General features: G+C 41.1%; 50 protein-coding genes and 2 pseudogenes (2 of these 52 cut by a window edge). 25 read left to right on the top strand and 27 right to left on the bottom strand.

The window, feature by feature from the left end; translation table 11 throughout:
• Together V7K25_RS28885 and V7K25_RS28880 are read left to right on the top strand one after the other, a co-directional pair.
• A protein-coding gene (locus V7K25_RS28885; protein WP_229467979.1) for a ParA family protein crosses the window boundary here: on the top strand, positions 1-75 show its 3' portion. The gene continues 558 nt to the left of window position 1, outside the view; 75 of the gene's 633 nt are visible here — the last part of the coding sequence; the start codon falls outside the window, past its left edge; the stop codon is at positions 73-75.
• Positions 76-77: 2 nt separating this feature from the next.
• Positions 78-824 carry a hypothetical protein gene (locus tag V7K25_RS28880; RefSeq protein ID WP_335162956.1) on the top strand — a complete coding sequence of 249 codons (747 nt, stop codon included), beginning with the start codon at positions 78-80 and terminating at the stop codon, positions 822-824.
• A gap of 176 nt (positions 825-1,000) precedes the next feature.
• On the opposite strand, the pseudogene V7K25_RS28875 reads toward V7K25_RS28880, so the two are convergent.
• Positions 1,001-1,480: pseudogene (locus tag V7K25_RS28875) on the bottom strand (alpha/beta hydrolase); the annotation flags it as partial.
• A 206-nt stretch (positions 1,481-1,686) separates the two neighbouring features.
• Positions 1,687-2,094, bottom strand: a pseudogene (locus tag V7K25_RS28870) (alpha/beta fold hydrolase); the annotation flags it as partial.
• A gap of 303 nt (positions 2,095-2,397) precedes the next feature.
• Between V7K25_RS28870 and V7K25_RS28865 the strand changes: the two are divergent.
• The 4 genes from V7K25_RS28865 (at position 2,398) to V7K25_RS28850 (ending at position 6,336) form a co-directional block, all read left to right on the top strand.
• Complete coding sequence (locus V7K25_RS28865) at positions 2,398-2,709, top strand: BMC domain-containing protein (RefSeq protein WP_094352432.1); 312 nt, start codon at positions 2,398-2,400, stop codon at positions 2,707-2,709.
• Positions 2,710-2,794: 85 nt separating this feature from the next.
• Entirely contained in the window at positions 2,795-3,142 is a 348-nt protein-coding gene (locus V7K25_RS28860; protein ID WP_229558895.1) for a carbon dioxide-concentrating mechanism protein CcmK, read from the top strand.
• An 852-nt stretch (positions 3,143-3,994) separates the two neighbouring features.
• Positions 3,995-5,182, top strand: a complete 1,188-nt coding sequence (locus V7K25_RS28855; protein WP_335162954.1) for a HetZ-related protein 2 — start codon at positions 3,995-3,997, stop codon at positions 5,180-5,182.
• Positions 5,183-5,652: 470 nt separating this feature from the next.
• Positions 5,653-6,336: a Crp/Fnr family transcriptional regulator gene (locus V7K25_RS28850; protein WP_335162952.1), complete on the top strand. Its 684-nt coding sequence runs from the start codon at positions 5,653-5,655 to the stop codon at positions 6,334-6,336.
• A gap of 190 nt (positions 6,337-6,526) precedes the next feature.
• On the opposite strand, the gene bcsA is transcribed toward V7K25_RS28850, so the two are convergent.
• From bcsA to V7K25_RS28825, 5 genes are all read right to left on the bottom strand, one after another.
• Positions 6,527-9,136 (bottom strand): UDP-forming cellulose synthase catalytic subunit, encoded by a 2,610-nt coding sequence (gene bcsA, locus V7K25_RS28845; protein ID WP_335162950.1) that lies wholly within the window; start codon positions 9,134-9,136, stop codon positions 6,527-6,529.
• Positions 9,137-9,187: 51 nt separating this feature from the next.
• A complete protein-coding gene (locus V7K25_RS28840) occupies positions 9,188-11,527 on the bottom strand; it encodes a cellulose biosynthesis cyclic di-GMP-binding regulatory protein BcsB (protein ID WP_335162948.1) in 2,340 nt (779 codons plus the stop codon).
• Positions 11,528-11,707: 180 nt separating this feature from the next.
• On the bottom strand, positions 11,708-12,952 hold the full coding sequence (locus V7K25_RS28835; protein ID WP_335162946.1) for a glycosyl hydrolase family 8: 1,245 nt from the start codon (positions 12,950-12,952) through the stop codon (positions 11,708-11,710).
• 137 nt (positions 12,953-13,089) lie between these two features.
• Positions 13,090-15,447: a tetratricopeptide repeat protein gene (locus V7K25_RS28830; protein WP_335162944.1), complete on the bottom strand. Its 2,358-nt coding sequence runs from the start codon at positions 15,445-15,447 to the stop codon at positions 13,090-13,092.
• Positions 15,444-17,210, bottom strand: a complete 1,767-nt coding sequence (locus tag V7K25_RS28825) for a porin (RefSeq protein WP_335162942.1) — start codon at positions 17,208-17,210, stop codon at positions 15,444-15,446. The genes V7K25_RS28830 and V7K25_RS28825 overlap by 4 nt, the downstream gene beginning before the upstream one ends.
• 321 nt (positions 17,211-17,531) lie before the next feature.
• Here V7K25_RS28825 and V7K25_RS28820 point away from each other — a divergent pair, with 321 nt between their 5' ends.
• On the top strand, positions 17,532-18,326 hold the full coding sequence (locus V7K25_RS28820) for a hypothetical protein (RefSeq protein ID WP_335162940.1): 795 nt from the start codon (positions 17,532-17,534) through the stop codon (positions 18,324-18,326).
• 353 nt (positions 18,327-18,679) lie between these two features.
• Here the strand turns inward: V7K25_RS28820 and V7K25_RS28815 are convergent, their stop codons facing one another.
• Positions 18,680-19,474 (bottom strand): hypothetical protein, encoded by a 795-nt coding sequence (locus V7K25_RS28815; RefSeq protein WP_335162938.1) that lies wholly within the window; start codon positions 19,472-19,474, stop codon positions 18,680-18,682.
• A 674-nt stretch (positions 19,475-20,148) separates the two neighbouring features.
• Between V7K25_RS28815 and V7K25_RS28810 the strand changes: the two genes are divergently transcribed.
• Together V7K25_RS28810 and V7K25_RS28805 are read left to right on the top strand one after the other, a co-directional pair.
• Positions 20,149-21,801, top strand: coding sequence for a cellulase family glycosylhydrolase (locus V7K25_RS28810; protein WP_335162936.1), 1,653 nt, complete (start codon positions 20,149-20,151; stop codon positions 21,799-21,801).
• An 83-nt stretch (positions 21,802-21,884) separates the two neighbouring features.
• Entirely contained in the window at positions 21,885-23,666 is a 1,782-nt protein-coding gene (locus V7K25_RS28805; protein WP_335162934.1) for a M61 family metallopeptidase, read from the top strand.
• A gap of 82 nt (positions 23,667-23,748) precedes the next feature.
• On the opposite strand, the gene pyk is transcribed toward V7K25_RS28805, so the two are convergent.
• Positions 23,749-25,518: a pyruvate kinase gene (pyk, locus tag V7K25_RS28800; RefSeq protein WP_335162933.1), complete on the bottom strand. Its 1,770-nt coding sequence runs from the start codon at positions 25,516-25,518 to the stop codon at positions 23,749-23,751.
• 379 nt (positions 25,519-25,897) lie between these two features.
• Between pyk and crtR the strand changes: the two genes are divergently transcribed.
• From crtR to V7K25_RS28785, 3 genes are all read left to right on the top strand, one after another.
• The gene (gene crtR, locus V7K25_RS28795; RefSeq protein ID WP_335163178.1) at positions 25,898-26,788 is read left to right on the top strand and encodes a beta-carotene hydroxylase; all 891 of its coding nucleotides are present in this window, start codon (positions 25,898-25,900) and stop codon (positions 26,786-26,788) included.
• 391 nt (positions 26,789-27,179) lie between these two features.
• On the top strand, positions 27,180-27,497 hold the full coding sequence (locus tag V7K25_RS28790; RefSeq protein ID WP_335162931.1) for a hypothetical protein: 318 nt from the start codon (positions 27,180-27,182) through the stop codon (positions 27,495-27,497).
• Positions 27,498-27,563: 66 nt separating this feature from the next.
• Positions 27,564-27,692, top strand: coding sequence for a hypothetical protein (locus tag V7K25_RS28785; RefSeq protein ID WP_335162929.1), 129 nt, complete (start codon positions 27,564-27,566; stop codon positions 27,690-27,692).
• Positions 27,693-27,829: 137 nt separating this feature from the next.
• On the opposite strand, the gene V7K25_RS28780 is transcribed toward V7K25_RS28785, so the two are convergent.
• Both V7K25_RS28780 and V7K25_RS28775 read right to left on the bottom strand, forming a co-directional pair.
• A complete protein-coding gene (locus V7K25_RS28780; protein ID WP_335162927.1) occupies positions 27,830-28,477 on the bottom strand; it encodes a hypothetical protein in 648 nt (215 codons plus the stop codon).
• 9 nt (positions 28,478-28,486) lie between these two features.
• Complete coding sequence (locus V7K25_RS28775; protein WP_335162926.1) at positions 28,487-28,876, bottom strand: hypothetical protein; 390 nt, start codon at positions 28,874-28,876, stop codon at positions 28,487-28,489.
• Positions 28,877-29,221: 345 nt separating this feature from the next.
• Here V7K25_RS28775 and V7K25_RS28770 point away from each other — a divergent pair, with 345 nt between their 5' ends.
• Positions 29,222-29,398 (top strand): hypothetical protein, encoded by a 177-nt coding sequence (locus tag V7K25_RS28770; protein WP_335162925.1) that lies wholly within the window; start codon positions 29,222-29,224, stop codon positions 29,396-29,398.
• Between the two features lie 593 nt (positions 29,399-29,991).
• Here the strand turns inward: V7K25_RS28770 and V7K25_RS28765 are convergent.
• The gene (locus V7K25_RS28765) at positions 29,992-30,543 is read right to left on the bottom strand and encodes an opioid growth factor receptor-related protein (protein WP_335162924.1); all 552 of its coding nucleotides are present in this window, start codon (positions 30,541-30,543) and stop codon (positions 29,992-29,994) included.
• On the opposite strand from V7K25_RS28765, the gene V7K25_RS28760 reads away from it, so the two are divergent.
• Complete coding sequence (locus tag V7K25_RS28760) at positions 30,535-30,702, top strand: hypothetical protein (protein WP_335162923.1); 168 nt, start codon at positions 30,535-30,537, stop codon at positions 30,700-30,702. The genes V7K25_RS28765 and V7K25_RS28760 overlap by 9 nt on opposite strands.
• Before the next feature lie 22 nt (positions 30,703-30,724).
• On the opposite strand, the gene aroH is transcribed toward V7K25_RS28760, so the two are convergent.
• From aroH to V7K25_RS28745, 3 genes are all read right to left on the bottom strand, one after another.
• Positions 30,725-31,138, bottom strand: a complete 414-nt coding sequence (aroH, locus tag V7K25_RS28755) for a chorismate mutase (RefSeq protein WP_251955369.1) — start codon at positions 31,136-31,138, stop codon at positions 30,725-30,727.
• Positions 31,139-31,226: 88 nt separating this feature from the next.
• On the bottom strand, positions 31,227-32,048 hold the full coding sequence (gene sppA, locus V7K25_RS28750; RefSeq protein ID WP_335162922.1) for a signal peptide peptidase SppA: 822 nt from the start codon (positions 32,046-32,048) through the stop codon (positions 31,227-31,229).
• A 542-nt stretch (positions 32,049-32,590) separates the two neighbouring features.
• A complete protein-coding gene (locus V7K25_RS28745) occupies positions 32,591-32,887 on the bottom strand; it encodes a hypothetical protein (RefSeq protein ID WP_335162921.1) in 297 nt (98 codons plus the stop codon).
• A 460-nt stretch (positions 32,888-33,347) separates the two neighbouring features.
• Here V7K25_RS28745 and V7K25_RS28740 point away from each other — a divergent pair, with 460 nt between their 5' ends.
• The 7 genes from V7K25_RS28740 (at position 33,348) to V7K25_RS28710 (ending at position 40,693) form a co-directional block, all read left to right on the top strand.
• Positions 33,348-34,142, top strand: a complete 795-nt coding sequence (locus tag V7K25_RS28740; protein ID WP_335162920.1) for an MlaE family lipid ABC transporter permease subunit — start codon at positions 33,348-33,350, stop codon at positions 34,140-34,142.
• A gap of 149 nt (positions 34,143-34,291) precedes the next feature.
• Positions 34,292-34,678 carry a DUF3119 family protein gene (locus V7K25_RS28735; RefSeq protein ID WP_335162919.1) on the top strand — a complete coding sequence of 129 codons (387 nt, stop codon included), beginning with the start codon at positions 34,292-34,294 and terminating at the stop codon, positions 34,676-34,678.
• Positions 34,679-34,815: 137 nt separating this feature from the next.
• Positions 34,816-36,084 carry a DUF3086 domain-containing protein gene (locus V7K25_RS28730; RefSeq protein ID WP_335162918.1) on the top strand — a complete coding sequence of 423 codons (1,269 nt, stop codon included), beginning with the start codon at positions 34,816-34,818 and terminating at the stop codon, positions 36,082-36,084.
• Between the two features lie 76 nt (positions 36,085-36,160).
• On the top strand, positions 36,161-36,838 hold the full coding sequence (plsY, locus tag V7K25_RS28725) for a glycerol-3-phosphate 1-O-acyltransferase PlsY (RefSeq protein ID WP_335162917.1): 678 nt from the start codon (positions 36,161-36,163) through the stop codon (positions 36,836-36,838).
• Between the two features lie 500 nt (positions 36,839-37,338).
• Positions 37,339-38,553 (top strand): lipid-A-disaccharide synthase-related protein, encoded by a 1,215-nt coding sequence (locus V7K25_RS28720; RefSeq protein ID WP_335162916.1) that lies wholly within the window; start codon positions 37,339-37,341, stop codon positions 38,551-38,553.
• A gap of 31 nt (positions 38,554-38,584) precedes the next feature.
• Complete coding sequence (locus tag V7K25_RS28715; protein WP_335162915.1) at positions 38,585-38,860, top strand: hypothetical protein; 276 nt, start codon at positions 38,585-38,587, stop codon at positions 38,858-38,860.
• 93 nt (positions 38,861-38,953) lie between these two features.
• Positions 38,954-40,693: an ABC transporter ATP-binding protein gene (locus tag V7K25_RS28710; protein ID WP_335162914.1), complete on the top strand. Its 1,740-nt coding sequence runs from the start codon at positions 38,954-38,956 to the stop codon at positions 40,691-40,693.
• Between the two features lie 2 nt (positions 40,694-40,695).
• Here V7K25_RS28710 and V7K25_RS28705 read toward each other — a convergent pair whose 3' ends face one another.
• The 11 genes from V7K25_RS28705 to V7K25_RS28655 all read right to left on the bottom strand — a co-directional run bounded on the left by V7K25_RS28705 (position 40,696) and on the right by V7K25_RS28655 (position 52,269).
• Positions 40,696-40,953, bottom strand: a complete 258-nt coding sequence (locus V7K25_RS28705) for a hypothetical protein (RefSeq protein WP_335162913.1) — start codon at positions 40,951-40,953, stop codon at positions 40,696-40,698.
• 63 nt (positions 40,954-41,016) lie between these two features.
• A complete protein-coding gene (locus V7K25_RS28700; RefSeq protein WP_335162912.1) occupies positions 41,017-41,256 on the bottom strand; it encodes a hypothetical protein in 240 nt (79 codons plus the stop codon).
• A 542-nt stretch (positions 41,257-41,798) separates the two neighbouring features.
• Positions 41,799-42,371: a hypothetical protein gene (locus V7K25_RS28695; RefSeq protein WP_335162911.1), complete on the bottom strand. Its 573-nt coding sequence runs from the start codon at positions 42,369-42,371 to the stop codon at positions 41,799-41,801.
• Positions 42,372-42,495: 124 nt separating this feature from the next.
• Positions 42,496-44,076: a hypothetical protein gene (locus V7K25_RS28690; protein WP_335162910.1), complete on the bottom strand. Its 1,581-nt coding sequence runs from the start codon at positions 44,074-44,076 to the stop codon at positions 42,496-42,498.
• Complete coding sequence (locus V7K25_RS28685) at positions 44,073-44,777, bottom strand: hypothetical protein (RefSeq protein WP_335162909.1); 705 nt, start codon at positions 44,775-44,777, stop codon at positions 44,073-44,075. Before V7K25_RS28685 ends, V7K25_RS28690 begins: the two co-directional genes overlap by 4 nt.
• 102 nt (positions 44,778-44,879) lie before the next feature.
• Entirely contained in the window at positions 44,880-45,707 is an 828-nt protein-coding gene (locus tag V7K25_RS28680; RefSeq protein ID WP_335162908.1) for a hypothetical protein, read from the bottom strand.
• Between the two features lie 289 nt (positions 45,708-45,996).
• Positions 45,997-47,061, bottom strand: a complete 1,065-nt coding sequence (locus V7K25_RS28675; protein WP_335162907.1) for a hypothetical protein — start codon at positions 47,059-47,061, stop codon at positions 45,997-45,999.
• A gap of 581 nt (positions 47,062-47,642) precedes the next feature.
• Positions 47,643-48,467: a hypothetical protein gene (locus tag V7K25_RS28670; RefSeq protein WP_335162906.1), complete on the bottom strand. Its 825-nt coding sequence runs from the start codon at positions 48,465-48,467 to the stop codon at positions 47,643-47,645.
• 85 nt (positions 48,468-48,552) lie between these two features.
• Entirely contained in the window at positions 48,553-51,300 is a 2,748-nt protein-coding gene (locus tag V7K25_RS28665) for a hypothetical protein (RefSeq protein WP_335162905.1), read from the bottom strand.
• Positions 51,254-51,625 (bottom strand): hypothetical protein, encoded by a 372-nt coding sequence (locus V7K25_RS28660; RefSeq protein ID WP_229558869.1) that lies wholly within the window; start codon positions 51,623-51,625, stop codon positions 51,254-51,256. The genes V7K25_RS28665 and V7K25_RS28660 overlap by 47 nt, the downstream gene beginning before the upstream one ends.
• A 26-nt stretch (positions 51,626-51,651) precedes the next feature.
• Complete coding sequence (locus V7K25_RS28655) at positions 51,652-52,269, bottom strand: hypothetical protein (protein ID WP_335162892.1); 618 nt, start codon at positions 52,267-52,269, stop codon at positions 51,652-51,654.
• A 1,704-nt stretch (positions 52,270-53,973) separates the two neighbouring features.
• Between V7K25_RS28655 and V7K25_RS28650 the strand changes: the two genes are divergently transcribed.
• The 4 genes from V7K25_RS28650 (at position 53,974) to V7K25_RS28635 (ending at position 56,847) form a co-directional block, all read left to right on the top strand.
• Positions 53,974-55,089, top strand: a complete 1,116-nt coding sequence (locus V7K25_RS28650) for a substrate-binding domain-containing protein (RefSeq protein WP_335162890.1) — start codon at positions 53,974-53,976, stop codon at positions 55,087-55,089.
• Between the two features lie 148 nt (positions 55,090-55,237).
• Positions 55,238-55,414 (top strand): hypothetical protein, encoded by a 177-nt coding sequence (locus V7K25_RS28645; protein WP_335162888.1) that lies wholly within the window; start codon positions 55,238-55,240, stop codon positions 55,412-55,414.
• Positions 55,415-55,982: 568 nt separating this feature from the next.
• Positions 55,983-56,411, top strand: a complete 429-nt coding sequence (locus V7K25_RS28640) for a hypothetical protein (RefSeq protein ID WP_335162886.1) — start codon at positions 55,983-55,985, stop codon at positions 56,409-56,411.
• A 202-nt stretch (positions 56,412-56,613) separates the two neighbouring features.
• Positions 56,614-56,847 (top strand): DUF3134 domain-containing protein, encoded by a 234-nt coding sequence (locus V7K25_RS28635; protein WP_335162884.1) that lies wholly within the window; start codon positions 56,614-56,616, stop codon positions 56,845-56,847.
• 125 nt (positions 56,848-56,972) lie between these two features.
• Here V7K25_RS28635 and mltA read toward each other — a convergent pair whose 3' ends face one another.
• Positions 56,973-57,671: the 3' portion of a murein transglycosylase A gene (mltA, locus tag V7K25_RS28630; protein WP_335162882.1), read on the bottom strand. It continues 573 nt past the right edge of the window; the window shows 699 of its 1,272 coding nt (coding positions 574-1,272); its start codon lies off the right edge, out of view — the gene reads right to left on this strand; its stop codon occupies positions 56,973-56,975.

Genomic DNA, 57,671 nt, shown 5'->3' with positions numbered 1-57,671 from the left:
GGAAGTAATGCACGGGAGGCGGAGTTAGACTACCGCCGTGCAGCTGATGAATTACAGCGTGATTGGAGAAAATAATAATGGCTAGGAAACAAAGTCTCTCTGACTTACTACAAGAAGAGGCGCAAAAAATTACATCCTCAGAAGGCGAATCTGCGATCGAAATTACAGCAGAAGAAATTGCCGAAGAACAAGCTTCATCAGATGAAGAATCCTCAGCACAAACACCTGAGCCAAATTCTACTAAGCGCACAACTCCAACTAAGGCTGATTTAGAAGCAACTATCAAAGAGTTGACAGCTAATCTGGAAAAAAGTCATCAAAATGAAGCATCTCTTGGGCAAGAAATTGCTGATTTGCAATCAAAATTATCTAAACAAAAAACATTAGCATCCGAACATAAATCATTAGTACAACAGGTAGCAAAAGAACTTGAAGAAACAAAAAAAACAGCACTGCAACTAGCAGAAGCGAATTCCAAGCTGATCGAAGAAATTAATTCTTTAAAACAAACAGCAGAAGATAATTCTAAACTTGCTGTAGCTGTAAAAGAAACTAGTGCTATAAAACCCGTAAAAGAACACTACAATCCATATAACTACAAAAAATCACATCTTTCATCAGAAAGACTAGCTCAAAATCAACCCGATGAGTATGCTGGTAGTGTTGTAAAAGAAACTGGTGCTATAAAACCAGTAAAAGACCACTACAATCCACTTAACTACAAAAAATCACATCGGTCATCGCAATCACTAGCTCAAAATCAACCACAAAATCAACCAAATGAGTATCCTGATAGTTCTAATGAGATGTGGTTACTTGACTAGTACAGCTTGGCGCAAATCCAGCTAGCCACAATTAACCAGACAAGGGGATTTTGCCCCTTGTCAAAGGTAGGCAAACTTCCGCCACAGTATACCGTCATATTTTTTTAAGACGTTCTCCCTAAATACATCCAATAATGTGCAAGAGATGCATAAGATTTCTTAGGTTTGAACTACAATTAAACTCGAAAGCCTAAAATATGCTGCGCGGTAATTTGTGGTTGTTCTAGGTGTGGGAGATGGCCACAATCTTGAATCCAGGCGAGGGTACTGTGTGGAATTGCTCTTTTAAATCTCATGGCATCCCCAGTACCCAAAATCTTATCGGAATCGCCCCATAAAATTAGCGTCTGTTGGACAATTTGTGATATTTTTTTAAATCTAAAAGCACTGTAACCACCACTTTTAGTGAAAGTAATCAAAGCTTGATGCCAACTCGGCATTTGTAGATGTAATGCGCTACAACATAGCGCATCGACAGAGGCAAGACTTTGATTTTTATATCCAATACGGGAAATGCGATCGCGTACCTTCATATTACTCAAAAACTGGGTTGCTAAATAATCAAATGGGGGAAACATTAATTTACTTAATGGCGAACCACCTGCCAACCCAGCACTATCAATTAACACCAGCTTTTTTACCACTTCCGGGTAAGTCCAGGGCGGCCGCACCATGTCAATAAGCAAGCCCTATTTTCAATAGAGTTAAAAATTATGTCATTAACTTTTGCTTATTGCGAAAATTTTAAGTGATCGCTTTGGGGCTTAAAAAATAATCAAACGCGAAATCCTTATTTTTTCGTTGGTTATTAACCTTCGTTTCGATCAAGAGTAATTTAGATGCGTTTGCCCTGCGGGTAAGTCAACGTAAAATCAATTGCAGTTGCACCCCCCATCGAAGCGCCTACCAAAATTACAGGTTGGTTAATCAGACTTTTCCAGAAATAATAAAGATGGGTTTTAATCGCAGTTGGGCTATAGGCAATTCCTGAGAGTCTATCTGTAAACCCAAAACCCAACAAATCCACCGCCCAAGTTTCATTATCTCCAGACAGTAATGGCAAAAGCCGCCGAAATTCTAATACAGAACTATCAAAGCCGTGAATTAATAAAATAGGAGTTCCACCACTCCCTTGCTTGACAAATGTTGTGGTAACTGGTTGATTAATTAAAGGAGTAGCGATCGCAGTTGTTTGAATACTTTGAGCTAGTGCGATCGAAGCAGATTCTGTCAGTTGCCCAACAGATGTCGGAAGAAAATTCGGAAACATAAATTTAAGTTTATCGTACTAGCTTGCATCCACGCATCGCTGATTTTGTTAAACAACAAAATTACACAAACTAACATTCTGAAATATCAATTGTAATACATAAAACATAGTCCAGCGACTATCAAAACATTCTAACTCCCTACTCCCCACTCCTAACTCCTAATTCTACAGACGCGATTAATCGCGTCTCTTCCCACTCCCCCAAAAATTATGACATCAAAAAAAGTTTTCTAAAATGTCAAAATTGGGACTAAAGCCACGTACAATTAAAATCGCCTATCCCTTAATCCAGGAGCTAATGCCATGCCAATGGCCGTTGGCGTAATTGAAACTTTAGGTTTTCCTAGTGTCTTAGCAGCAGCAGATGCAATGGTCAAAGCTGCCGCAGTCACAATTGTGTATTATGGTCAAGCGGAAAGCGCTCGCTTGTTAGTCGCCGTCCGGGGACACGTTTCTGAAGTAAATAGAGCTGTTGAAGCCGGAATCGTAGCTGGAGAGGAAGTCAAGGTAGGTACAGTAATTACCTACTACATCGTTCCTAATCCTCCAGAAAATGTTGAAACCATATTACCAATCCATTTCACTGAAGAATCAGAACCATTTCGCATGTTCTAAGCAATTTTGCTATCAACATCTGTAGCGAAGCTTCGTACAATTAATTTGTAGTCCCCATATCGTTTATTCATACAGGAGATTAATAATGTCATTACAGGCAGTTGGAGCACTTGAAACGAAAGGTTTCCCTGCGGTGCTAGCAGCAGCAGATGCTATGGTAAAAGCTGGTCGAGTCACCCTCGTTGGTTATATCAGAGTAGGTAGCGCTCGTTTTACAGTTAATATTCGTGGCGATGTTTCTGAAGTAAAAGCCGCTATGGCTGCCGGTATTGAAGCCGCAGAAAATGTTTATGGCGGTACACTTGAATCCTGGGTAATTATTGCTCGTCCCCATGAAAACGTTGAAGCTGTTCTGCCAATTGGTTACACAGAACAAGTCCAAGGGTATCGAGAATCTGTAGAAAATCCCATTGTTAGATCAAACAGTCGATAGATTCAACCTGCTGTGGGGAATAAAAAAAATTCCCATAAATGAATTTCAATATAAGTTTCTTGTCAGACTTCTGACTATCAAAACTTTAGAGGATTGCATTCTTGCTGTTTTTAGATTTTGCATAAGTTGAATTTTGAAGCAGAGGAAAAGTAACAGTCAAAGTCAATAGTCAAAATCAATATTGATTGTTGACTATTGATTTGTGAAAATCTAAAAGCTGTAAGAATAACTTGCTAATGTTAGAGCCACGGTTGTAGATGAAGCTAGTTTAGAAAGGATAAATTGACCTATCAATCCCTACTATCCAGAATAGCGACGCCGAATAGCCTGTGGTAGACATCGCCATGTGGAATACTGGGTCTGATTTCACGCTATAGCGATAATATTTATCCAAGAATTTATTTAAGGTTTATATAACGGCTTACCAAACATCCTGTTAAACATTAATTTACGTGTATACACTTAATAGGCTAAAAATGTACTACCAAATTTAACTTAATATAATTCTGCGGGTTTCCACGTACTCACTTTATTCTGGGGAACTCGTCCACGCTAGGGCTTGTTTAGATTTCCTCAACCCACCTCGCGCAAAGGTTTATCCCCACCACTGTCGGCAGATTTCTATTCTCAGTTACAAAACATAACTTTACACAAAAGTTAAATTAAAAAATAGCTCCAAAAGCTTTATATGTATGAGTTTAGGGCATTTTGAAATTGTAAGCAAAACATCAATATAGAAATTTCTGCATAATTATAGTGAATTAAGACGTAATAAAAGTGGAATCACTGAGCTATTTTCATGAGATTCATGAAATCCGGGCAAGTTGCCAGTTAAACAATTAGGTGGGACAAATGGGGGTTGTGATGCAAACTTCAAAATTAAGTTTCGAGGAGCGCAATCTCACTATGACAACAGATGTGAAACAACTAGCTCTAGATTGGCGAAAGCGCTTGGCTGCGGAATGTCCAGACCAAAATGAAGCTACTAGGCATAGCATTATTCTCTGGTTATTGGGATCTGACTCCAAACGGTTTGATCTATTTAACCCTAAAGAACTCGATATTGCCAAGCAAGCGATGGAATATCGCTGGAGAATCTTACGTCAACGCTATTTGGGGCTAGGGCGAGAACGTGCTTATCGGAACTTGATAACGCGATTGGGGAGTTTAGTAACATTACGGAATAAAATTCAGACTTGGGTTGCCCTAAGCCGCGATCGCCAGCGTAGTGTTATAGACGTGTTGCAAGAAGTACTCCAAGAATTACTGCAAAGCGACAGCCAGATGCAACAGCAAATGGCTGATATTGCCAAATATACAACTGATAAACGATTGGGAGATGCTCTGCTATTTGCCAGTGTAGAAGAATATTGTCTGCGACCAGTCCGCAATCAACCCCTATTAGCTTATCGGTTCGTGAATTACTTGCGTCGCACTCAGCGCGGTGGCTTAACCCAAGTGCCGGGTCGTGACTTAATTAGACTGGTGTCAGAAGAAGTTCTCACTGACGACAATGACAATCGAGTTAACTTAGTCGATAGTCAGGCGATCGCAGAATATCAAGAAGCACAACAGCTAGAGGAACAACTTGCGCTGCGTCAGTCAGTACAAAAAGAATTTGAAAATTATCTACAAGAAAATCTGGGAACAGACGCACTACAGTGGCTACGATTATATTTACAAGGTAAATCCCAAGAAGAGATCGCCCACAAATTAAATAAGCCGACTAAAGAAGTATACCGTCTGCGAGAAAAAATTAGTTACCATGCTGTGCGTGTTTTTGCCCTCAAAGGTAAACCAGAGCTAGTAGACAATTGGCTCTCAATTTCCTTGCAAGAACATAACCTGGGTTTAACCCAAAACCAATGGCAGCAACTGGATGAAAAATTGACTCCTCTGGGGCGGCAGATTCTAGATTTGCGGAGAGCAGGTAACTCAATAGAAGCAATAGGCCAACAGTTAAAACTCAAAACCCATCAAGTGCTAGGTGAATGGACAAAAATCTATCTAGCAGCCCAAGCTTTAAGAACCCAGGAGTAGCTTGTGAGGTATTTAGTTGCTCAATTAAGATGGTGTACCAAACTAGGAGATGGCGAACAGGGGAGAATTCATAACAAGTTCAACCCCTCATGGCTCAGTTAGTAGATTAGAACTTCAAAAGGCAGAAGCAAAAGGAACCATGCTTAAAAGCAGAGGATTAATTTTGAACGCGTTATGTATCGTAGCAATTTTCGGTTGATATATTTTTTATACTAATAAGCTTTATATCTACAACTAAAATTTTGATTAATTGATTAAACCTTAAATCATAGTTCTGTAAGTGAAATCGCTGATTCCAATTTTATACATAATTGTTATGTTGTAATCGAACTCTAGACTGATCAAGCTTAGAGTTAAACTCAAATAGATAGAGATTTTGCTGCCGTATTCTAAATAAGATTACGGTCTAAACAAATTTATAGTGACAAAGTTAGTTTCCTGCTCTTGAATCCATTTTTTATAAATATTTCATGCAGACTGAGGTTTTTAGTGAACTTTTCCCCTTAATGAGTACAGCCACTCCCCAAACTTTAGAATGGCTGCTCAACGTTGCAATTGAACATGAATACCCATCTGGGCGAGCCGTTGTGATGGAAGATGCTTGGGGTAACGCCGTTTACTTCGTTGTTTCAGGTTGGGTAAAAGTCCGGCGTACCGTCGCGGAAGATTCAGTAGCTTTGGCAATTTTTGGTAAGGGCGATTTTTTTGGAGAAATGGCAATTTTGGATGAATCTCCACGCTCAACCGATGTCATAGCCCTTTCGTCTGTGAATTTGTTGAGTGTATCTAGAGAGCGTTTTATTCAAATATTATTCAAAGATCCACAGTTACATCATCGGATGTTACAACTTATGGTGCGACGGTTGCGGCAAATTAACTTGCGCTTACAAATGCGATCTTCACCACCAGCAGTCAAACTTGCCCATACTCTAGTGACTTTAGGCGAAAGCTATGGTCATGAATCGAATTTTGGAAAGGAAATTTTTAACATTCCCTTCAAAGATTTAGCAGAGGTAACAGAAATTGGTGTTGAAGAAACCACCAAAATTATGGAAAAGCTGCATGAGAAAGGGTGGATCAAAATTGACAGCGCAAACAACATCATTTATCTCGTAAACTTCAAACAGTTGATGAACTTGGCTGGCAAAGTGTGATTGCTAACAGTTCTTAAAGACTGACAAATCAAAAAATATTCAATTATTGTGAGGTGGGTAGCGTTCGACTGAGCGCTACCCACCCCACAATAATTGAATTAACTTTTGCAATTTAAAACACTCCCAAGCGCAAGCAACATCTGGACTTAAATGGAGTTTGCGCTGGTCAAAATCTAGTCAAGTACTTCTGCTACAGAACCTCCAACAATTGTTTGATTTTTGTGTCCTGACGTTCTTTGAATTTTTCTGGAAAATTTAATTCGAGTGTAATCTTGCCATTTGTCTCTTCTACTGCATAAATTTCGGCAACAAATCGGTTAGATGAGAGGTTATCCTCATCCTCATTCAACAGTAAACCAACTAATGGTTTAACAGTTCGCATTGTGTGCAAATCCTGTTGTCCTAGCATTTTGTGAGAAGACACGGCTTTTGTATCCTCTATTTCCAAGCGCAAACCCGTTGTTCCTAATTCTGTGGCTACTGCAAAGAAGAAGTTACCATCCCAGTAGAGTCGGCTATGGCTATTTACCTGTTTGCGTACCTTTTTAGGGCTAGGTTGTTTCACGTCACGCAAGGCGCGAGTCAGACTTGTGGCTAAGAATCCAAGGGAAGCGAATGGTCGGTCTACATACTGGCCCTTTTGAGAATACCACTCGCGGACATCAGAATACAAAACTAGAGTTAAAGCATCGCGTTGGGCATCGTTGAGCTTCACAAAATCAACAGCTAAAAGCGTTTCTGTGTCATTAATAGGAGAGACTCGGACAATCTGCGCTGTTAAAGAGGCGCTAGCAGTATAATCTCCCATCACCTCAACTTCCGCTTCCTCCAATAAATTGGGCCAAGTTTCTAAAGAAATTAATGCCCCAGTTTCTGAAATATTCAGCGTTTTGCCCATAATTGTTTGACCGTTACTGGTAATTAAGATGGGGAGGCGACGCTGTAAACGGTGGGCAGTCCGTACTTGTGGTTGTTCAAAGCCAACCAGCAAAGCAGCTATCAGCAAAACCAGATTAAAAACAGACCACATGGTGTTGACTAAGACCGCTTGCCAATCTTCAGGATGTAGCAGTAGCCAATAGGGAACAGCTAGCAACGAAGAGACTACAAGTGCTGTCACCACCAAAAGACCACGCATCGATTCCCAATCAAAGGTGCGTTTAGTTATAGATGTTCCTTTGTCGGTAACGTTAAATGAACCCAGCTTCGGATTAAACAGCGCTAACATCGTCACCCACCCAGCCTGGAAAGCCATCGCAAATTCAAAAATTTCATTCCAGAAAGAGAAACGGACGTTTTTGTAAATGATGTAGTTAGTAAATAGGGACAGGAGAATATGGGGTAGGGCATAGGCTAGAGTTTCTAAACCCAAACCTTGGACAGAGTTAACGCCAAATAATAGAAATAGTGTCGGAGCGATCGCATATATTAGTCGAGGATAGCCATATAAAAAGTGGGAAGTCGCGCTAAAGTAACAAATCCGTTGTGCAAATGTTAGATTCAGCTTCGGATTAAAAATTGGGTTTTCTAATCGCAGAATCTGCGCCATCCCCCTGGCCCAACGCACTTGTTGTCCCACGTAAGAAGAAAATGTTTCTGGCGCTAAACCAGCCACCATAATTTTGTCGTAGTAGACAGACTTATAACCCAGCGAATGCAATCGTAAGGCAGTGTGGCAATCTTCCGTCACGGTTTCCACTGCAATTCCCCCAACTTCTAAAGCGTGGGATTTGCGGATTAATGCTGCCGAACCGCAGAAAAAGGCGGCATTCCAAAAATCGTTACCCTTTTGCAATACCTTATAAAACAGTTCATTGCCTGCGGGTATTCTACCTTTGGTAAGCAAATTGCGCTCGAAGGGGTCAGGGTTATAGAACCAGTGAGGAGTTTGGACAAATGATACTTTGGGATCGAAGAAAAAACCCATTGTATGCAAGAGAAATTGCCGCGATGGGATGTGGTCACAGTCCAAAATCAACACTAAATCACCGTCAGTTTTGTAAAAGGCGGTATTGATATTACCAGCCTTAGCGTGGTCGTTATTGTCCCGCGTCATGTGTATACAGCCGAGTTCTTGGCACATTTGCCGTAGCTGTTCCCGTCTTTTGCTAAACTGTTCTCGGCGTGGGTCGTTCTCTTTATACTTTTCTGGACGACCATCATCAAGGACATAAACCTTTTTTTTATCAGGAGCATAATCACAGGCTAAGGCTGCCACAGCCGTCTTGCGAACAATCTCCACATCTTCGTTGTATGTGGGGATGTAGATATCAATTTTGAACCATTCCTGTTGAGGAATGTTTGTTAGATTAACTGGTTGGCGTTCTTGAATTTTCAGGGTTTGAAAGTATGCCAATACTAAGGTGAGGATGGCATAAAGTTCGGCGGCGAACAAGAATACGCAAGCGATGCTGTTGAGCCAACCATCAAAGTTCAGGGTGTAGCTGGTGCGGTAATATAAATAACGCAGCGTTGTTACCATACTCAGCCACAGCATAAACAAGTGGTAATAGTGACTGATTTCTGAAGAAGACTCTTGAAATTCAGCGTGTATCACCAGTTGACCAAGTAGCACGAGAAACAATGCTACTAATCCCTGCTGCCAAACTTCTATCGGGGTAATAATCAGTGGTAGAGAGAGTATCAATAGCAGCAAGATAAACCACTTAAACTGTTTTACGCCCACTTTTTGAAGAGTGCGGTCAAAAAATCGGGGAGTAATATCAATCAACCAATTGCTCAATTTTAAGCGCTGGCGATCGCGTGATTTACGGGGTGGTGTGTGGGGGGAAGATGACATTGTGGATCTAAATTTTAAAATTTAAAATGGGCGATACTTGATCGAAAGTGTTTACTTTTTATCAGCAGTCAAACGCTTGAGATACAACTGAAGAATTCCGTAAAGAATTAGAGAGACGATGAAAATCCCTAGAGGTAGCAATAGCCAATTTTCTTGTAAAAAGCGTGATGCTTTACTGAGGATAGTGGTATTTTCTAAGCGACGAGTGTTTGGAGCGCTTTGGAAAAACTGTAGTTGATAGGCATCAGCATCGTAGGAAACTGCGTCTTTTTGATCGCTACTAATTAGTACCGTATCCTTTTTGAGTTGGAAGAACCACGGGTCTTGATTGAGGACTTGTCGCACTCGCTCTAAACCAGTTTCGGTTTGAGAAGTTAAAGCTAGAACGACGCGATCGCTGTTCCAAGGAGAGATAATCTGCTTAATCATCCCTTGTGTATCCTGCGGGGTCTGAACCACAGCATTGGCAAAGGAACGGGAATATGCCTGACTCAAGTTAAAGCCAGTGGAATTAAATACTTCGGGAAAAGGAAACTCTTCTCGCGTTCCAATTCCTACCAAATGGTCATTTTTGCGGGCTTGTGTTGGCAAAGCATCTGGTGTATAAACATTTAGTTTGATAGCATCTGCTTGACTAAGCCTTCCCAAACGTTCGCTAAAAGCCAACAAGGTCAAAATATCTGTCTTCGAGGGGGTTTGTGGCACAACAATCGCTGTTTGAGACAAATCCTGTGGTGCCGCAAAGGGGAAACCGAATTTCAGCAGGTTCAAGTCTGGTAATTGTGTAGAGATTTCCCGCTTCAGGTCGAAGCTAGTATCAGAATGCACCGTACCTGTCAGTTGTTGATCTGGTGGTTGAAGACAGTTTTGTTTATCAAAGGGTTCTCTCGGATTCATCCGCAAGAAAACTTGCAGTTTCGAGTTGGGTTTGATCAAGTTTTCCGGTAAATTAACTTTCAGGTTTTTGCGAGTTTCTCCCGATTCAGAATCAAGACGTGCCCCACCAATGAAAACTCCATCCAGTAAAACTTCGATCGCAGAAGTTCGCGGATTAACCTGCGGCCCGTAGCTGTACACCAGATTCATCGAACTACCCCGGAGAAATCTATCATCTGGTAAAGCCCGAAAATCAATTTCAACTGGTGGCGCTCCGATTCCACGTACAGTCACATCACTAAACGGCTCACCATTTACTTGGGTTTTAATGTCGCCTAGTTTAAAAGAATTTTGTTCTGGCAAATAACGAGGCCATTGGCGGAGTCCTGGTGTCGAAGTTTCCTTGAGGGTATCGACAAAAACCACCTGACCAGTACCCATTTTTCGCAAGTCTGGCTGTGATAAAAATTGAGTTGCCTTTTCTACAGCTTTTGCACTGTTCCCAGTCGCAATTAAAACCGGAACCCCGCTTTTCTCAGCTTTAGTTATAATTAACACCCCTGTTTCATTTGGTACGGGGTTATTATCACGATCAAGAATTTGATTGCTGACGACTTTCAGGGGCAAATTCTTCCAAGTATTTAAGGCTGGTTGCTCATTTGGAGTACCAATAATGACCAAGCGATCGTTTGCCTTCACATTTGCAACATCAGACACCAAGCTCGTCTGAATCGGGCGAAAGTCTGCGATTCTCCCCAATGCCGCTTGTAAGCGAGCTGCTGCTGTCAGCCAAGATTGATCGACTTGACTTGGTTGCAAATAAGCAATTTGGTTAGTTTCTAAGCCGAATTCGTCGAAGAAAGGATAAGGATAGCGGCTGAAATTCAGGGGAATCGGCTGCTGTTCATAGTTAAAGATTAATTTGGAATCAGGCAGAATCTCTGTCCACAAATCGGGACTAGTAGGGTCGCTACATTCGAGGGTGTTATTCTGCTGTGCCACCAATACGAGTTCGTTGTAGTCTTGCAGCAGCTTTGGTGGGATATTGAACAGTACTTGACCTACTTGGGACTCTTTACGATTGAGTGGTACGCTACCAACACTGATGCCATTCAATAGCACAGTCAGGTTAGAGCGATTGGCATACAGCGATGGTGAGTGTTGAAAACGGATTAAAGCTTGTACCTTACCCTGATCTAGCTTCCAGCCACGAGGACGAGTAAAGGCAAGACGACCTTCTGAGTAAACCCCACGCAAGCGCATTCGGTTGCCCACAATCGGACTACGATTAAATTCTAGGGTGTAAGTTGTCAGATTCTTGGCACTAGGAACTTTTAAGTCTGCTTTACTAGTATTTTCTGATGTCGTTGCTTGAGCTAATAAAGTTACTTCTTGTTGCAGATCGCTTTTGGTTTGAGCTTGAGCGCTCAATAATGAATTAGGAAACAAAAAAAAGCAAGAAGTAACAATAATTGCTTTTTTACTAATTTGGGAAAGATGAAACAATTGCTTCATGGTAGAGCGTGATTTTAGTGTGAATTTACTTAAATTGTTTACGTAAAAAGCACAAATATTTTGTTGCTTTTAGAACTTCAAAATCATCCCATCAGATTTAAAAAAAAATCAACGGAAGCCAGTCTGCCGGGAGTAAAAGTTAGTTGGGAAGCTTGTACCCTAACTCAGCATCAGGGGATATCATTTAAGCAATCGCTGGGGAATTGTCTTTGGAGGTAGCAATCCTAACCAAGCCAAATTCTGGGTGTAATAAGCAGATTGGTCTCCCCAAATTCCCTGCTTGTATTGAGGTAGTATTTTTTTTACAAGCAGTTCTTGAGCGATCGCTGGTTTCACTACTTGCATGGCGGCATACAACATAGCGTATTGGGATGTAGCTTCGTAATCCACTAATGCTTTCCCTTGTAAATCAATGCGTGCTGGTATCGATTTTTTACTCCACAGTTTTTGCAAATGCTGAGTCGATGTCACTAGATAGCGCTGTGCTTGGGGTGACTTAAACCAAGTAGCATCCAACGACAAACGCCACCAGACTCGATAGGAATCAAAACTATACAAACTCTTCAGATTGCTAGATGCTGGTAGGGTTTGGTATTGTCCTGTTTTGGTATTTAGAGCTACCCAATCACTGGGTAAACCGACGCTAGAAAGCGTTGCGGAATTTTCTAGCACTTGATAGCTGCTGTCTACCAAACTCAACCAATCATGTTGGGGGTCAACTTGTGCAAAGATGCGAAAAGCATAGGGTGCAAAATAAGAGGGATTTAGGTAAACGGTAGATGCATCCGGGACGAATGCAGCTACAGGCCCTGGTAACAGATAGCGCTCACCTTGGGTTTTTGAGATAGTGGACAAATTCCACAAATCTTGCAGTTTGAGTTTTGCTAGTTCCAGGTATTCCGGTTGATGCCAACGCCGTGATGCTAAAATCAGGGCAGTAATCGCATCTATATCTCCATCGCTAGCAAAGTTGCTGTCGATGACACCCCAGTTACCATCTTCCTTTCGTCCCCACTTCCAAGCCCACAAACTATCTGTGCGTTTACCAGCAGCTTGGCGCTGGAGGTTATTTTCCGACCAGTTTAAAGTCAGAGCAAAAGTTGCCGGATCGTTAATCAGTACTGCTCTTAGCAAAGCATAAGCTTGACCTTCACTAGTTGAGCGATCGCTTGCTTCGTAATCAATCACCCGCCCATCTGACTGAATAAATCTTTGGCGGTAGCTATCCCAACTTTGGACTAGTAATTCCCGGTTGGGGGTGGATTTAGGAAGATCGGTTAATAATCGACTATTACCTTCAGTGGGGACATTTGCCACCGGAGTTTGTTCATCCGGCGTTTTGGGGTTTGCTGCCGAGTAACTAGAGACACAGGCAGATAAACCAATCAGGCAGACAATAGCTGCCACTTTTGGGAAGTGCCACATCCTAAGAACAGTTTGATTTGTAATAGGACTTACGCAAAATATCTCTCAAACTCTTATTTCTCCGTGTCCTCTGCGCCTCTGTGGTTCGATTTTCCGTTACCTGTGCGTAAGTCCTGTGTAAAAGATTTAAGCGATCGCTAATTACTGTTTCGACGTTGATAATCTTCCCAAGGGGGTTGAAATCCTCGTCGTAGCAGAAAGTCTGTTTGGATTTGCTGTATTTGCCGAGATGCATCGCTATCGTTTCCTCCTTCTGCGGCTGCTTCTAATTGCAGTTGTTCTAGCTGTGCCAGTGCTGTCAAAGGCTGATCTAAAATTGCATTCAATCCAGCAAGGGCGCGGCGTGTGCCTTTGTCTTCCGGTTTTTGTGCCAACACTTGAGCATAAATCTCCTGTGCTGATTCAAAGCGGCGCTGTTCAAAGCGAATTCCGCCCAAAGCCGCTAAGGCATCGATGTTATCTGGTTGTTGCACCAAAATATTCTGATAGGTACTGCTAGCCAAATTCAAATCACCTACAGAGCGAGCCAACTCTGCCTGCAACTGGTATGAGTCAGAAGTGTTGGGAATGCGGGCAATCAACTGCTTCATCCGCGCTTGTGCTTGGGCAGGATTGCGTTTTGCTATCACCTGTAATAGTCGCAGTTGTAGTGGTATAGAAGTAGGGTCAGTTTCTACCAGATAACTATATAAAGCTTCTTTTTGCGGATCAGTAGGCAACGCTCCTATCAAACTGTATAGTTCTGGAGGAGTATTGGTTGCAGGTTGTGTAGCTAACCAATTGTTGAGAACTGCCTCTGCTTCTTGTTGGGAGATCCGCTTGGCTTGATAGGCGATACTAGCACGCCCTAGTTGAATCGACAAATTTTGAGGATTACGAGCTATTAATTGGTCATAAACTGTCACAGCCTCATCAAAACGCTTTTGTTGCAGTCGCACTCCAGCCAGTCCGCCCAAAGCAGCATCAATAATATCGCTATTGTTTGGCTTACTAGCAATCACAGCTTGGTAACGCTGGGCGCTAGCTTCAAGATTACCCTCACGACGCTCAATTTCTGCTGCTAGTAATTGGGGCGCCAGGTCTTTAGCACCTGCGGGGGTAGCTGTATAAGCTGCTAAAGCTTGCCTTGCCCCATTCAACTCTTGGCGCTGCACATACATCTGCGCCACCCGGAAATTCAAAAACGGTACGTTTACCCCCATTTGTAAAAGATTTTGGTACACAGGTAAAAACTCTGGGTCTGGAACATCAATGTTTACTAAAGCATTAGCTAGCTGTTGCAACTGGACGCGATCGCTCGGCGTTGATTGGATTGCAGTAGTCAAACGCTGTTTCAAGTCATTTTTACCGAGTAAACCTAGCTGATTTTCCAAAGCTAATTGCTGCACCACCAGACTTTGATCGTTGGGAAATTCTAACGCCACCCGTTGGTACAGTTGCAGTGCTGTTTGTCGTCCTTCGGGGAACCCAGTAAAGACATCAGCGACTTCGCGCAGTAGTTTGGGGGAAGGGTTAGGATTAGTTTGCAGTGCTTGACGGTAGAGATTGAAAACTTGCTGGGTGAGTGTGGGGTTATTGGTGTACTTGCGAATTTCATTGAGCGATCGCGCTAAGGGCAAAATCGCCTCTGGTCTTCCCTGTAATACATCTAAAACCGCCAACGCTTGAGCTTGTTGTTGATTGGCAAGGTATGCTACAGCTAGTTCTTTACGGGTTTCAAACCCCATCTCATTAAGTTTATTGGAGCGCTGCAACTGCGCTTCTAACACCTGTACTGCCCCTCCAGGATTGCCTGTTTCTCGTAAGGTGCGACCGTAGGCTAGTGCTGCATATTCTGTAATGGCTTTGCCGGTGGTGCGGTAGCGGTTAAACAACTCCAGTGCTTTAGGAAAATCCCCACTGTAACTATAAGTTTGAGCTGCATCAACAACTGCCTTTGGCGTGGGGTTGTTGTTCAGCACAATTTGGTAGTCTGCCAAGGACTCGCTTAATCGTCCTTGATAAGAGTAGAGTAGAGCACGGTAATGACGACCTTCTGAGTCATTAGGATTTAACTCTAATAAAGTTGTTAGAGCCTCAATTCCTTTTAAGTTCCACTCAGGACGATAAGTAGCCAATATACCAACTGTCTTTAAAGCTAGTTGGTTGTTAGAGTCTACTGCCAGTACTTGTTGATAAGCACTCCAAGCTTCGGGAATACGTCCGGCTTTGCGATAGGCGATCGCTAATCCTAACCTAACTTGCGAAGATTGCGGTTGACTTTTAAGGGCTTGCTGGAAGGCTGCGATCGCATCATTAATCAAGCCTTTTTTTAAGAATCCAAAACCCTTTTGTGCAGATGCTGATAAGCTCTGTGCTTGAGCAGGGGCAATACTGCCCAAAGGTGGCACAGTTAACAAGTAAGTAAAAAACAAAAATGAACAAGTAAAAAGAGAACGATATTTAATTTTTTTAGCTTTTCCCTTTTGCCTTTTATTTATATTGTTTTGGCTCATTGAGTAATTCTCCCTCTGGGAGTGATACCAAATTCTGATTTCACCCTGATACCAAAGACTGTTTCTGAGAAATCATCACGCGCTTGAACCGACAAGCCTAACCGGAGATTGTCAATAAATTTAAAATCATAGAACATTTCTAATACATCGGGACTATTTCCACGACGTAGCTGATCGTTAGAGAGAGCGCGTCCATAAGCTATTCCTACTCGGTCATCTGGGGTAAACAGATCCACAAAACTAGCTCCCAAGACGTAAGTATTGGCACCCTCTCCTAAAGTGCGGTTTTCGTAGTGACCATAGCGCCCAAATAAACCTAATTTCAGATTGGGAATAAAGACTTCGGCGTTTAGACCGTATGCTTCTTCGCGATCGTTTTTATCAGTGCCAAATTGATTGTTACCTCTGGCAATGCTATAGCTTTCAAGGAAGCTATCATTAACACCAGCGTCGCGATCGCTGGCATAAGTACCACGAATAATTGCATTGCCGTAACGGATACCGATTTCGCCAGCAAATCCATCTAAAGAAAAGTCACCGATTTTGTCTGCTGATGAAAAGACTGCTGCTTTGGCTTCAATATTGTCGGTGATACTCCAATCAGTTAAGAAACCAGTGCGGGAACTAATTCCTGTTGCTGCCAGTGCTGGGTTAGTTTGAAACACCGGATTAAAGAATTGACTGGCTCCATCTTTAGCAAAGCTGTTGCGATCAAAATAAGACGTTAAATCTATTTGACCGATCACAAACCGCAGATTAGGTACTCCTGCTAGTGAAGTCGCCAAATAAAGCTCGTTGATGTTCAAACCATCGTTTCGGGAGTCATCGAAGTTGCGGTTGCTGCCTTGGCTTGTTAAGTCCAAGGTTGCCCCAATCAAAGCTTGAGGAGACAGTGGGTAGACTCCGCTGACTCTCGCCCGCGCTGAGGTGTCGCCACCTTGGTTAATATAAACTCCTTGGAATTGTAAAGAGGGTTCCCTTAAACTACTGCTAGGAAGCTGGCGGCGTTGTTGAGTAGTTATCGATGGGGTAACTGGCACTGCTGTGCTTGGAGTGGGAGTTGTACTAAGGACTGATGGTGTTGTCTGTGGATTGGATAATTGTTGATTAAAAGTTGGTGCTGCTCCTGGTGCAGTTGATTCTGGGGTTGCAGGCAAGTTGGGAAGTGGTGGCAGAGGGGCTGTTTGAGAACTGAGTAGTTGATTAAAAGTTGGCGCTACTCCTGGTGCAGTGAATTCTTGCGTTGCAGCCGAGTTGGGAAGTGGTGATAGGGGGGCTGTTTGAGAACTGAATAGTTGATTAAAAGTTGGTGCTGCTGGTGCAGTTGATTCTGGGGTTGCAGACGAGTTGGCGAGTGGTGGCAGTGGGGCTGAACTACTTGGTGGCTCCGAGCCGTTCATCTGTCCCTGCAATCCTAAATTCAGGTTAGAAGTGTCCCCACCTGCTGCCACTCTTGGTGCAACAGAACTACATGCTGCTGCCGGGGCTTTTCCAGTTACCTGCTGCTGGATGAAGACACTCTCCATTTCTTGGAGATCGTTGACTGGTTTGGGTTCCACAACTTTCAACACTGGATTAGCGATCGGTGCAACTGCTACACCAGGCGTTACGCGTGGAGGAGGCAATGTTTGCGACCCAGACTGAGATTGTTGACTTTTATTAATGGGTAATTCAGTCCCTGGTAGCGGTTCTGCTAAACCCAATTGGTAGTCGATAGTCTTTAGCTGAGATGGGTTGACTTGAGCTGAAGATTTTTCGCTCACTGCCAGTACCCAGCAAATCGAGACAACGACAGTACAAAGCAGTGGATAAACCTTGTGGTACTGGTTTGGAAAAGTAAATTTATAACAATCGAGTCCTGTTTGCCTCATCAGCTTAGTTGGGTAACAACTACATATTTCGGTTATTCAATGTCGCTACTTTAGCAAAGGAAATGAGTATTAACCATTAGATTGAATAAAATTTGCAATTTTAAATTAATTGATTAAGAGTCGATAAAAATTGTTATTTTTAAAAACAAATTGGGCATAATAGGTAAAAACCTAAGCTTATTTGCAAAAAAACTAGATAATGTGCCTTTTGTCATGCAAAATCTTGATTTAAAGACTATTTTGACTCAATTTAAAGCTTTATTTTTTACTAATCCCCAGATAGGTACTTGCCTAATACTTTTAGCTACCAGTTATGGCTGTGTTCAAAAAGTACAAGAAAAGGTGGAGATGAAAATCGGAGATGTACAACCTATATCAAGTAAAGGTATATACAATATCGTCGGTAGTACCAATCTGCCCGAATCTAGCAAGATTACAGTGGCCGCTGTGCGTTATTTGCGTCCACTATCAGGACAAACAGAAGCTTTACTGAATCCAGACACGAATACTAACCGTTCAATTCTGGCTCGTCAAATTGTGGAAGTGAAACAGGGAAAATGGGAGGCTGCGCTGAATCTGTGGCAAGTTTCACCCAATGGTAGTTTTCAAGAAGCCTGGCAAGCAAATCCAGCACAAATACGACTGTTTCCAGAAGGTGGTGTTACATTTGTAGCTATTTTCGATCCTGCTACTCAGTCAGAACAGCCAGATAATCAAAACTCTCAAAAGTTAAAGTTAGAAAATCAACAGCTTGAAAAGCTTGAAAGCAACTTGATTCGCTTTACTAACGAAGGTGAAAAATATTTACAAGTTAGCCAAACTTTAACAGTACCCCTACCTACGGGGAAAACAATACCACCTCGTCGGCAACCGGAAGACTTGAATGGTGGTTGGGGAAACCGATATCAAATCCCGCCGCAATCCATAACTTCTAAAAGTACCTTACCTCCACCGATTAAAAATAGGCAAACGAATGCCTATCTGACTCCTTCAGAGTTTCTCCGGTAAGAATTATAGCGGTTCTCTGTTGATTAGGTACTAAACCCCATCCTCAACCCCTTTCTCGCTTGCGAGGAGGGGGCTATGATGTTGTATCTCATTTGATTAGGAAAAGCTATAACCCTCTCCTAAAAAACTATATTTGCTTAGGAGAGGGATAAGGGCATCAACCCCATATAAATACTTCTGTCTCTATTTACCCTACCCTACTTACTACTTCATGGAGGATGGGGTATTCAAACCTTCCATCAATCTCTTTTTGATAGATAAAAATTGAAATACCAGCCTCAATATGAGCGCTGGCATCCAGATATTAATTACCCAATAACCACTAATTCATTGGGCATTGATTTGAGTAAATTTTAAAGGACAGTATTATAATAAATCTGAAATTTAGCTGGGGATTCTACCTCAGTCTTTGTTGTTTGAGACGTTATTTGCAAATTGTCCTGCATTGCTTGCATCTGTAGCATCATCTCTTTAATTTGTTTTTGCAAGTCTTCAAATTCTGATGGCACAATTGCTGTTTGATTCATTTCACCAGCAGTAATTTCTTTGATACTATTGGGATTTTCTTGAGCATAGCCAAGGAAAGTCTGGGCAGATGCAAACGCAGAAGTAGCAGCAATATCTCTAGTAGTAGGATTTTGTTGAGTTGCAACCTTTGATACAGGATTTACTGGCTGTGCGTGTATCTCCGTCGGGGTTTGCGCTCCAATAGGTTGAGATGCAGTTATTGCATTTTTTGAGATGAGAGCTTGGTCAAAAGGTGCCTCATCATCTAAAAAAGCACTTAATCCAGAAATTTGCAATCGAGGCTCGGAAACTTGCCATTCTTTTAGTAATGTCTCTTTTTGCTGTAGGTGTTGCTTTAGATTAGATAATTCTTGTTGAATTTTCGCTGATCTGGAAGAAGAATTTCGCCAACCACAGAAAGCAAGTGCTGACATTCCAGACCCTATACTAAGTGCTGTTGCAAAAACTACGTAAGGGATAGCAATATCTCTAAGTTTGCCATAAAAAATAGGTTCTTCCTGAAATTTGATCCCAATTTGTTTATCGCCTAGTGTCGCAAGGGGAAATGACATTAAAGAAAATACACTTAGAGAAGCGATCGCAGGTGGTAGTAAAAATTTTTGCAGTGCAGAAAGTGTCATATTTAGAAAGCTTTTGTCAAATAAAAGACTATGAGTAGATTGCAGCAGATATAATTACCGCTTATAACATCTAGCTTATACAGAGTTTTCACGGTCACTCAATATGTTTACTGCCTTAGTATCTAAGTTATTCTCTATACGAGATATGTTCAATAGAAAACTCATGAAGAACTCAGTAAATTACGTAAATTTTTTGTAAATGAAGCAACCACTGCAAATTATACAAAGGCAAATGCAAAACATAAATAGAAGTTTATAAGCTGTTGCGCCTTTAATTTGCACTAATATTTTTTCAAGATGATTGTGGGGTGGGCATCCTGCCCGCCCTGATAATGCAAGTTATATACGTAACAGCTTACGTATTATCCAGCGAATATTTTAGCGTTATTGAGTTCCACTATCCAATTTTTACGGATACAGAAACAATAGTAGTCAAGTATTGCTCTAAGATTACTAGAATGGCCAGATGCATGGAAAGTTAATTAAATAATACAAATAACAGTCAAATAAATGCATTGTAATTAGAGTACATATATTTATTGGCGGCTAAAAATCACATTTACAAAATACTTTTTAGCTAAAGATGCTGTAAAATAGCCTTCCTCGTAAAAAGCATCATATATTTTTTTGCTGATTCAACTTAGATATTGCCCTACTAAAAAAGTAATAATAGTATGCAAGTTATCGATAAAAATAAACCAAGAACAGTGAGATTACATAAGCAATTACTGATATTTTCCCTAAGTCTAGTAGTATTTTTAGTAATTATCTTGACTAAGACACCTGCTAGTATTCAGCTAGATGCTGTTAGGGCTGCGATGCCAATAGAGCTACCACTTTCAACAAGTGGTAGCTCTATTGTTGATGCAAAAGGCAAGGTCGTACTGCTTAGAGGTGTTAATTGGTTTGGTATGGAAACTGATACGCACACCCCTCACGGTTTATGGCAACGAGATTATAAAGAAATGCTGGCACAGATTAAAAACTTAGGATATAACGTCATTCGCTTACCTTATTCTGTGGCAGCATTGCGATCGCTTAATGTAAGTGGCATTGACTATACAATTGGTAGCAATATAGAACTTCAAGGTAGAACACCCTTAGAGGTAATGGACTTAGTTATTCAGGAAGCAGAACGTCAAGGATTGCTAATGCTGCTCGACAGCCACCGCCTCAACGACCAGCAAATTCCAGAATTGTGGTATGGAGACGGCTTTACCGAAGCAGACTGGATCGATACTTGGACAATGTTAGCAATCCGCTACAAGAATCAAACTAACGTTATTGGCGCAGACTTAAAAAATGAACCCCACGGCAAAGCTAGCTGGGGTGATAACAATATAAGTACTGACTGGCGATTAGCAGCAGAACGTGCAGGTAATGCGATTCTGGGCGTGAATCCTAATTGGCTAATTGTCGTTGAAGGAGTGGAAAAGAATGTCCCCGGTCAAAAATTGCCACAGCATTGGTATGGTGGAAATCTTGAAGGTGTAAAAAACTACCCAGTGCGCTTATCTCTTTCTAATAAGCTAGTCTATTCTCCTCATGAGTACGGCGCTGGAGTGTACAATCAGCCTTACTTTTATGACTCTAACTTTCCTAACAATCTAATTGATCGCTGGCAAATAGGATTTAACTATATCGCTAGTCAGAATATTGCTCCCATCTTGATTGGGGAGTTTGGGGGACGGAAAGTAGACTTAAATTCCAAAGAAGGTATTTGGCAAAATGAGTTGGTAAAATACATTCAAAAAAATAACTTGAACTTTACTTACTGGAGTTGGAATCCTAATAGTAGTGATACAGGCGGAATTTTATTAGATGATTGGCAAAGTGTTGATCTACCCAAGCAGCAATTATTGTCCCAACTGCTCCCAGTTGTACAAGTTCAACCACCAGTTCAACCGAGTAATCCTCCTGTTTCCCCAACTCCAACACTTTCTGTCTCTCCAACTCCAACACCTTCTGTCTCCCCAACTCCAACACCTTCTCCTTCTGTCTCCCCATCTACTACTAGTACTGCTCAATTAAAAGTCACTACTGAGATCAATTCCAACTGGGAAACTGGATTTTGTGTCAGTTTCAAAATTACAAATCAGGGTAATACCAAGGTTAATAATTGGCAACTGGCATTTAATATGAATCAAGCTAAGATTAATAACTTTTGGAACGCAGATTTTAAACAGCAAGGAGCGATACAGTATATAGCGGCTCCTTTGGATTGGGGAAAAACAATTGAACCAAATCAAGTACGGGATACTGGGTTTTGTGCCAACAAACTTGGTTCTGACTACCAGCCGCAGCAAATAGCCGCAGTTTCGATTTGAAGTTAAAAGTTAAAAGGCGAATTTGTCATGATAAGAGAAATCACCAATCCCATTAATCATTGAGTATTAACTCAGCACACAAGATGACTGAAGCAACAGCAACTCGTTCCAATATCTATGTTCGGGAAGCCGGGCCAACGATTCATTACCTGGTGGCAATGTCCCAACCAGAAACCAATCTGTTTGAGGTGACTTTACACCTTGTGGATTACCCCTCGCCGCTTCTCGATTTAAAACTACCGGTGTGGACACCCGGTTCCTACTTAGTCCGGGAATACGCCAAGAATTTACAGGATTTTGGGGCTTTTGCAGAGGATAAGCCTTTATCTTGGCGGAAGATCAGTAAAAATCACTGGCAGATAGATAAAAAGGGTGTTTCAGAATTAACTGTACGTTACCGCGTTTTTGCGAATGAGCTATCGGTACGGACAAATCACTTAGATGCTACGCACGGTTATTTCAACGGTGCGGCACTATTTTTTAGAATAACGGGCTGGGACAAGCAACCCATTCGCGTCACTATCGTACCACCACGCCCGGAATGGCAGGTAACTACTGCCTTGCCACCCGTTGGTGAGCAAACAAATACTTTCTTGGCTGGCGATTTTGATACTCTTGTTGATACTCCCTTTGAGATTGGTCGGCACCAATTGTATAATTTTGAGGTTTTGGGAAAACCCCATGAACTGGCAATCTGGGGGCAAGGAAATTTCCAAGCCCAGCAGATGATTACTGATATTCAAAAAATTATTCAGGTAGAAGCACAGATGTTCGGCGGTTTGCCATATCAACGATATGTGTTTCTACTACATTTATTTAGCCAAGCTTTTGGCGGTTTGGAGCATAAGGACTCTTGCTCTTTAATTTACCAGCGTTTTGGATTTCGCGCTCAAGATAAGTACAATCGCTTTATCCAATTGGTAGCACACGAGTTCTTTCACTTGTGGAATGTCAAGCGAATCCGCCCAAAAGCGTTAGAGGTTTTTGATTACGACCAAGAAAATTACACACCATCATTATGGTTTTGTGAAGGTACTACTAGTTACTATGACTTGTTAATTCCTTTGCGGGCAGGAATTTATGATGTTCAATGGTATTTGAATAATTTGGGCAAAGAAATTACCAGATATGAAATGACACCAGGGCGCAAGGTACAACCTCTTTCTGAGTCGAGTTTTGATGCCTGGATAAAACTCTATCGCCCGGATGCCAATAGCGGGAATTCCCAAATTTCCTACTATTTAAAGGGAGAAATGGTATCGTTGTTGCTGGATTTACTGATTCGCTCTACTCACGACAATCAGCGCTCCCTCGACGATGTGATGCTGAAAATGTGGCAGCAATTTGGGAAAGATGAAATTGGGTATACTCCAGAACAGTTGCAAGAAGTTATCGAATCTGTTGCCGGAATTGATTTGACTGATTTCTTTAAACGCTACATTGATGGCACTGATGATTTGCCTTTCAATCAGTATTTAGAACCCTTTGGCTTGCAGTTGGTAGCCGATGAGCAGGAAGAACCTTATTTGGGTGTGAGAATAAATACAGAGAATGGGCGGGAAATGATTAAGTTTGTGGAAACTGGTTCACCTGCACAAATAGGGGGAATTGGTGCAGGTGATGAATTATTAGCAATTGATGGAATTAAGTTAATGGCGGGTGGCTTAAGCGATCGCCTGAAAGATTACCAACCAAATGATAAAATTGAAGTCGCAGTTTTCCACCAAGACGAACTCTGTACTTATTCCATCATCCTCGCTTCACCACATCCCACTCGGTATCAGGTAAAGCCTGTTGAGCATCCTAACTCCACACAGCAGCAAAACTTTGCTGGATGGCTTGGGGTAGCGATCGCAACTGTTTAATAAAGGGATTGGGCATTGGGGATTGGTTATTAATTCTTCTCCCCTGCCCTCTGCTCCCCTGCTTCTTCCCCACTCCCCACTTCTAAGCTGTTCTCACCGCCCCAGAGTAAATCAAACCCCGTTGCAGATCCAGGGTTATAATCGCCCCATCCCGAATCGCCTGCGTTGCATGCTTCACGCCGACAATCACTGGCACACCGAGACGCAAACCAATTACTGCTGCGTGACTTGTAAGACTTTCTTCTTCGGTAATAATACCCGCAGCTTTCCGAATTGCTTCCACAAAATCAGCACTAGTGCGGGGTGCAACTAATATGTCTCCAGGATTAAAGTTACTCACATCCATACCAGTATTGGCCACCCGTGCGCGGCCACTTACTGAACCTTGTCCTAGTCCAATTCCGTGACCTAGTACTGCCGTCACCACCTCTACCTTAATCAAATCTGTAGAGCCAGAAATACCCTGGAGTGTGCCAGCTGTCATCACTACTAAATCTCCCTGGGACAGTAACTGAAGTTCCTGAGCCACATTAATCGCAGCTTGAAATGTCTGACCAGTGGAAGGTAATCCTAGCACCAACAACGGTTTGACTCCCCACACCATCTGTAGCTGCCGCGCCACATTTACATGGGGTGTCACTGCCAAAATCGGTGTACGAGGACGAAACTTAGAGACATTGCGAGCGGTTGCCCCCGTTTGCGTTAGGGTCATGATTGCTGCTGCGCCAAGTTGTTCGGCAATTTGACCCACAGCTTGACTAATAGCATTAGGAATGGAGCGGCGGGCATCTCTTGAAGAACGTAAGTTCAAATGTTGGGCTTCCTCCTGCTCCATCCGCTCGGCAATTCGTGCCATCGTTGCCACTGCTTCTACTGGGAAGCTACCCACAGCAGTTTCATTGGAGAGCATTACCGCGTCGGTGCCGTCTAAAATTGCATTTGCCACATCCGATACTTCAGCGCGAGTGGGACGGGGATTGCTCACCATGCTGTCTAACATCTGGGTGGCAGTGATGATGGGAATCCCCAAGCGATTTGCTGTAGCAATTAGCCGCTTTTGGAGTACCGGAACATCTTCAGCTGGCAATTCCACCCCTAAGTCACCTCTGGCAACCATTACGCCATCACACAAAGCCAGAACCGCCTCCATTTGTTCAATGGCCTCGTGCTTTTCAATTTTGGCAATCACTGGCACTTGCTTGCCTGTACTGGAAATTAGTTCTTTAATTTCGATCATGTCTTGCGGATTGCGGACAAAGGAAAGTGCCACCCAATCTACACCTTGATCTAGACCAAACATCAGATCCTCTCGGTCTTTGTCGGTCATTGCCTTGATTGACAGGTAAACGCCGGGAAAGTTTACGCCTTTATTGTTAGAAAGTTTTCCAGGCACGGTAATCCGACAATGCAAATCACCTTTGTCCCGGTTAATCTCCTCCACAACCATTTCTACTCGTCCATCATCGAGGAGGATTTTTGCTCCAACTGGGACTTCTTCAGCTAAATAATCGTAGGTAACGCAACTAATTTCCTGCTTACCTACAACTGGACGATTTGTCAAGGTGAAGCGATCGCCTTTTGCTAAAACTATAGACCCGTTGTCAAATTTCCCCAAGCGAATTTTTGGGCCCTGCAAGTCTTGGAGAATTGCCACTGGCTGATTTAATTCAAAGGCGGTTTGCCGAATTAACCTAATACTACGCTGATGGTCGGCATGAGTTCCGTGGGAGAAGTTTAGCCGCAGCGTCGTGGCTCCCGCTTCAATAATCGCCTTGAGCATTTCAGGACTGCTAGTGGCGGGGCCAATAGTAGCGACAATTTTTGTCCGGCGTAGAGAATCTCTTAATTGCATAGGGGCTGAAGTTAGGGAGCTATCTGGGAAGTCATCGTAACTTAAATGGCATCTCCTTTTCAGTCACTGCTATATCAATAGATATAAGCAGTTAGAGAGGGCTTATGGGAGAGTGGAGGCTGTGGGATAGACTAGATATAGTACATCAATCTTGTGTCCATCTTCCCAACGAAGGTGTTTATCCCATCAACTTCTTGCCAATTGTCATACCCCGCTTATCAGTAAAGACTAATCCTCGTCTGGAATCATAGCGTTATTCATCTACTGATATGCAAAGCTATAAATAAATATTGCTATACAAAACTTTACAAAATTTTATTCTTTCCTAATCTTTATCGTATATTTGTAATGTTTGATTAAGAAGGAGTCAATGTTAGAGATGATCGCATCGGAGGCACAAAAGCCACTGACAATCCCGCCAAAGGAATTTTTAGCGCCTCCTGGTGATTTTAATCCCACGTTAGTGCTTTTTTTGGTAGCTGTAGCAATGCTGGTGTTATCTAACTTTGGTTACTGGCTTTGGGAATGGCCGCACTGGCTGTGCTTTAGCGTTAATACTATTGCCTTGCATTGTGCTGGGACGGTAATTCATGACGCTTGTCACCAATCTGCCCATCGCAACCGGGTGATGAATGCGATGTTAGGGCATGGCAGTGCATTAATGCTAGCTTTTGCTTTTCCAGTGTTTACGCGGGTGCATTTACAGCATCATGGACATGTCAATCATCCCGAAGACGACCCAGATCATTATGTCTCTACGGGTGGCCCACTATGGCTGATTGCGGTGCGATTTTTGTACCATGAGGTATTTTTCTTTCAACGGCGACTGTGGCGGAAATATGAGCTATTAGAATGGTTTATCAGCCGCTTAATTGTCGGTGTAATTGTTTATATATCAGTGCAATACCACTTTTTGGGTTACATTCTAAACTTTTGGTTTATACCCGCTTTTGTGGTAGGGATAGCACTGGGATTATTTTTTGACTATTTGCCCCATCGTCCTTTTGCGGAGCGCGATCGCTGGAAAAATGCTCGCGTTTATCCGAACCAAGTTCTCAATATTCTGATTATGGGACAGAATTACCACTTAATTCATCATTTGTGGCCTTCTATTCCTTGGTATAATTATCAGCCTGCGTACTATGTGATGAAGCCCCTGTTAGATGAAAAAGGATGTTATCAAACTTCAGGATTATTGCAGAAAAAGGACTTTTTTGAGTTTGTTTACGACATCTTTTTAGGAATTCGGTTTCATCATCAAAAAGAATAGAGTTATTGTATAGCGGTTCCCATTCTAGATGCGGTACAAGATTACATCACTAGTATAGGGGCACGGCAGTGCCTATTGGTGTCAACTTAACCTGAAACCCATGTCGCGCAAGGAACTGAAGTTCCTTGCTAATAGCTAAAGTCTACTGAAGTAGACTAAAGAATTTTAGGAATATTTAGTCTACTTCAGCAGACTTTAGCTTGGAGCTTTGAACTTTAGTTCGAGGCGGGTGAGTCAGCTGAAAGTTTAGCTACTTATTAGCTTAAGTTGACACCAATGGGCAGTGCCGTGCCCCTAAGGATGTACCTCACAAAACGAGAACCGCTATATACAGCGATCGCCCACTAATGGCTAGCACTGGTAAATTGACAATATACGGAAACGTCCTGCTATGTATTTAGGACGAGCTTCCATATCAAATCTCCGCACTTTTGTGGCAGGTTACTGCTTTGCCCGTCGCCAGATGGGAATTCCTCAAACACCTCAAGAACAGCAATTCTCAGAATTTCAAACCTGGATTCAGCAGAGATTTAATTTAACTTCCAATCAGACTTGGGATCAGATTATTTTATTTTTTTCCCAAGATGAACACACTGCACTAGATGAGTTTTTCAAATTGTTTGATGAATTCATTCAAACAGAAGATTCTAGAGAACTTCAACCGAATACAACGAATAATTTGATAATGGTTTCAGGAACCCAAGATTAAAAGAAGCTTGAAATGGATGCTTTAGTGCAAGAACTCTACACAAATCTTTGATTTGAATAACCACACTTGGAGCGATCGTTGCTAGGATATTGCCAACACTGGGTATCAATGGAAGTAAATCAGGTAGGCGATCGCTCTCAAAAGAAAGCCAAATCAGTAATTTTGGTTGGTGATGGATGCAAGCGATCGCAGTAATTAAACTCACGTTATATTAAAGGCGGAAACTGCTACAGACTGCGCGAAACACCCAAACATAAAGGCGGAAGTTGCTGCAAGGAAGACGGAAGTTGTTACAGGAAAGGTAATACCGTTTTACTTTAAGAAGTATACATTTAGGCAACCTGGAGAACCGAATATTCACATTCCAAAGCTATTTTTTTCCTCAGTAAGCTGAAATTTTCTAATGTGATCAGAAGGGTTGGCAAGATAATATAAACCATTAATAAAATTAGTAAAAATAATAAAATTACGAAGCTAGCTATACTAGCAATATAGATAAAATTATCCATGTTAAAAATCAAATGGATAATCTTTTGTCCTAAGGAAATATGTTCTTTATTCCAAGCATTGGCAGAAAGGTGATAAAAATCAATTATTAATTGCCATAGTAGTAGGACAAATACATATATTATCAATAATCCTATCAATAATATTAATATCGATATTACAGAAAAAACATCGCTTAATTTTAAATTTCTCTCCTTTTCCTTCTCCTTTCTTTCTTTTTCCTTTTTTATTGTAACCAAAATTTCAAATAAACATGTATATGGTGGAGGTGGCGGAAGCTTGAATGCTATAACAAATAAAACTAATGAATTCCAGAAGAAAATAAAACCTTTTGAAGGAGGCTTAAACCCTTGCTCTCTATGTTCGCGGCAGAAAGCAGAGAGCAGTTTTCTTTTTGCCTCCTGCCCTCTGCCTCTTGCCTTCATTGATAAATTGCGGAAGAAAATAAAAACTTTTGAGTATAATTTTTTCATGATTCCGCACTATATCTCATTCTCTTTTTTTTGTTCTGTTTCACCTTTGATTTCTGCGAATTTCTGAAGTGCCTTGGGAGCAAAAGCTGCCACCAAGAAAATAAATGTCATGTTTACATCACTACTTGAGGAGTTGTTGTTTGTGTTACTTGACTTGTGAGCATTAATCAGAGATAAAGAACCAAAAATTATTGCTGTAATAAGAGCAAAAAAACACATCAATCTAATTGATGATTTATGTCCCTGATTGTCTGTCAAGAAATTACCTTTTACTAAATTATTTTGTTTTTTAAGTGATTCATCTAGTAATTGATTTCGGTTTTTTAGTAATTGATTTTGGTTTTCTATTAATTGATTTTGTTGTTGTAATTCGTCTACTGTTATTATCCCTGCTGTCATATATTTAATCCTTAGAATTTGAAAGTTTATTCACAGCAAGATAGTACACTTTGTAATACTTCTAAAGCAATGGAAGTTTGCCAACTTAAGCACAGCAAAATTAAGAATTATTACAATCATCGCTCTAAACCATCAGTAGAAATCTCTTCAATAACTGAGAAATTGAGAATTTTGAGCAAAGTAAAAGATTGATTTTTCGCCCAAAAGAACGCAAAATTATCTAAAACTCAGCAAAGAAAATTTAGTTACATAGTATTAAAACTGCGTGTATTATGAGTAGGAAGAGAGGAGGACAAAAAACTTGGATTACAGTTGAACCTAGATATAAATGAGGTCAACTTACCCATGACTCCACCTGAAGAAATTCGCTCAAGAGGAATAACACTGCTGGAACAATTATCGGGAGAATCTTTACTAAAAGCAGTTAAATTTTTAGAATCCCTTTCTCAAGAGCCTTTACCGCTAAGTCAAAATAAGTTTGAACATAGCAACGGTGTTGTGAAGAATATTACGCTCAATTAAACTAAAAATATTTTTCAACAACCATAAAAATAACCTCTCGAAGCGATCGCACCTTTAATTGGTACAATCGTACTCTTTAGAGGTTATTGTTCAATAGAATTATTAATTTTTGAACCGAATTATTCCTCTACACCCAATACTGTTCGGTTAAGGCAAGAGACGCGATGAATCGCCGTCTCTACAATAATCAGTCCTTTGTCTTGACGGTGATTTATCGCGTCTTTGGCGATCAATAGTTTTCATCAAAAAACTTTTAATCGAACCGAATTATTCCTCCACACCAGCATTTCCTTTGCTAATTCGAGAGCGGCATAGGCGTAGCCTATCGTAGACATCGCTTGCTCACGGCTGACACTGGGAAAATGATCTAGAAACTCATCCAGTCATATAGTTTAGTATGTGCCTCACAGACTACCTTTTGCTCCTAAACTCTCATCATCTAGGATGTAGAACACGTATTTCACTATAATTTCTATTTTTGTAGTAAACTGCGATCGCTATTTTTCTACCGTCGCCTACAGATAGCTTCAAAGTGCATCAGGCTCTGAGTCTAAACCAAACCACTTCAATGCTGCCGACATCCAAAGAGATTGTTACATTTTTGCATTGGGTTTGACTGCAATTGTCCAATACTGAAATGTTTCACTTCCAATGCGATCGCTATCCTCACGGTAGATTTGCCGCAAGCATTCATAAAATGCTTGGGCTTCATTCTCCAATCCAAATGTTATTAAGCACTTTAATATACGGGTGATCCGAAGATAATTGTGGTTACATATACAGACCCATTCGGGTTTACGATTCGGATAGTCTTCTGACTGGCTGACAATTATTTTTCCGTCATTTCTCTGGTAGCGTTGCAACCTATAAAATTTAAGCATGACTGTGAAGGAACGCAGCAAATTTTGACGTAGGTGTGGGTTGCTTTGAAATGCTTGAATTACTTTCTCATCAACAATGGGTGCATCACGATTGAATGCACTTCGCTCAGACAAAGGGAACAACCACTGAATGTAATTGTGGATGCACTCCAATTGTTCAAAATCCCAAGTCCACATCTCTTGAATTGTGCGACCTTCTGAATCTCGTTGCTCCCCTAAGTAGAACGGAACAAGCATTGCACTGAGTTGTTTTTGATGATTCATTGCAAACTACCTTCACAACTCAACATCTTGATTTTAGACGCGATCGCCTCACCAATAGACTTCAAATCACTGCGACAAAGTAGTAATATTCTTCCACCAGCAGCAGATTTAGCAGTCAAAATAGTACAAAATTATATTTTTATACTTTTTGTTACATAAATTTTTATTTTATTTAAAGAATTTACACTTTTGACTTAACTGCTGGCTGTGATGTTTGTAAAGACTGGGGCAAACTCCAGTCGGGACGCAAGCTAGCAGCATTGCGTAAATAAATATGATGAACCGAGGCGGAAGCTGGCAGATAAGCGTGGATTAAGAACCGAATGCAGCGCTGTAAGCTGCCTTCGACGTGCATTTGCTGCACATCCAACATGGCCACATTATCCCAACCAGGACGGGATCTAGCGATCGCAGCTGGAAAAATAGCATCCAAATCGCGTGTCACAGAGAAAGTCACACTAATCATGTCCGTCGGCTGGAATTGATTCCGGTTTTCTAGTTCATCTAGAAGTTCTGTCACTACCTCTCGCATTGCCTCAACGGTATTTTCTGAAACGGTTGTTGCTCCGCGAATAGCCCGCATTTGCCACTCCACGCCCAAATCCTCCTTAAAACAAAAAAGTTAGGGGTTAGGAGTTAAGAGTGAGAAATTGACAATTTTAACTCCTAACTCCTAACTCATATTAGGGTCGATATAACCACAAGGGTAAACCACTAGTAGACATTTCAAATTCGAGCCAATCAATTCCAGATCGAATTCCTGATGAAACTTGACGACTTCCTGGTAGAAGGCGACTTAATAAAGGTTTACGTTCTTCTAGGGTATAACAGAGAGTTTTTTCTGGATCTAGTCCGACTAGTTCTGCTGTCCAGCGACGGGCATCTTCTTCTGTGCCCAGACGATCTACAACACCCAACTCTAGGGCTTGCTGTCCAGTAAAAATCCGGCCATCGGCGAAACTTTTCACAGCTTCTACTGTTAAAGAACGGCCATCAGCTACCGTTTGGACAAACTGCTGATAACTTGTGTCAATCAACTCTTGCAGGATGTTTTCTTCTGGTTGAGTCAGTTGCCGATCGAAAGACAATATGTCTTTGTAAGGCCCAGACTTAATTACCTGGAAGGAAACACCGATTTTTTCTAGCAAGCGTTCCAAGTTATTTCCACGCAGAATCACACCAATACTACCCGTAATTGTACCTGGGTTGGCTACGATGTGTTCGGCTCCCATGCCGATGTAGACTCCTCCAGAAGCCGAAATATTGCCAAAGCTAGCGACGATTTTAATTTTTTCGCGCAAACGCTTCAGGGCGCTGTAGATTTCTTGGGAATCTCCAACTGTACCGCCAGGGCTATCGATACGGAGCAATAATGCCGGAAACTTTTTTTCTTCTATAGTTTTCAGGGCTTCTAGGACGCGTTTGCGGGTAGCACCGGCGATCGCACCAGTAATTTCAATTCGCGCAATTTGTTTTCTAAACTTGGGCTTAAACGGCCAAATCATGAGCTGTCAACATACCTCGTAATAAACTCAATATAAGATGCCCAACGGTCAGACGGCCTCTTTTGCTCTGTTAAGAAACATGAGCAGGCATTGTGAGCATCAGTATTTTAAGGAAATTTTTATATTTTGCAGTGAGTTTTATTTGATATTCTCAATGGATACTAATGAAGTCCTTAAAGATTGCAGATAACACAAAACACCACACTCTAGTCTAGCGTCCAGCACGATGATTTAGCACAGACTATTTTAGCTGTTTTGCGGAATTAAAATCATACAACCCTTGGTATTCTGGGTTTTTAACTTTTTAAGGATTGTTTTACTAGGGTCGCGCACCTGTACTAGTTGTCAGTAATTAATAACTAATAACTAATGAATAATAAATATTTAATCAATAACTCCGGTACTCAATTTAATTAATAAAATTTATTGAGCAAAACTAATCCCTATTTTAGATTAAAACCAATAGTACTTTCACTTTTGGCAATATCACTTTTCCCTATTTTGTACAGCCCATGAGCATCTGACGAAGCTATTTCTACTGCTTATGAATCAATTCGTAAAATTTGACACCGATAGTAAACGTACATATCAAACAGTGCGCCGACGAAACTACAGGTCAAACTAATCACAAATAATCCACGTAGGGGAGTTCCACTGCCAAAGGCGGCGAGAAAATGCATAATTTGAGTAGCGATCGCCTCAGTTAACTCTTGTAAGCCGGGGAAGTAACCAATGAGGGGTAAAATGAACAATCCGCCGCCAACTAGTAACATGGGGGCGACAAAACTAAAAATGATCGTCAGTAGTAGAGAGCGGAGAAAGTTAGTGAAAATAGCCATTTAAGACAAACTCCGTGAGTAGAGATGACAAGAGCTAGATAGCAGTTCGTCATTTTCTACAATACGTGCGATCGCTCCTGACCAACCAATCTGTCAAAAATCTTAAGTTTTCATTAAAATAAACGGCTACTAGCTACAGCACATGCTGGGGATCTTAAAAATGATTTTAATTTATAAAACCCTTGCACAATCAAGTTTATAGCTAAAATTAGTTCTATTTCGTGGTTTGCAACACCTTTAATAACAGTTTCACTTTCTGAGAGCATCTTTAATCAAAGTTAATATTTAGCACTGTGGGGAGTGAGGAAGAGGCAGGGGAGGCAGGGGGAGAAATTAATTCAAAATTCAAAATTCAAAATTAAAGAACTTCTGCCTTCTGCCTTCTCTTTCCCCATTCCCCATTCCCTATCCCAATGACTTCCGCTATTCTTAAGGCAGTCACCGAGTTAGCTACAGAACATTGAACCAGACTACATCCAAATCTAGTTTAGGAGAATGGAGTCAGCGACTGCTGGCGGCGATTTTTCTGGGTGGGCAAGTACTAGTTCACCTATTGAGGGGCAAAATCCATCGGCGCAACACCTTGCAACAAATGGCAGCAGTTGGGCCAGATTCCTTATTTATTGCGCTATTGACGGCTATTTTCGTCGGCGCAGTGTTTACCATTCAGGTGGCGCGGGAATTTATCAACTTTGGCGCAGGAAACATTATCGGTGGAGTACTTTCTGTCGCGTTAACACGAGAACTTGCTCCGGTGTTGACAGCAGTGGTTTTGGCTGGGCGAGTCGGTTCTGCCTTTGCGGCCGAAATCGGTACTATGCGAGTCACAGAACAAATCGATGCCATGTTGATGTTGAAAACAGATCCAATCGATTATCTAGTTATTCCTCGCGTCCTTGCTTGCTGTTTAATGCTACCAATTTTAACCCTCTTGTCTTTGGTAACAGGGATGTTCGGGGGATTAATAATTGCAACAAATCTCTACAACCTGTCTGATACGGCATTCCTAGACTCAGCCCGTAACTTTCTTGGTATCTGGGATATTGTTAGTGCCTTGATTAAGGCGTGTTGTTTTGGCACTTTAATCGCCGTAATTGGTTGCAGTTGGGGGTTGACGACAACAGGAGGAGCCAAAGGTGTAGGACAGTCAACCACAAGTGCTGTTGTGACTGCCTTGCTAATTATATTTGTTAGCAACTTTTTTCTTTCTTGGTTAATGTTTCAGGGGACTGGCAGTGCATTCATAGGGCTATAAAAGTGAGGAGTAGAGACGCGATTAATCGCGTCTCTACAAGAGTTATAAGTTAAAATTCCTCACTCGTAACTCGTAACTCCTAACGCTTAACTCCTGACTCCTAAAATAAAAGAGAGAGATGCCTAGTAAATAAAGCAGGATTTAAGACTGTGACCAGTTCATTTGTTCCTAACTCCACATCAACTGTGGAACTCAAGCCTAGTTACAATATACCTATAGTATTGGTGATTGCCGCTATTCCAGTACTGTTGATACAACCGTGGGTAGGCTCCGTTTTTACGCTGTTTGGTTTGTTTCTCATGTTTCAGGCGTTAACGCTGCGTTTGCAATTTACCGCCACAGACTTAGATATTTACAGAGGCGAAAAATTGATTCGGCGCTTTCCCTACCAGGAATGGCAAAACTGGCGGATATTCTGGAATGGAGTCCCCATTTTGTTTTACTTTAAAGAAATTAAAAGTATTCACTTTTTGCCGATTTTATTTGATCCCAATACCTTGAAAACTTGCTTAGAACAACGTTGTCCGCGTATTTAATCCTAAGTTTCATCTGTGCTGAGTCGTTTCGCTCTAGACTCATAACTCAGCACTCATAACTCAGGACTTTTATGGCAGCTCAATTGTAATATTTCTGAAAGCTATTTATTCGCGTCATAGGAATTACACTATTGTTTATGAACTCAGAGGCATCTCAAACCCCAGAACCAATTGATGAGCGGTTGGCAGAAAAACAAGAACAGAACAATGCAGTTGAACATCCACTCAATCAATCTGTTGAGTCAGTGGGAGAAACAGGAGCCACTAGCTCATCAGAGAACTACACAACTTTTGAGCCAATTATCTCTAATGCAGAAGTGGTAGATTCTACAGTAGAGCTAACAGAAAATTCAAATGGCGAGTTTGTAGCGCAGTCGGAACCGGAAAATACCGCACTGGGATCAGAAAACTATTTATTATATACAGAAGCAGAGCAGCGAGTAGCAGAGTTGCAGAGCGCTGAAACTGCTCTCAAGGAAGAAATAGCCAAGATGCAAGCTTTTTACAAAAACCTTCAGGCACAAGTGGGTGAAACTCAGACATCACTGGGACGACTTGTGCAAGAGTCATTGGTGCAGTTAGAACAACGCAAACAAACCCTGCAAATTTCTGTAGAACAACTAGAACGCCGTCAAGAACGTATCCGCAACGAGATGCGAACCACTTTTGCTGGTACATCCCAAGACTTGGCAATTCGGGTGCAGGGTTTTAAAGACTATCTCACTGGTAGCTTACAGGATTTGGCCGTTGCTGCCGAGCAGTTGCAACTGACGCCAAGTGTGGTGGAACGAGAAAAACCATCTGTAAAAGAAAAAGAGGCTAAACCAGTTGAAACCCAACCTGGAATACCGCAATTTGCCCAACAGCAGTTTCAAGATACTACTAAGCAAATTCGCCGCCTAATTGACCAATACCGTAATAAACCAGATTACTATGGCCAAGCCTGGCAACTGCGCCGTACCTTTGAACCAATCCACGCAGAACGAGTTTCTAACTGGTTCTTTACCCAAGGGGGACGGGGTAGTTTGCGGACAATGGGTAGCCGCTTACAAAATATTTTGATTGCCTCAGCTGTAATTTCGATATTACACAAGCTGTATGGCGATCGCGTCCGTACTTTAGTCTTAGCTAATACACCAGAGCGATTGGGTGAATGGCGGCGCGGCTTGCAAGACTGTCTAGGAATCGGTCGCCCAGATTTCGGCCCAGACCGGGGCGTGGTATTATTTGAAGCGTCTGATGCTCTGGCTCAGAAAGCAGACCGATTGACCAAAGCCAATCAACTGCCCTTAATTATCATTGATGATTCTGAGGAGCAAATTAGTTTGTCACTGCTGCAATTTCCTTTGTGGTTAGCTTTTGCTCCTGACCCCAAAACCGTGAGAAACTATGATGATGACTTTTAAATGAGTTATTAGTCATTAGTCATTGGTCAAGAGTAATACCTCTTGACTTTTTAAATTTTAAATTTTGAATTTTATTATGGCTATTTGGTTAACTCTGTGCGGGGCAATTGTAGTTATAGCTTACCTATTGGGTTCTTTTCCCACCGGGTATATTGCTGTGAAGCAGTTAAAAGGTATTGATATTCGGCAAGTTGGTTCAGGTTCCACTGGAGCAACTAATGTACTAAGAACCTTGGGCAAAGGGCCAGGAGCATTCGTTTTAGTACTTGATGCCTTAAAGGGAGTATTAGCGATCGCTCTAGTCTACTGGTTATTCAATTTTAACCCGATTCAAAATTATATCCCACCTACGGTAGATGCACAAGTATGGCAACCGTGGTTAATAACCATAGCTGGGTTAGCTGCCATCCTGGGACATAGTAAATCAATTTTTTTGGGCTTTACTGGTGGTAAATCCGTTGCTATCAGTTTGGGGATTTTGTTGGCTATGAGTTGGCAGATAGGTTTAGCAACAGCAGGTGTGTTTGCCATCTTCGTGGCGATATCGCGGATTGTCTCTTTGAGTTCAATTGCAGGTGCGATCGCAGTTTCCATTTTCATGGTAATTTTGCATCAACCACTACCATATATTCTGTTTGGAATTGCCGGTGGATTATATGTAATTTTGCGCCATCGCCCTAATATTGAACGGTTGCTTGCGGGAACAGAACCAAAAATTGGGCAAAATGTAGCGACACCAGAACAAACTACATAATGAGTTTTTGGTACATACTTCGCCCCAAGCGATGCCCTAAGCTTGCCCTTGAGTGAGCGTGATATCTCTTCTGGAGTTTAGACTAAGCAGCAAGATTCAATCTGATATAAACCTTTGAGGACTTTGCCATCTAACCCAACAGTTTCTCCAGTATTTAGTTGTATATAAAAGAATTTGATCGAACACCCGGAATAATCTTTGTAATCTACCTGTAATAAAGCACGACGCAAAGCGTCTATTTGCGTAGTTTACCGCCGTAGGCATCGCAGGATAATTAAGAAAAGCCTGAAACAACCTCATGATTGCCAAACAGCTTTCGATAGTATCGATTTGCTAACGGATTTTTTCAAAATACTCCCGTCTGCATTCATCTGCATTTCATCCTCAACCATTCTTTCTGGTTGACAGACAACTATCTCAGTCCCTTTTACTTTCTTAACCTACTCACCCAATGTAGGTAAAAATATCACTAAGCATTTTAGCCAAATCCAAAACCCAAGATGTCTTCTAAGCGAATCTTGTTTATCAGTAACGGCCACGGAGAGGACAACCACACCTCTCATGTTATTCAGACCCTACGCCAATTGTGTCCTTCCATAGAGATGGCAGCAATGCCGATTGTAGGGGAAGGAAAAGCTTACCGCAGCTTGGACATTCCCATTATTGGCCCCACACAAACGATGCCCTCTGGAGGATTCTTCTACATGAAGCGCCTCTATTTGCTCAAAGATTTTCAATCGGGATTGATTGGGCTAACATGGCGACAATTACAAGCGGTGTTGCAATATGCTCCGAACTGCGATTTGATTATGGCTACTGGGGATTTTGTCTCCCAGACATTTGCTTACTTAACAAAGCGCCCCTTCGTCTCTTTTATCTCTTGTCTTTCTGCCCTCTATGAAGGTCGATTGCCTATCAATCCTCTGCTGTGGCACGATCTGAATTCTTCTCGATGTCTGGCAGTTTTCACCAGAGATTCTTATACAGCTTCTGACCTCCAACGGCAAGGTATAGCTAAAGCTCGGTTTGGTGGGATTCCGGCTTTAGATCGCCTCGTTCCCGCCGATAAAGATTTGCACCTGAAACCGGACATTCCCACGATCGCTCTTTTGCCAGGTTCACGGATGCCAGAAGCAGCGCGAAATTTCTGTTTGCAGTTGCAACTGGTGGTAGAAATTGCCAAGGTGATGCCTAAGTCAGGATTCCAATTTCGCGCCGCCTTAGTACCAAATTTGATGGAGCAACTAGACTACATTGCTAAAAGTCAAGGTTGGCAACTGACTCAAGGCGTACTCACCTATTCTCCTTCAGGAAGTTCTGCTGAGAAATCACCGCTTGTAGAAGTCAGATGTTACTCAGATGCCTTCAACGATATTGTATATTACTCTAACCTCGTCATTGGGATGGCAGGGTTGGCAGTGGATTTAGCGGTAGCGATCGGCAAACCAATTATCCAGATTCCTGGAGAAGGGCCTCAATTTACTTATCAATTCGCAGAGGCGCAAACGCGGCTATTGGGCATTTCTGCCCAAACTATCGGCACTGGGCCAGCAACACCAGAGATTCTCAAACAAGCGGCCCACCGAGTGGTTGAAACTTTACAAGATGCAGACTATCTCGCTAAGTGTCAACAAAATGGCCCTGAGCTATTTGGGCCGCCCGGTGCATCTGAGAGAATAGCCCACTTTCTGCTAACCTCTTTAGGAGAAACTTAGTACAGCTTTGGGTAAAATCGTAGCGTTTTTAATGCAAGGGGATGCATTGGCATTGTTAGCCGATGCATTGGCATTGTTAGCTGATGCATTGGCATTGTTAGCCGATGCATTGGCATTGTTAGCCGATGCATTGGCATTGTTAGCTGATGCATTGGCATTGTCAGCCGATGCATTGGCATTGTCAGGCGATGCATTGGCATTGCAGGGTATTGCCAAATTTAATTCGCTACGAATTAATAAAATGCTGTACTTAGTACAAATTGCGTCAGGAGGCAGGAGGCAGAAGTTCTTTAATTTTGAATTTTGAATTTTGAATTGATTTCTCCCCCGGTTACTGAGCGTAATCGAAGTCTGCTCCCCCTGCCTTTTTTCGGTAAGGATAACAATAAAGAATTGAACTATGAAAGTCCGCTCTAGCTACTGGCAACTGTTACCTTATCTGTGGCCCCAATGGCCGCTGTTAGTTCGGGGATTCGCTTGTATCTTAGGATTTGTATTGCTCACTCTAGCAATACCCTACTTAGCAGGTCAGGTCGCTTTTTTTGTTGGTCAGGGAAATGTTAACCAAATTGCCTACTGGCTCGGAGTAGCTACTGTAGTATTTTTAGTTCGAGGGCTTTGTCAATACGGGCAGAATGTCTTTATGATTGCTGCCGCTCTGAATATGGTTTTGAATTTGCGTAAGCGGGTTTACGCTCACCTGCACAAACTCGGATTGGATTACTTTGAAACCACACAGACGGGTGACCTCACTTATCGACTGACTGAAGATATCGATCGCGTAGGCGAGATTGTAGATAAATTATCCCATCAGTTTCTTTCCAATCTCTTGCAGTTAATTGCGATTCCCATTTACATGCTCTACCTGAATTGGCCACTTACCCTTGCGGGTATGATTTTGGCTCCTTTGATGGCTTGGTTAATCGGGCTATTTGGTCAGCGATTACTCTTGCTATCTCGCCAGAGTCAAAATCAAGTTTCCAATTTATCGGCTTTGTTAACTGAAGTATTTAGCGGAATTCGCGTTGTTCAAGCTTTTGCAGCACAAGGGTATGAAGTCAAGCGATTCAATCAGGAAGCAGAACGCAATCGCCAAACTAAGTATCGCGCTCAACAACTCAAATCTCTTCAGTTTCCCGTTGTTGGTTTTTTGGAAGCAGTTAGCATTATGCTGCTGTTTCTCTTGGGAGGATGGCAGATTTCTCAGAATCAGCTGACATCTCAAGGCTTTATCAGTTTCTTAGCTGCTGTGGCATTACTGATTCAGCCAATCGACTTGATGATTAGCAATTACAACGAGTATAAACAGACCGAAGCTTCGGTTGAACGCATCTTTGAATTAATGGCAAAGCAGCCTAGTTTAATTGAAAAATCCAATGCTAAGGAACTGCCACGAATTGCTGGTAAAGTAGAGTATCGTCATGTCAGTTTCGCTTACAATCCCAGCGAGCCAGTCCTCAAGGATCTTTGTCTGCACGCTTCTCCTGGTAGTGTCATTGCCTTGGTTGGTTCTTCTGGGGCAGGCAAATCGACTTTAATTAACCTTTTACTTCGTTTTTATGACCCCCAGGCGGGTGAAATTCTGATTGATGATATTGATATCCGCGATGTCACACTCACAAGTTTGCGCCATCAAATTGGCATTGTTCCCCAAGACATTACCCTTTTTTCGGGAACGATCGCTGAAAATATTGGTTATGGTCAAGAAGAATTAAATTTGGCAGCAATCGAGTCAGCAGCAAAGATTGCCAACGCTCACTCGTTCATCACCCAGTTTTCCCAAGGTTACCATAGCTGGGTTGGCGAACGCGGAGTTAACCTATCTGGAGGACAGCGCCAAAGATTAGCCATTGCCAGAGCGATCGTCAACGATCCTCGAATTCTCATCTTGGATGAAGCTACTTCTGCCTTAGATTCGGAGTCAGAAGCACTAGTTCAAGAAGCCATCAAGCGAGTGATGCAAAACCGTACCGTGTTTGTTATCGCCCATCGCTTGAGCAGCGTTCGTAGGGCTGATTGCATTCTTGTACTAGAACAAGGACAGTTAGTTGAAGCTGGTACTCATACCTCCCTCCTGTCTCAGGAAGGACGCTATGCCCGTTTTTATGCCCAACAGTTTTATTCTACAGATGAGGATTAAGCTTACGAATTAACCTTGCTTTTAATTAAACGGTGGAAAAGGCGGCAAGGCCACAAAAAAGCTCCACATATACTTACTGAGGCGATCGCGGCCACAACTCGCCAAGTCGAACTAGATTCAGTGGCAGAATCTGAAGGGTGAGCTTGTGTGTTTTTAGCTAATTCTGGCACTGAATGAGATAGCTGACTGGCTGTAGTCACCCCTTCAATCGCTGCTCCAATTAGATAAGCTACTAGGGCAATTACTAGCCAGTTATTCATAATATTCAACTGTTTGAACTCTGAGCGTATGCTTGGCTGTGAGGAATCATTTGATTTCTCGTACTAATGATTGCCACCTTGCCCGAAGGATAATCGACCTTCAGCCGTATCACGAATCAGGGGCAGTTTAGATGTTATGTAAGTATTAAGGCTGCTATCTGCCTGGGGATCAATAGCCTGCTTCGCTTTTAACTGCTGAAGAAGCACTTGTACTAAAGCAGCATCGTCAAACTGGAGCAGGGTGCTGACTTGGGTAGACTCGATTACAGTCCAAAGCTGTTGCATCATTTTGGCAGTGACCATGAGTCTGTAACCTCTTAAGCTTTTCTTTATATTTACACAGATTTGGAATTTGTAGTTAGTTTTTATCTGAAGATTTATAAACATATAGGCTGAAAATAGGCTGAAAATGCCTGAGTTGGTTAATCAGTTGAGTCATAGGGTTTTTCAATTGATTGAACTACAGCAATGCCTAAGCTCAAGCCTAACCTTGCTCTATAAAGAAATAAAACTGCCCAAAGAGTTAGATTCTCTCTAACCCAATACGCTTGCATTGAGGAACGTAGACCCAAAGGGATTTCTTGCAGGGTAATCCAACATTTTCATTGATTTAGTTGGGTTTCACCTCGTACCTCTATGGGAAACAAGCTAGAACCAAAACCAAGCAATTTATGGTTTTTGAGGCTAACCTAAACGTATTGCTCTAATTCCCGCCATTTTTATAAATAAGGAAGGAATTAGAGCAAGCCTTTTGAAAAGCCACAATGCAGACATAGGTAGACTTCAGCGCTTTTTGTGGAGAGAAACTTCAGTTGTCTTCGCTGTCGAGTATTTTTGCTAAAAATTTATTGTGGAACTTTAGCACAAGCTCCTTCCTGACCAGAAGGATCGGCAAAAACTGCTAAAGTGTGATATTCAGGGTTATCTGTTTTATATATCACTCGAAAAGTATATAACCTATTTCTACCTTGGCCTTCGGTAACAACTGTTAAAAGTGTATTGCTAGTGGGAGGAAGCCCAGGAATATTTAGTTTTTGAATTCGTCTGAGTTGAATTACATTCGCTGCGGAGTTTTTACAATCTCCTCCACTACTATTAGAGTCTTGACCAAACTGCATACATACTGGGCCATCAAAGTCTATAGTTACCTGTGATGGATCGTTTAACCAAACTTTTTTAATTACTTCTCCAGCCGGAATAAAGCTTAAGTTAGTTCCTTGTTGATACCAAACGTCGATCGTAGGTGTTGCTCCCCCTAAACCCTGTGCTTGACAGGAAAATATAGAACGCAGAACAGCGTTATTAGCACCAGCGCGGCCTACCAACAAGAACATAGCAACCGAGAAAATTAAGGAAGCTATAGGTAGGAAATAAGAATGATTTAGGGTATTTCCTGACAAGTTAATATTATTTTTCATGGTTGCAAATGGGAAGATTGGTAGATAGAACAAGAAAATATAGAAAAGATAAAAAGAAAACTAATTACCAATTACCATTACTCAATTCAAAATCTAAAATTGGTATAAATCCTATCTCCTAAAACTAGATTGGTTGATTAACGTATAGTTCAACATTTGTGCCGGCTTTTATAAACCAAACATTAGTTGGTTGTGACATTTGGGCGATCGCCTGTTGATTACGTTGGGCAATTTGGGGTACTACAGAGTTCATACCACCTTCCAGAACCGCAGCTCCAAGGTTGCGTCTGTTCTCAGTGATAGTACCAGTAGTAGAAGTAGTGACGGGGGTGGTGGTGCCGTCGCTATTAGTGGTGGTGGTGGTGGTGGGTAAAGACACGAGTGTGGTATCAGGGCGATTTATTAACTCTGCGGCTTTACCAATACCTCCCAAAACGAATAGTCCTGCATCCATTGATGCTATGGACGAACTTTGGCCGGGATATTTATTTGCTATTAAAGGTTTACCTTGGGTACCGCGAATAATAATTGCATTGCTGGGTAAGCTTTGTTCGGTAGGGTTGCCATTATTTTGCGAGATAAGTTTAGTTACGTTCATCTGCATAAGACCTTGTTCGTTAATGGAACTAATTTCAGCTAGGAACTCGGTGTTTGCAGGTATAACGGTAGTACCATCCTTAGATTTAAGTGCTTCTTGCGATTTGATCACAAATACGTTTTTCCCTCCGGCTGCTTCATCACCACCGCTTGATCTAGTAGTAGTTTCCCCAAATATCGCTGTTGCTAACACAGCTTTAGCACTAGTCCCGATTGCTAAGGATTTCTGTCCCACGGGTTGCGCTTGACTCTCCGCAGGAGCAGGAGTTTGCGGTTGTGGTGTCTGTTGTTGCTGCGGCTGCGGATTGTTTGCAGGTTCAGGAGTTGCTGCGATGTTATTAGATTGATTCGTAGCATCTAGTTGACCGTAGCTACCTAACTTTGCTAACCTTTTCCACTCTTGCAATGGGCTTGGTGGAGATGGTGGAGTTATATTGACTACGGGTTGAGTGTTTGGCTTCACAACTGGTAGTTGGGGCGATCGCAAAGGTTGAGATGCAGGTACTTTAACGATGCGCTCAACTGTCACTGTCCGAGGCACGTAAGCTGTTGGTGGGGGTGTTGGGATCATTCTTCTGGAAGAAACTGACGGTTCTTTTAAGACTACTGTAGGCGTTGATTTGGCAGTTCTAAGTTGTTGTTGGGCGGCTTTCACCATCTGTGCTTGTTCAGTCAGGGCTAATTTCGTTTTCAGAGTATCTACTTCGCCTGCTAGTTGTTGAGTAGTAGATTCATTAGTTGGCTGCTCACGCACTTGTGGAGGAACAATAGTTTTTGGCTTAGGATTGCTACTCATTAACTGCGACAAAAACACACCACCCACCAAAACGATCGCAAAGGTAGCAGCTCCTACCAAGCCTAACTTTGCAAAGGGATTAGATGAGAGGGGTTGCTTTGTCTGAACTTCTTGTGGAAGAGATAACGATTCTTGTGAAGTTGCAGAGTCTTCTGAACCTTGGGTATAGGGAGAAGATTCTTCTTCAAAACCGACTAACCTTGACATCCGCGATTCCCAATCAAAAGATTCTACATCTTGTTGGTGAGCGTCGGTGTTTAGAGTAAATCCATTTTGAGCAGGTGTTTCCGCAGGAGTTGAGTATTTAGTCATGGTAAAGCTTGATTGGGATTTCCAGAACAATTTTTATCTTTGATATCACATACATTATAAATTTCTAGTCTGGCCTCACCAAGGCGGTAAGCTGCGAACTGCAATGGTAGTGCTGCATTTGGTAGGGAAGTTGCGGGTTCATCTATTGCTCTAACTAAAATTTGTTTATTAAATGAAGTTGATTTTCCCAACCTATCATAACCGTTAAAGACTAGTTGATTAGCAAACATCTCCACTTTCCACTGTCCACTACCTATTTCTGTTGGTTGAGATATTTTTTGAATTACTAATACATTCTCTGCTCCTCTATTAACATTTTCAAATTGGCTATCTGGATTTAAATTCGTAAGTTCGGACTTAAGTTTTTCTTTAAAATTATCAGCTACTAGTTGGGAGGTAATTTCCCAGACTTGCGTTGGCGGCTGTTGATCTGACCAGGTAAGCATTAAACTCATAGTTTCACCCACAAACCGCCGAATAGCCTCTGGCTGTCGCTCTAAATTTGGTTCGGGGTCTACGGTTATAGCGCGACCATCAACAAGCTGCACTAAGCTTTGAGGTGTGAGTTGACGACCTAACTGCTGTAACATCGACCCGTGAAATAGAAGTAAAAGCAAGGTTAATACATGTAACCCAAATGTTCCTACTGCTAACAGTGGTAATGGGTTATTTTTCCTATTTTCTGGTTTGAGTAATTGCATTTATTTATATTTATATAAAATTAGTGAATTAGAAATCTATAGGTCTTATTTGATTTTTTAAAAAAGCGCTTAACTCAAAAAAGCTGATTCCCTACTCCCTACTCATCTAATAAAGCTATCAGATGTTTGTCCAGCCCCGCATTGGGTTAATTTATCATTGTTAAGGCTGTTGTTGCCATCAAGCAAACATAAGTTACGAACTTCATAAATTTCTAATCTATCAGCGCGGACACTATAAATTGCTTTTTGCAAATCTGTGCCATTGTCGCCTTGGGGATTACCAAAATAATCTGCTGCACGTACCAGTAAATCTTTGTTAAAAGGAGTTATGAGTCTTGCACCACCTTCTCGGTTTTTTTGAATTAAGTCGGCGACCATACCCACTCGCCACTTTCCTGGTGCAATTTGTCTTGGCGGATAAACCCGCTTAATAACTAATTGTGATGTCATCATTAGGCTGGGATTTTCAGAGAAAACTTCTGCTGGTGTCATTTCTGCAACTGTGCTTAAGAAACCTTTGCGAAAGTCTTCGGATAAGGCAAAACTAGCTATCCAACTACTGGTACTAACTTTTTGACTACTCCCTTGCGGTGTTTGAATAAGAACTCCTAAATCTGGTTTGGGGTTTGCAACTTCTTCGATATTTTGTGGTGGTAAGGTTCCAGACCAGCTAAACATTGATATCATCGTTTTGCTGATGAATTGGCGAATTGCTTCTGGATCTCTTGCTAAATCATCGATATTAGCTACTGGTTTACCGTCTATTAATTGCACAAAGTTAGGAGCTTTTCTCAGACTGAGTTGGCGAATATTTAGCCCTTGTAATAAGAATAAAAATAAAACTAATATATGTAAACTGAAGGTTGCGAGCGCAAAAATTGTCAAAACACTTGCCGTCGTTCTTTGTCTTTTTTCTAGCAAACGCACCATTTACTCACCTCTTTTGCATAAAACTTCAGTTATTATATATTAATTATACGGCTATTTCATTCTATACATAAACCGCCCAGAACTAAAGTTCTAAGCTAATAGCTAAAGTCCGTTAAAATGGACTAGAAACTTTTCGCAGTTATCTAAAGATGACTTTCGCTATTAGACTGGTGAATTCATTCTGAGGCGGGCCAGATGAGAATGAAATAGCCCTGATATTAATTACGATTTACATATAATTTAGCAGTTACGACACTTATCAAAATTTTATTCATTTTTAATTTTGAATTTATATCCTCTCCCTTACTAAAGAAGCTGTATTGCTTATACCACTGAAGAGTGCAAAACCGCCAGCAGCAGCTACAAGCAACGATAAAATTGGTGCTAAAATCCCCAGAAAAATTATGAACCACATTAAATCTGGATCGGCATTAAGATTTTGACCTGGCCCATTTACAATAACTGCGGCAGTCACAACAGCAATAATATTAAATGAAATCTTGGCAATTCCAATAGATAAAAATCCGGTGAGCCATGCAAAAATTGGTTTACCAGCTACAGGTAGTAAAGATCCACCTACAGCTATTGGCCCTAAAAGTGCTATCAGCAACATAGTAGCTTCTATTAAATTCTGGAAGGCATATTGCAAAGAAACTAAAAAATTTTTGATGCTTGTTTGCACTGTAGAACCTAACAAAGAATTAAATGATGTTTCTGATACTATGCCACGGACAGAACTAATATTATTTATCTCATTTACCTTATCTTGTAGTCTAATTATCCAGGGTCTATATTTTCCGTATGTATACCTATATTTCTGCAAGAGAATGTTGATTCTCACAGCAGCTTGGGCAAAGCATTTACTTTGTTGTTCACCAGTTAGCGATTGGCAAGGACGGAGAAAAGAACCAGTTACTTCTTCAGCAACACTCATATTCAGTGCTTCTTGGTACATTTTACTCGCATCTGGTGATACCACTACTTGAGTGTTTAAATAACCCCGTAATCCCAGTGTCAGATTAGAAAGGATACTTCCTTTACCTGAATTACTTAAGAGAATCACCACTACAAAAGGCCAGATTAAAGCTGATATTGGACGACTATATTCGTAGGATATTAAGTCTCTGAGGAATTGTATCATAAAAAATAACAGGGTTCCTACTGCAAAAAAAATACCCAGATTTGTCAGCGTTCCATACAAAGTACCATTGCCGGTATTTTGTAATAAATTCAACCATTGACTATTCCAACCGTCGGCAATACTTTGGGAAGTTACAGCACCCTTAGTGAGAACCTCATCAATGCCTAGTTGGGGTTCTATTTGGGCAAAAATTAGTTGAATAGCAAGTTGCATTTTGAGTTAATAGACTGTTTTTTTATATCGTAGGGTGCGTTATAAATGTTACGCATCATTCCGGATCTTTTCGATGCGTTACGCTGTCACTAACGCACTTTAACAAACTGTTTTTAGACTTACTGTTGGTTTATTTCGGTTTTTCCCTTAAAAAGGCTTGTCATTACCAACATTTTTTTGTAACAGTCAAAGTGTAACACTTACTCATATCCCGCCCAGAACTAAAGTTCTAGGCTAATAGCTCAAGTCCATTTAAGTGGACTGAAATTTTCGTTTTCACAAGGTCTACTAGCCATCTACATCGCTGAAAATATTGATTGTATTTAGTCCTATTGAGAGGACTTTAGCTATTAGCTTTGGAATTTATTCCTAAGCGGGATAGTAACGAAGCGAGTGATTGAAAAGATGTGGGTAATAACAAGCCTTAAAAGGCTTCCTCTTAGGTTTCTTTTTCCCCTTTTTAAGGGGGTTAGAGGGATCAATAAATGCCTAAAATCACAGACAACCACTTTTCAAACAAGCTCTTAAGGATTTTAAAAGTTATATGGAAAGGAAAATTATAGTTTTTTTATCCTAAAATCTTACTTCCCAACTTTTTGTCTGCCAAACAAATCTAGTTGAGATGTAGCTCGTAAAAGCCGCGCCGCTTCTGTAGATGTATCTACTCTCCGAGCGCGATTCGCCTCTTCTGCCTGCTGAGAAATATTTGCTAAATTTAAATTAGAATATTGTAAAGACTGATTCGTTTGTATTGACTGGGCAAATGTTTCGGCTACGATTTTTGCTTGTAATTTTTGCATTAGAATGGTTTCGCTGTTTGGATTTAGCAATGTAGTTATCAATGCTTTTGTAAGGTTACAAGTTACGCTTGCTGGGTCTTTTGCTATATCACCAGGACAATTTAAGCTTTGTGTTGGGTCATTTACCCCAGAACCAGAATTAGAATTGTCAAAAAGATCCGACTGAATATTTTCTAACTTTCCTTTTATCCGACTTTGTGCATTTTTACCAAGAACACCTACCGCCACTCCACGGGTCATTAAACGATTGAGTTCATTACTAGCTAAATTTCCCCGTACTGCTGCATTATTTTCAAAGCGGCTTGCTCTAGACTGTGAACTATAATAGTTTTGAATCACATAATCACGAACGTCTTGCCCCGCAGTGACGGGGTTAGGTATTTTCAATTCTCCCGCGTTACTGTTAGTACTCAGAGTATTTTGACTATTTGATTCAGGGTTTAAATTTTCGTTTACATTCTTATATTGAAAGTAATCTTGCAAATCTCTGGAATATGATTGAAAATCAGTCCAAACCTGGCCTACTAGCGTTTGATCTTGTTGTGCCATGACTGGCAGAATTGCCAGCGATAGCAACGTAAGAGTAAAAATGGTAGTTTTTCGCATACATTTGTGCCTGAAAAAGGTAATTTAGCTTTTTAACTATGATTTTTAACTTTTTGAATCACTGTTAACTGCTTACAGAACCCGATTAACTACTACGCAGATTAGCCACTAACTGACGTGCAAATGCAGAAATTGCTTCATATTTATCGCTATGAAGTTGCATCATTTTACTACGTGCAGTTTGTTCAGCAGGGTTATTAGCAACTGCTGCCAATTGTTCGTAACCTGGATAATAACGACAGAATGTATAAATACCGTTATCATCTAACAGCCATTGGCTATAAACGCTTTCTTTGCGGGGAAAGAAGCTTTCTGAGGCATTACGAGCAATAATGTTGCGGGGATATTTTAAGATATCTGCAAAACTATCCACTGCAACCGGCTGAATGCGTCCAATCAATCGTGTTGTCAAGTTTTGCAAAATCTTAGATGCAGCCTTAGATTTGGCAATTGTATCAGGATCTTGTCCTGATAAGATGACTCTGATACCGGCTTTAGCGCCGTTTGCACAAACTCTGCCAACTAAGTCAGAAATTTGCTCGAATTCAAATAGAATTGGTGCTTCGTCAATGAAGAATATAGAAGCTGGACTACCTAATGCGCGTCGTAATGCTGCTGAATAGGCACTCAGAGATAGTACGGCTGCATCTTCACTATCTGATAGGTTTCTCAGAGCAAAAACTAAAAGTTGTGCATCGGTAGGAAAGCTAGATGGTGCAGAAATGGCTTGTCCTACGCGACTAGAAAGCCAAAACCGCAAGCGCAGCTGAATTTGACTAAGGGCGTCTTCTACTCTGCCAGTTAAAGTATTTAGCTGCAAGTGTTCTGATGAACAGAAAAACAGAAAATCTTTTAAGGTAGGAGTTTTCAGCCAAGCCTGAGTGCCAAATCCTCCCGCCATCGCCTGTCGATATCGCTCTTTTATGCCCTCATCAGCAAAAAAGGCTTCTAATGCTAAATTGAGGAGCGATCGCACGGTTTGCGATAAAATTTGACTTTCAGTGGACGATCCTAAAACCATTGTCATTAAAGCTGATTCTAGGAAGGCGGTATAATCGTTAAAGCGATCGCGCTGTTGTTCTGGATCTAGCGATCGTAAGTCTGGCTGTTCAAATAAGTTATTCGATTGTTTGGAGATATCAAAATACGCTCCATTCACCCCCATGAACTCTGTGTAATCTGTGAAAGTAGATGTACCATCAGGTTTCGGGAAATCTAATGCCACAACCGGAATACCATGTGCCAAAGCCTGAGTTAAAATCCCTGATACCAATACCGATTTACCAGCACGAGTAGTGGCAAACAAAGCTAAATTTTTGTGTTGATTAAACAAATCTAAATGTATGGGTGTCCCGCCTTCTTCAGCAATCAACTCAAAGCCTTGTTTATCACCCTGTTTAGTTAAAACTAAAGGCATTAATCCGGGAACTTCACTGGTTAAATATAGCTGGCGACGATTGAAAGGTGTTGCTAATAAACCTTCCCAAACTATTGGGAGAGTTTGCAGCCAAATTTTCCAGGCGTACTCAGTTTCTCTAATTAATTTTGCTGGACGTTGAAAACAGTTTTCAATATATCTTGTTGCCTCATCTAATTTATCGACAGTTGGACGATGTACCAAAATAACGATACTCGTATAAATCGGGACTGCACCTTCAAATAATTGTTCTTGTGCTGCTACCGATTTCTTCAACTTTAATTGCGCGTTGACATCAATAGTTTTACTTTTTTCTTGAGCCATGATTGTTGTCATGTTTGACTGCTTCAAGACTCGTTGCAAAGTAGTTTTCACCATTGCTGGATTTGCCGCAGTCAACTCACAAAAAATTTCTGTATCTACTACTGCTTCTCTAGCTAACAGTTCCCATAAATATCGCAGTTGAGTAGATTTGTTTGCCCAACCTCCGGGTTTTTCCAGAAAAGACAGTGCGCCAATATAACGATTGTTAACATTAACCCAACGGCGATCGGCACAAGGTACGCTAGACTCCATCAGCAAAGTTGTGCCGTGGATATTGTCTAGAAGCAATTTAGTACTAGCTAAATCTGAATTAATTTGCTCGTGTAGTCCTTGTTCATCTAAAGTCAGCAATTGGGGAATCGGTATTGCCTGCGTATCATTAAACCTTTTCCAAATACCCTCCCACAGTTCATCAGCTTTCAAAGGCTTGACATCTAATCCCATTTGGTTAGATAAAATTTGTTCCCAGCGTAGAAAACCCTGCTTGTAAGCATTGTTTATCAGCGTTTCAATGCGCTGGTTTTCTACTTCTGAAAGATCGCCTTTGAATTTTAACCACCATGATTCAGCTCTAACTAAAAGCTTTTCTATCCAATCATCTGCATCTCTGGAGTTGGATTCAATGGTGTAAGTGACATAAATCCGCAAAAATTTCGGCTTACGAACACCAGATATAGTCAATTCTTTGACTCTGGCTCTTTCTGCCATCAACAAATATTTGATATCTCGTGATGGCGCATTTCTGATTAGCGATACTAATTCTTTTTGGCGCTCTTTGTCGGAACTAAAAGATCCCAAATGCAGTGTCATTCTTTCACCGCTAGGAATGTCTTTCAATCCGGCTTCAATGTTATTAAAGAGTGTATCGATTTGTTCGGCTCTTAAGGTGGTATGAATTCCCTTACAGTCAAAACCAAAAACAAAGCAAAACCGATCTCTTTGAGTGCCTTTTGTCAAAAGGTAAGCGCCAATATCACGTCCATTCATTGCAACACGTAGCATTGTCGCCAAGTGCAAGGCATCTTCAAATGGTGTTAATCTACCTTCATTTCCGGCGACGCCGACGCTTTGTTTTCCGATTTTTTGCTTCATGGTTAACTTCCAATAAGCTTTGATAACGAGCAAAGCCTCTTGTCCAAGCGGGAACGCCTATAAATTTACTTAAAAAACTCCAACTCCTACCACCAGTTAAAATCCACCAAGTTCCTATTCCCCAACCAGTCATTAATATTGTCCACAACCACTTTTGAAATTCTTCTTGGAAAATCCCACCAAAAATTCCATTGATAATGAAGTAGGATGCTAAGGCAATTACCGTCCAAGGAAGAATTTGATCGGCAGGGATTGGCCCTAATGAGGGTTGGCTTCCTAAAACCTGATTGACTGGACGAAAATCTTGTTCCCGCTCTTGAGACATTTGAAATATGAAATATCTAAAATTATTTACTGCCCTTGTGGACCGATTACAAAGCGTGTGAGTACATCAGCAATGGTAACAGCAACAACGACTAATAGAGGAGTTCTGGCAATACTTTGCCAATCCTCATCCTTACGCACTGCGTTAATCACACCAACCAGAGAAATTGCAATATAGAGTAAGTAAATCGCCCGCAACACATTAAATATCAAACTTATTGCTGTCTCACTACCACCACCAGCTGTTGATGCTCCACCTAAGTTTTTTTTGAAAAACTTTTCAGCTTCTCCAAAAAACTGTGCTTGTGCAGGGGCTGCAAACCAGTCTAACCAATATAAACTCAGAATTACGGCTGCTGCTAAAATTTGTAATATTATTAGCGATCGCCTTGGTAAATTTACCTGTTGCCCAATCTGCTGAGTGATGACTGCAATTAAACTACCAAATAGTAAACAAAAAAGCAAAATAGGACTATTTAGGCTGATAACGCTTACAAGTACAGCACAAGCAATCAAAAAGGGTACAGATTCCCCCAGAATAATCAAGCTGGATTTCAGCCTCAATCTTAAATTCTGAGATCCTTTGAGTGCGCTACCAGTTAAAGCTTTGAAAAAGGTTCTCTTGTGAGAACTTTGTCTAGACATTGCTAATTTTCCTATGGTGTACTTGAGTATTTATTGTCTAAAAATTTACAATATTTAAGTCAATTTAACATGATTTAATATTTATTTTTAATAAAATTATAAATTTTTTAGTAGAATGTCATGTTGGATACAAATTATTATTCATTTAAGTTAATTAAATATTAATTTTGCTTTAAAAGGGAAGTATGCATGGTTTGAGAAACTAGGTTTCGAGCTTTAAACCAGAACTGCTACAGTCCTCCTAAAGCTCTTTCTATGCCAACGCTTTTGCCTCAATTAGAGGTTGGTAAATCCGATAGAAACGCGAGACAATGCTTGGGAGCACTGTTACAAGTTCTATAGTAAACATTTTATTACTCCAAGCCACTGTTTTGTATGGATAAGACCTTACAAAATATACTACATTAATGGCTACAAGTTTGGGGAGTTCACAGCGTTGTAGCTAAAGTATCCCATCTGCAAAGCCCTTTGAGAATAATTTTGGAGATTGATTATCTTAACACTACCATTCGCATGTAGTTAATTTCAGTCTACCGTCACTAGCAGGAAATGGACTACACTTTATCCTTTTGCCTAAATATCGCAATCCTATTTGATTTTTGAGAAAATACTTAGAAATGGCAAGCTTTTTTTAAAACTAAGTGCAGGGTGCCTTATCTGGATAGAATCAATAACAAAGTTTATAGGACAGCCCTTTCAAGGTGGATAACAATTTTAGATTAGAAATTCCTCTTTAAGCTCTTTAATCTGTATTCTCTGCGCCTCTGTAGTTAGAAAATTACTTTTAAACCGCAGAGGCACAGAGAAGCCAGTGCACCCTTGCGGTTCCCCGACTTGTTCGCGCAGCGTCTCCCCTTCTCCCAAAGGGAGAGGCTAACGCCAAGGGAGAAGCAACTGGCACGGCGCAGAGAAAAAAAGAGATTTTACTAGTCACCTGAAAGGGCTATTTATAGAACTTAGCCATTGACAAAAAATACTAAATATGAATGAGTTTTAAATCACATCTTTCGTAAGTTTGCTAAGAGCGAAAGTTTAAAATTTTTCTCTGGCAAGATAATAAATAATACTACAAAAACCGTTTTAAAACACCTATAAATTCCAGGAATATTATATTTAAGTTCCTTAATCTTTTCATAATGGAATCATGATATTGGCTTTACCTTAACATTCTACTGTTTATTTTGTTGGCAAAATTTAATAGCTATTAGCTATAGCAATCCTAAAAGATTCGTAAAATCATGACTTTCTTTACTTAGCACCTAAGCGGCAGATTGTGCCAAGCTGTGTGCATCTATATTAAAGAAAGTGATTTTCGTGATTTAGGTAAAATTGCCATACAAAATTAGGACTTACGCATACTCTACGAATCCTTGGCGTTCTTCTCTAACGAGACGCGAAGCGCGATTGCGGTTCGATAAATTAAGCTTTTTAGCAATTTTTGCGTAAGTCCTAAAAATAAGTAATTGAGTAAACTTCAGCGTGGCTTAGAGTGGATGAGCAATAGCTTAACGCCCTCTACATCTTGAAAAGTTTGTCTTTAATCTGCTCTACATTATTCAGAGTTTTGTGCAAACTTTGAGTTATAAATAACCTTTTTAATCCAATTATTTGTGTTTATAAAAGGTTATTTATAATCGCCAGTTTGACACTTGATTTGCATTTGATATGGTGTTGAACCGGAAATTAATTTGCAAGGAGCTTGATATGGCTTTTTATTCTAATCGTCGATTAAACCATTTGGTAAGTTCAGTGTCTGTATTTGCCATCACAATTGGTTTAGTAGCAAGTCAATCTGCTACTCAGAAATCTCTGGCTCAGACTGCGACCTTAGGTAATGGTGCAGGTGCAAGCACTGTAAATGCTTTGTTTACAGGTCTACAAACAGTAGCTCCGGGCTTCACATTCACATATTCTCCAGTTGGTAGTGGCAAAGGGTTAGATGCTTTCTTCACTCAAACCCCACCAGCTGGTACTCCTAGCCCAATCACTTTTGCAGCTAGTGATGACCCCGTAGCAGGAACAGAAAAAGTTACTGGCGGTCGTGGTTACGTTCAAGTGCCTGTGATCGGTGTCGGAATCACATTAGCTTATAACACTACTGGTCTGACTGTACCAGCAGGTGGAATCAAGCTTTCACGAGCTAGTTACTGTGGTATTTTGAACGGTAGCATCACAAATTGGAGCGATAAGAGCATTAGTGCAGATAACGGTCGCGTAATAGCAGGCAATGTACCCATCAAAGTTGTACGTCGTAGTGACTCAAGTGGTAGCACTTTTGTTTTAACCAGTCATCTCAATACTGCATGTAAGGCTGCTGCGACTCCAGGTATTCCATCAGCTTATGTATGGAATAGAGGAGCCGGTACAACTGTTACTTGGCCAACCGCTTTCATTGGCGCTACTGGTGGTGGTGCTGTAGCCAAGGCGATCGCAAGTACTCCTGGTGCAATTGGCTATGTGGATAGTGCTACACGCTTAAGTAATAATCTACCTGCCGCAGTTTTACGTAATAAGGCAGGGAATTACACTTCTCCCACACCAGCTTCAATAACAGAGGCTATTCTAGGTGGGACTGTCGTCAAATACGGTACTAATAATAAGCTGATCAAAATTGAGAATTTGAACGATCCAACCCGTCCAAATGCTTATCCCATTTCCACAGCAAGTTATTTGCTGTTTTACTCAGATGCTAACATAGCAAATAGTTTTAAAACCTTCATCAACTCGGCTTTCGGATCGGCTGGGGATGCCAAAGCTACTTCTCTCGGATATGCTCCTCTTCCCGATACCATTAAAACTACGTCTAAAGGCGTGTTCTGAATACTTGCGTGAATTAGTTACTTCTCCTTGCAATTAGGTTTATAAATTAACCTAGCAGCCTGTCGGAGAATAGCTGTTAATTCTGTTTGCGGACTTTAACAGCTATCAAGGGCGTTGCTGAATTTAAGTATGAAGTTTCAAAAGCTAAATGCTTGGAAAGTTTGTTTTTGCCCGTTTGCGCGAAACAAAATTCATACTTTTTATCAGCAACGCTCTATTTTACAGTTTGCTAAAAGATGTTGCCAAGGATAGGCGGAAAAACTTTGGCTCTGGTACTGAAGGCCAATTAACGTCTCTACTTTATGAGATGATGCGATCGCAATGACTGTATTATCCTTTACATATAAATATGCTTAGTAAAAATTAAAACTACTTAATAAATATATTTCCTAATCTAAAAATTGCAATTGAATACAACCTACCGTTCTTGGTGACGGAATATGTATTGATCGGAGGAGTTAAAAAAAGTTCAACGGTCAACTATGTTATGATTAGCTATGTTGAGAAATATTTTCGGTCATGTGACTGACTATATGGACGCCTCTCCGAATCTAAATCTCTACACCCTTTGATTCTGGAGGTGTCTACACCATTTCATTCTAGAGGTGTTTTATGTCAGTTTATATTGCTGTATTAGAATACATTGGGTGAAACTGGTATCGCAAGGCGGAAGTCAAAAATCAAAATACTTTAATTTTGGGCTTCCTTGCTGTTTGGAATGGTAGGTTTATTTCTGCCAACCTGTACTAAAATGCTATTTACTTAAGCTAAATTTATATCTCCGACTTATTGAAGAAGTCGGGGATGTGGGCAGCAATTTTTGCTTAATTAAGTGGGATTGGACAGCAAAGTGCATCACAAAGCCAGACAACATACGAATAATACTTGAACTTATGCCAACGGATATAATTACCCGTCCTGAATCCCTGACAGAAGATTGCTTTTTTACTTATGCCCTTGGGACTGATTTGCATGATACTAATTCAACTGCCCAATATTTACGCAGAATCAGGAAAGAAGATAAACCCTATATCGACATAGCTGTTTCTCCCAGACCTGGCTATCGATTTGAGGTCTGCCTTATCCCTGTTGAAGGGTTCGCTCAAGAAACAATATTGACAAAAGATGGGTTCGCCAAAGCTTTAGCGATTATTTGTGCTGTATCTAACAAAGCCAGGAAGCGATTCCCGTCAGGAAATGGACAAGAAATTGTCCGGTGTCAATTTAGTAACTTAGCTGATGCAGTCGCTGTAGCGAACAGATTGTCTGCATTACCATCTGATATGTATGAAACTCTCCCCAAGGTATCAAATGCCTTGTGAGATCGCGTCCGTTTGAAGATTTTTTATTATGACTGACGCGAAGGCATTTTAATGGTAAGTAATTAGACGGACAAGAGAACAAAAAACTCAATGGTTCATATTTTATCTGTTGAGAAAAGACTTGTGATACAAGGCTTTTGACCCTAGTGGACAATTTTCCTGTTTTTGCACACTGACCCATAATTCAAAGTGACTTTTTTTTATGCCTATAAGCCCTTTGCGTGAAGAACCTCGTAACCAGCGAGCGCCTGTAATTCGTACAAGTAATGAGTTTATTCTGTTGGAATGGTTAAAGTCAACTGGTCGTCTGATTGAACGGGAACATCAAGAATCTGAATATTTAAATGAAGTAGAAGAAATTTCAGAAATGATAGACCTTGATGATATCCCTTACGATCATGACGATGATGATAGTGAAATGGATATAGAAGCGTAATTCGTAATTCGTAGTTACCCTAAACATTTCATTGATTTGGAATGTGGAATTTATTTACGCCGAAAGGTTATAAATCCCGACTTTTTAAAGAAGTCGGGATTCTTAGTATTAAAATGCGAGTGTGTTTAATTTTTGGATTTGAGTAATAGATAAAATAATTGTCCATTGCTGACTGTAACACCAGCGCGATCGCCTGCTAATTTCCCAGTACCTAAAAAATAATCTACCCTACCTGCGCCTTTAATTGCACCTCCGGTATCTTGGTCAAGAACATAGCGACTAACGATGCGCTCCTCCATTTTTCCGGTAGGATTAGCAAAGGGAATGGAAGTACGAATTAATGCTAAAGCACCAGGAGGCATGAGGGATTTATCTGTAGCGATAGAACGCTCTGCTGTTAGTGGTACGTTGATAGAACCTTGGGCTGGTTCACCGTGATTTTCTTGAAAAAAAACAAAACTGCGATCGCGCGGAATATAAATATTTAATTCTTGGGGATGCTTTTGGAAATAGTCAAGAATAATTGGTAAAGTTATGCCTTCTAACGGTAATTTACCATCATTGACTAATTCTCGCCCAATACTTTTGTAATTATAAGCAGTGTGACCAGCATAGCCGATTGTTGTTTGAGTACCATCAGGAAGCTGAAGTCTAGCTGAACCTTCAATTTGAGCTAGATATGGTTCGAGGCGATCGCGAAACCAAAATAACTCTAATCCTCGTAATTTTCCTTTTGCAGCTTGTAAACCATCTGCTCCTTCTAATTCTTCGCGGGTAGGATGAGGCTTAGGCCAGGAGTTGAAATCAGGAGGTAATCGATAAAC

Source organism: Nostoc sp., from assembly GCF_036919495.1.
Classification (GTDB): Bacteria; Cyanobacteriota; Cyanobacteriia; order Cyanobacteriales; family Nostocaceae; genus Nostoc.
This window is presented reverse-complemented; position numbering and strand designations above follow the sequence as displayed.

Bases quoted from the DNA above. Each gene is read 5' to 3' on its own strand.
- V7K25_RS28670 (WP_335162906.1), bottom strand. From the start codon at position 48,467: ATGCGAAAAACTACCATTTTTACTCTTACGTTGCTATCGCTGGCAATT.
- V7K25_RS28690 (WP_335162910.1), bottom strand. From the start codon at position 44,076: ATGACTAAATACTCAACTCCTGCGGAAACACCTGCTCAAAATGGATTT.
- V7K25_RS28745 (WP_335162921.1), bottom strand. From the start codon at position 32,887: ATGGCTATTTTCACTAACTTTCTCCGCTCTCTACTACTGACGATCATT.
- V7K25_RS28675 (WP_335162907.1), bottom strand. From the start codon at position 47,061: ATGCAACTTGCTATTCAACTAATTTTTGCCCAAATAGAACCCCAACTA.
- V7K25_RS28810 (WP_335162936.1), top strand. From the start codon at position 20,149: ATGCAAGTTATCGATAAAAATAAACCAAGAACAGTGAGATTACATAAG.
- crtR (WP_335163178.1), top strand. From the start codon at position 25,898: ATGATCGCATCGGAGGCACAAAAGCCACTGACAATCCCGCCAAAGGAA.
- V7K25_RS28770 (WP_335162925.1), top strand. From the start codon at position 29,222: ATGACTCCACCTGAAGAAATTCGCTCAAGAGGAATAACACTGCTGGAA.
- V7K25_RS28720 (WP_335162916.1), top strand. From the start codon at position 37,339: ATGTCTTCTAAGCGAATCTTGTTTATCAGTAACGGCCACGGAGAGGAC.
- V7K25_RS28820 (WP_335162940.1), top strand. From the start codon at position 17,532: ATGCAAAATCTTGATTTAAAGACTATTTTGACTCAATTTAAAGCTTTA.
- V7K25_RS28730 (WP_335162918.1), top strand. From the start codon at position 34,816: ATGAACTCAGAGGCATCTCAAACCCCAGAACCAATTGATGAGCGGTTG.
- V7K25_RS28715 (WP_335162915.1), top strand. From the start codon at position 38,585: ATGCAAGGGGATGCATTGGCATTGTTAGCCGATGCATTGGCATTGTTA.
- V7K25_RS28840 (WP_335162948.1), bottom strand. From the start codon at position 11,527: ATGAAGCAATTGTTTCATCTTTCCCAAATTAGTAAAAAAGCAATTATT.
- V7K25_RS28640 (WP_335162886.1), top strand. From the start codon at position 55,983: ATGCCAACGGATATAATTACCCGTCCTGAATCCCTGACAGAAGATTGC.
- V7K25_RS28835 (WP_335162946.1), bottom strand. From the start codon at position 12,952: ATGTGGCACTTCCCAAAAGTGGCAGCTATTGTCTGCCTGATTGGTTTA.
- V7K25_RS28685 (WP_335162909.1), bottom strand. From the start codon at position 44,777: ATGCAATTACTCAAACCAGAAAATAGGAAAAATAACCCATTACCACTG.
- V7K25_RS28850 (WP_335162952.1), top strand. From the start codon at position 5,653: ATGCAGACTGAGGTTTTTAGTGAACTTTTCCCCTTAATGAGTACAGCC.
- V7K25_RS28830 (WP_335162944.1), bottom strand. From the start codon at position 15,447: ATGAGCCAAAACAATATAAATAAAAGGCAAAAGGGAAAAGCTAAAAAA.
- V7K25_RS28655 (WP_335162892.1), bottom strand. From the start codon at position 52,269: ATGTCTAGACAAAGTTCTCACAAGAGAACCTTTTTCAAAGCTTTAACT.
- V7K25_RS28680 (WP_335162908.1), bottom strand. From the start codon at position 45,707: ATGGTGCGTTTGCTAGAAAAAAGACAAAGAACGACGGCAAGTGTTTTG.
- V7K25_RS28780 (WP_335162927.1), bottom strand. From the start codon at position 28,477: ATGAAAAAATTATACTCAAAAGTTTTTATTTTCTTCCGCAATTTATCA.
- V7K25_RS28865 (WP_094352432.1), top strand. From the start codon at position 2,398: ATGCCAATGGCCGTTGGCGTAATTGAAACTTTAGGTTTTCCTAGTGTC.
- plsY (WP_335162917.1), top strand. From the start codon at position 36,161: ATGGCTATTTGGTTAACTCTGTGCGGGGCAATTGTAGTTATAGCTTAC.
- V7K25_RS28705 (WP_335162913.1), bottom strand. From the start codon at position 40,953: ATGAATAACTGGCTAGTAATTGCCCTAGTAGCTTATCTAATTGGAGCA.
- V7K25_RS28660 (WP_229558869.1), bottom strand. From the start codon at position 51,625: ATGTCTCAAGAGCGGGAACAAGATTTTCGTCCAGTCAATCAGGTTTTA.
- V7K25_RS28880 (WP_335162956.1), top strand. From the start codon at position 78: ATGGCTAGGAAACAAAGTCTCTCTGACTTACTACAAGAAGAGGCGCAA.
- V7K25_RS28695 (WP_335162911.1), bottom strand. From the start codon at position 42,371: ATGAAAAATAATATTAACTTGTCAGGAAATACCCTAAATCATTCTTAT.
- V7K25_RS28645 (WP_335162888.1), top strand. From the start codon at position 55,238: ATGCTTGGAAAGTTTGTTTTTGCCCGTTTGCGCGAAACAAAATTCATA.
- V7K25_RS28700 (WP_335162912.1), bottom strand. From the start codon at position 41,256: ATGGTCACTGCCAAAATGATGCAACAGCTTTGGACTGTAATCGAGTCT.
- V7K25_RS28790 (WP_335162931.1), top strand. From the start codon at position 27,180: ATGTATTTAGGACGAGCTTCCATATCAAATCTCCGCACTTTTGTGGCA.
- V7K25_RS28815 (WP_335162938.1), bottom strand. From the start codon at position 19,474: ATGACACTTTCTGCACTGCAAAAATTTTTACTACCACCTGCGATCGCT.
- V7K25_RS28860 (WP_229558895.1), top strand. From the start codon at position 2,795: ATGTCATTACAGGCAGTTGGAGCACTTGAAACGAAAGGTTTCCCTGCG.
- pyk (WP_335162933.1), bottom strand. From the start codon at position 25,518: ATGCAATTAAGAGATTCTCTACGCCGGACAAAAATTGTCGCTACTATT.
- sppA (WP_335162922.1), bottom strand. From the start codon at position 32,048: ATGATTTGGCCGTTTAAGCCCAAGTTTAGAAAACAAATTGCGCGAATT.
- V7K25_RS28765 (WP_335162924.1), bottom strand. From the start codon at position 30,543: ATGAATCATCAAAAACAACTCAGTGCAATGCTTGTTCCGTTCTACTTA.
- V7K25_RS28665 (WP_335162905.1), bottom strand. From the start codon at position 51,300: ATGAAGCAAAAAATCGGAAAACAAAGCGTCGGCGTCGCCGGAAATGAA.
- V7K25_RS28635 (WP_335162884.1), top strand. From the start codon at position 56,614: ATGCCTATAAGCCCTTTGCGTGAAGAACCTCGTAACCAGCGAGCGCCT.
- bcsA (WP_335162950.1), bottom strand. From the start codon at position 9,136: ATGTCATCTTCCCCCCACACACCACCCCGTAAATCACGCGATCGCCAG.
- V7K25_RS28805 (WP_335162934.1), top strand. From the start codon at position 21,885: ATGACTGAAGCAACAGCAACTCGTTCCAATATCTATGTTCGGGAAGCC.
- V7K25_RS28710 (WP_335162914.1), top strand. From the start codon at position 38,954: ATGAAAGTCCGCTCTAGCTACTGGCAACTGTTACCTTATCTGTGGCCC.
- V7K25_RS28760 (WP_335162923.1), top strand. From the start codon at position 30,535: ATGATTCATTGCAAACTACCTTCACAACTCAACATCTTGATTTTAGAC.
- V7K25_RS28775 (WP_335162926.1), bottom strand. From the start codon at position 28,876: ATGACAGCAGGGATAATAACAGTAGACGAATTACAACAACAAAATCAA.
- V7K25_RS28650 (WP_335162890.1), top strand. From the start codon at position 53,974: ATGGCTTTTTATTCTAATCGTCGATTAAACCATTTGGTAAGTTCAGTG.
- V7K25_RS28855 (WP_335162954.1), top strand. From the start codon at position 3,995: ATGGGGGTTGTGATGCAAACTTCAAAATTAAGTTTCGAGGAGCGCAAT.